We start from the raw sequence: 57,671 nt of genomic DNA, 5'->3' as shown, positions 1-57,671 counted from the left end.
CTGCCGGTGAGGAGCTCGACGTCGCCGGTGACGCGGTCGTAGCGGTTCGCGGCGTGCAGGCGCGCCATCGTGGCGAGATGGTCGAACAGGTGCGGGGGCGGGCCGAGGCCGCGCAGTTCGTGTTCGATCCACGGCTCGAGCGGCACATCGACGTAGGACACCGGACGGCCGAGCGCGCGTGCGTACTCCCCGGCCAGCTCGTGCAGGTCGCGCGAGCGCGGGCCGGTCAGCTCGTACACCTTGCCGACGTGCGGGGCGGGGTCGCGCAGGATCGCGGCGACGGCCTCGGCGACGTCCCCGGCCGCGACGGGGGAGGTGCGGCCCGTGCCGAACGGCAGCCGGATCGTCCCGTCCCGCGCGATCGAGGCGTCGGCGAAGGACGTGAACAGAGGGTTCTCCATGAACACGGTGGGCCTGACGTGCACGACCGGCAGGCCCGACCAGTCGAGCGCCTGCTCGGCGAGCCAGTGGTGCCGCTGCTGCGCCGATTCCTGGACGCTGGTCAGGTCCATCTGCGAGACGGTCATCTGGGACATGTTCACGAACGCGTCCAGCTCACCGTACCGGCGTGCCACCACCGCGGTCGTGAGCGCCGCCTCCAGGTAACGCGCGGAGACGCTCATGCCGAAGTACATGCGGCGGCAGCCGTCCACCGCCCGGGCGACGTCGGGCGCGCGGGCGAGGTCGCCCACCACGACCTGCGCGCCCGTGGCCCTCAGCGCCTCCGCCCGTTCGTCCTCCCGGTGGACGAGGGCCCGCACGGGCAGGGAGTCCCGCCGGAGCGCCTCGACCACCGTACGGCCCACCGCGCCGACCCCGCCCGCGGCGCCGGTCACCAGGATCGGCCGGTCGTCGGCCATGGCGTTACTTCTGCGGTGGTTTGACGAGGGTGTTGTGGAAGGAGCGGACCAGCCACTGGCCGCCGGTCTTGACCACGAGGCTGGTGTTCCACGAGGTCGTGTTCGGGTGGCAGCTCGTCTCCTTGCGGAAGAACACGCACCCCTTGCGGATGATGTAGGCCAGCGTGGGGGACAGCATCTGGACCTTCTCTTCCAGCGTGATGATGCGGCTGTCCTTGAGCTGCGCGCCGAGATACCGCTGGAACCGCACGCCGATCTCGCGGCCCGTGTGGATGTGCTCGCCGGTGACGTTGACGAAGTCGGCATCCGGCGTGTACGTCGCGCCGTACGCGTGCCCGTCCCCCCGCGCCCAGGCCTCCGCCTGGCGATGCCAGAGCTGCGCGAGGGCGGTGAGGTCGGGATCGGTCGTGCCCGGCATCATGGGGGAGAGGGCCGGCGCCGCCCGGCCGTCGCCGGTCGCGGCCTGCGCCGGCGTGACCGCGCCGGTCAGCGCCAGCCCGAGCCCGCCCATGAGAACCAGGCGGATCGGTCCCCTCGCGTACGTATGGATGCCCATCTGTGCCCCCGTCCGAGATCGATGCGGTGATGATGCGGTGATGTGGTGTGTCATGGGGTGGACCCGCTCGCGGCCTCGCCGGAAAGCGTCGGCGGCTGTTCCCAGGTGGCCGGGACGATGCCGCGGAACGGCCGGTGCGCCTGGTCGAGTGCCTGGACGAGGGTGTTGTGGAAGGACGTGATGAGCCACTGGCCGGCGTCCTTGACGGCGACGCTGGTGTTGATCGAGAGGTTGTCGGGCCGGCAGGCCTTCTCGGCGCCGTACAGGACGCAGTCCTTGCGCACGATGATCGCCATGGTGGGCGAGATGAGCCGGACCCGCTCGTCGATCCGCAAGATGTGCGTGTTCTTCAGGTCGCCGTTGAAGTAGTGCTGGATTCGGGCGGCGATGACATGGCGGTTGTGCAGATGCTCGCCTTTGATGTTCACGAGATCGGCGTCCGGGGTGTAGATGCTGGAGTACGCGAGCGCGTCTCCCCGGGCCCAGGCCTCCGCCTGACGCTCCCAGATGTGTCTCAGGGCGGCGAGGTCCGAATCGGCGGCGGTGGCCGGTGTTCGCGCGGCGGCGGTCGTGGTGTGCGATGGCGTCGAGGCGCCGACCGGCCGCGGGCCCGTCATGAGCGTGGCGCCGAGCCCGCCGACGACGGCCAGGCGGATCGTTCTCCTGGTGTATCGACGAATGTCCATGCATGCCCCCGTTCGATGTGCACCTGGAGCGAACGTATAGGCGATTCCCCTTATCGATCGTTGAAACGATCACGCGCCCGGTTATGACTCGGCAACCTATGCGTACAGGCGGGGTTCGTGGCGGGCGCGTGGGCGATTTCTTCTGATTCTCCTGCGGCTTCCCTGTAGGTATGCCCAGGAATGCCGGTTTTGGCACTTCGCTTGTGATTCTCCCCTGATTGCTCCCCGGGGGGCGCGGGAAGGATGCCGGGCGAGGGGGAGTGACATATGCACATAGCCGTACTTGGAATGGGGAACATGGGGCGAGCCGTGGCACTGCGGCTGCTCGACCACGAACTCAACGTAACCATATGGAACCGGACGCAGGGCAAGGCCGCTCAGGTGGTCGAGGCCGGCGCGTCCGAGGCCTCCACGCCGGAGGACGCCGCCAAGGGCGCCGACGCGGTGCTCATGTCCCTCGCAGACGACGCGGCCGTCATGGAGGTGACCGCACGGCTCAGCGAGATGGGATCCGGCGAGGACGCCCCCATCCTGGCCGACATGAGCACCGTCTCCCCGCGCACCTCCCGCGCGGTCAGGGACATGGTCCCCGGCGGCCGGTTCCTGGCCGCCCCCATCATCGGAGCCCCGCAGACCATCGGCCACGGCAAGGCCACATGCCTGGTCGCGGGCGACCGGCGCCTGGCCGACCGGCTGGAGCCCGTCTGGTCCGGCCTGTTCTGCGGTACGCAGTACTGCGGCGAGGACCCAGGCGCCGCCACCACCTTCAAGCTCCTCAACAACTACCTCCTGATCTCCGCCATGGCCGTGATGGCCGAGGTCGTGGCCACGGCCGAGGCCGCCGGCCTCGACACCGGCCTGCTGCGCGAGGCCCTCCACAAGTGGCCCACCGTCCCGCCCAGCCTGTTCAACCGGATCGACGACACCATCGGCGGCGACCACCACGGCTGGTTCAGCACCCGTCTCGGCGCCAAGGACGTACGGCTCGTCGCCGAGGTCGCGGAGGCGAACGGCCTGCCGCTGCCCATCGCGCGGCTCGTCGAGCGGCGCTACGAGGAGGCGGCGCGGCACACGTCCGCCGAGGCCGACATCGCGGCCATCGTCGAGCTGGTCCGCGCCGGCCGCGGCCCCCGCCCGGGACTCGCCGTCCATGCCTGAGCGCCGCCGTCCGGCGGCCCGTCCGGTGACGGCGCTGGTCACCGGGGCGAACCAGGGAATCGGACGCGAGATCGTGGCCGGGCTCGCGGCACGCGGCATGACCGTGCTGCTCGGCGCGCGCGACCCGCGCCGGGGCGAGGAGGCGGCGCACGCCCTGCGGTCCGCCGGCGGCGACGTGCGGGCGATCCAGCTCGACGTCACCGACGGCACGTCCGTGAAGGCCGCGGCGCAGTACGTGGACGGCCACTTCGGCGTGCTGGACGTCCTGGTCAACAACGCCGGCATTCTCGGCGACCGCGCCGGGCAGGCCCCGGAGACCGCCGAGCTGGACGTGGTCAGGGACGTTTTCGAGACCAACGTCTTCGGCGTGGTCAGCGTGACCAGCGCGATGATCCCGCTGCTGACGCGGTCGCCGGCGGGGCGCGTCGTCAACGTCACCAGCGGCCTCGGCTCGCTGACGCTGATGAGCGACCCCGCCGGGCCGTTCGCCGGGCGGCCCGCCTCGGTCGCCTACATCCCGTCCAAGACCGCGCTCAACTCGCTGACCGTGCAGTACGCCCGGGAGCTGCGCCCGCACGGAATCCTGGTCAACGCGGCGGACCCGGGGCCGTGCGCGACCGCTTTCACCAGGGACGTTCCCGGCCTCACCCGCACCGCCGCCGACGGCGCCGCGATCGCCGTCCACCTCGCCACCCTCCCCGCCGACGGCCCCACAGGGTGCTGCTTCGGCGGCGAGGGCCCGGTCCCGTGGTAGGGGGGTGACCGCGCGGGGGTGATCCTCGCACCTCCGGGCCGCCCCTGAGCCGGGGCGGCCCGGACACGCCTGAAACAGTGACGAATCGCCATCAATCCGTGACCGTGGCCTGGAATCCTGGTGCGCCCGGCGAGCCGGTCGCCGGCGCGGACACGGAGAAGGACAGTGCTCGATCACACAGGCTTCGATCACACAGGCTTCGATCGCCCAGCGTTCGATCGCACGGCGCGGCGCATCGCGCACAGGATCTCCGCCTTCGGCCTGGCCGCCGCCCTCGGGGTGCTGACCGGCGTGAGTCCGGCGTCCGCGGCACCGGCGCGAACCGTGACCGTCGCGACCAACGTCGTCGAGTACACCTGCAAGACCGACGGCGTGGACGAGCCCCAGAGCGTCAAGGTCCAGGTCGTGCTGACGATGCCGACCGGCGCCGTCCCCGGGCGGCAACTGACCATCGGCTGGCAGGGGACCTACGTCGGCACCGGCGTGAAGGCTCCCGCCGGAGGTCTCCAAATCGGCACCGCCCTGTACGCCCACGTGGGGATCAGCGGTTTCGACGGACTGACCTCCGCAACGGGGGTGGGCGATCTCAGCCCTGTGGGACCGGGGCAGGAGATACCGCTGCCAACGTCCACGGTCGAGGTGAAGACGACAGCGTCCCACGCGGACACGGGGACGGTGAGACCCGGCGGCCTCAACTTCGGACCGGCCGAGAATGACCCCACGATCAACTGCGATGTGGCGAACAAGAGTGCTCTCACCACCTACACGCTGAAGGTCGGCGAAGCGGGCGGCTCCGGCAGTCCCTCGCCGAGCCCCACGCCGAGCGCCACTCCCACCACGACGCCCTCCGCCACGCCGACGAGCACGCCATCCGACACCCCGGCCGAGGCGGACGACGGCGATCAGGCCGGGGGCGCGGGGACGAACGGCAAGGTGACCAAGACCCCGCGGGGCGGGGCCGGGACGGGCGGCGGCGGGGACGCGGGGCCAGACGGGCGGGTCTTTGTGACGGTCGGCCTACTGCTCATCCTGCTGGCCGTCGCCGGAGGGCTCGCCCGGAGGGGCACCGGCCCCCGGCATCATCGAGGCGGCTCGATGGGTTGAGAAGGTTGCGTGCCGGAGGGCGTCTTTCAGGCCTCGGGTCTTCTGCGGCGGGTGGCCAGGTGGACGAGGAGCGCGCCGAGGACGACGGCGGCGGCGCCGGTTCCCAGGGTGACGGCGAGTGTTCGCGGGTCGGCGCCCGTGAACGGCAGTTCGCCCGGGGTGGGCGCGCCCGGCTGGGCAGGGGCGCCACGCTGGGCAGGGGCGCCACGCTGGGCAGGGGCGGCCGGCTGGACGGGTGCCGTGCCGCCGGGGGAGACGCCGCCGGGATGGTCCGCCCCGCCCGGACCGGCGCCCTTGTCCACATCCGCGTGTTGCCCGCCGCCCCCGGTCGCGCCTTCGGTGTACTCCACGACCTCGCCCCCGGATACGGTGACCCCGCGCCCGGACTCGCCGGACGCGGCCGGTACCTCCACGGCCACGACGCCGGCCGGTTCCGCGGGCGCGGCCGGCCTGCCCTTGGGTTCGAGCGGGGTGCTCGGATCGCCGCCCGGCGGGCGCGTGCCGCCGTCCTTCGGCGGAAGCACGCGCACCGACACCTCGGTGGACGAGGAGTTGGTCCGTTCCGGCGCGGGCTCGGCCGTGGTGGGTGTGATGGGCGCGGCGGCCGGTGTCGCCAGGGCGGCGCAGAAGGCCAGCGCGATCGCCGGCTCGGCGCCGAGCAGCAGCGGCGTGGAACGTCTACCCATCATTCCCCCAAATATCCCCGGTAATGGTTAATTGGCCATTGCCTTGATATCTTTGCTCTTCTGGGTTTTTACCCCTTTGGCCGCTGTGTTCATCGCGGCGAACGCCCATCTCCCGGCATCTCTCCGCCTTTTCTGGACGTAGATTTGATTACCAGCGCGAAGGGGATGGTGTGCACGGACATGCGAGCGCGTGACTGTTAAAGGGGCATTTATAGGTGGCTTCTCCGGCCCTTGGATGATTTCCCGGAGGACACGTCAGTTCTTCGGGCGATCATTCTTGACACTCTGAGTGACCATTCGGACACTGTGTGCAAATGATCACTGTGGGTGGCGAGGGTTACGCGCATGCAACTGGTCGTATTCGGATGGGCGTCCCGGTGAACGGCGCCGCACCCCGCCGCCTCGGCAGACGAATGAGCGGTGCACTGGGCGCCCTGTGCCTGGTCTGGGCGTCATGCCCGCCCGTCCTGGCGCAGGCCAGGCCCACGCCCGACTTCTCGATGCAGGTCAGCCCGACCCGCCTGGTGGTCCCGGCCGGCGCGCGTGCCGTCACCCAGCGCTTCCGGGTGTCCAACCGCGGGGCCGCCCCTTTCAAGGTGACCGTCGTCCGGGCCGACTTCACCATGGATGCGAACGGCGCGATGAACTTCAGCGCCAGGACTCCCTTCGCCGCGGCCTCCTGGGTGAGCGTGGAGCCGGCCAGGTTCACGATGGCGCCCGGGACGACCCGCACGGTGACCGTCCGCGTCGCGGTGCCCCACGACCCCGAACCGGGTGACCACCACCTCGCGGTACTCTTCCGGGTGCCCGTCGGCCGCGACGCCCAGAACATCAGGATCAACCGGGCCATCGCCGCGCCGGTGTTCATCACCGTGCCCGGCACCGTCGACCGGACGGCCGAGGTCGCGAGCCTCGACGCGCCCGGGTTCGTCACGCGCGGCCCCGTGCCGATCACCACGAAGATCAGTGACCTTGGCACCGTGCACCGCGACTTCCGGGGTCCGCAGCGTCTGCGTGTGGAGGTCGGCGGCGACACGGTGGCCTTTCCCGAGTTCACGGTGCTGCGCGGCGCGACCCGCCAGGTGACGGCGCAGTGGAACCCGCCGCTGATGTGCGTCTGCCACGCGACCGTGTCCGTCCCCGCTCCCGTCGGCGTCAGCCGCACCGCCACCGTCAGGATCATCGTCTTCCCCCTGGACCTGCTGGCGCTCCTGGTCTCCGTGGTCTTCGTGGCCCTGACGACCGGCTGGTTCGTGCGACGTCGTTACCGGGCGAAGGTGCTCGCGGCCGCCGCGGCTCTCCATGCGACCGAGGAGGGGCATCGTGACTAGGAGGAACCGCGTCCTCGCCGGTGGGCCGGCTCCTCGCCTCGTCCGGGCGAGGTGGACGCCGCGCGTGCGCCGCGGCGTCGCGCGCGTCGCGCTGGCGGGCCTGCTCGGTTCCGTGCTGACCGGTCCCGTGAACGGGCTGACCGCCGTACCCGCGAACGCCGCGGGCAGCACGCTGTTCGCCCAGACATTCAAGGACAATTCGATCGACTCGAACTACCCCATCAGCCTGCCGGCGCTGCCCAGCGGCTCGTCTGGGTCGAACGCCGCCTGCCTGACCGCGCGGGGCAGCACCGCGACCACGGGCCTGCGCAGTTGCACGGCCAACACCGACGCCGCCGGGTCCGGCGCGCTCCGTCTCACCAGCACGACCACCTTCCTGGAGGGCGGCCTGTTCGGCGCGACCAGCGTCCCCACGTCCGAGGGCCTGGACGTGACGTTCAACCTGTACCAGTACGGCGGCACGGGGGCGGACGGCATCGCCTTCGTGGCCGCGGCCGTCGACCCCGCGAACCCCCTGTCCCCGGCGAACATCGGCCAGCCCGGCGGCGCGCTCGGGTACAGCCCGGCGCGCACCGGCAGCAACGTGGGCCTGGCCAACGCCTACCTCGGCATCGGCTTCGACGTGTTCGGCAACTTCAGCAACAGTGTTTACGAGGGCACCGGCTGCACCGACCCGGCGTACATCAGCACGACCGGGGGCCGGGTGCCCGGCCAGGTCGTCGTCCGCGGCCCAGGGGCCGGACTGGCCGGCTACTGCGCGATCAACAGCACCGCCACGAACACGTCGTCCTCGGCGCTCACCCTGCGGTCGAGCGGGAGCTCCCGCTCGGGGGCGGCGGTTCCGGTCGAGGTCGCCATCAACCCGACCGCGACGAACTTCACCACCGCCTCGGGCATCGCGGTCGCCGCCGGCACGTACAAGGTGGTGTTCACGCCGATCGGCGGGACGGCCAGGACCTTTCAGGGCACGCTGCCCACGGTGTCCTCGACGCTGTACCCGTCGTCGACCTGGCTGAACTCCAGCGGCATCCCCCGCCAGCTCGCGTTCGGCTGGGTGGGGTCCACCGGCTCGCTGACCGACTTCCACGAGATCGACAACGTGAACGTGGTCAGCTTCAACCCCGTCCCCGATCTGAACGTCACCCAGACGAGCTACAACGGCACATCCCCGCAGCCGGGCGACCCGGTGAACTACACGGTGGTCGCGAGCGTCGACAGCGCGGGTGCGACCGAGACCAGCCCCATCTCGATCACCGAGACGCTGCCCGCCGGCGTGGTCCCGGTCGGGGCGTTCGGCACCGGCTGGGTATGCCAGGCGCCGTCCGGGCAGAAGATCACTTGTGCCAACGGCAACACGCCCTTCGCGGCCGGGACGGCCCTGCCCACGCTGGAGGTCGTCGGCATCGTGACGGGCAGCGGCGTCACGCCCGTCCTCATCCAGGGGTCCTCGACGGCCACGGCCTCGTCCAACGACGCGAACCCGGCCATCGCGACGACCACCACGGCGGGGACGTTGCCGGCGACGCCGTCGGGGGTCACCCTCAGCAGCACCTCCGGCACGGTCTCGGGGGGCAACGCGGTGACGGTCGGCGGGAGCAACCTGACCGGGGCGACCGCGATCGAGATCGGCACCACCGCCCAGCAGAGGGCCGGCACACCGGTCGTGCTGCCGCCCTGCGCCTCCGGCGTGACGACCGGATGCTTCACCGCCAACGCCAACGGCACGTTGACCATCAACTCCATGCCCGCGCGGTCCTCGCCCGACGCGGTCACCGTGACGGTCGTGACCCACGGCGTCGCCGGTGCGGCGTCCTACTCCTACACCAGCACGCCCGCGGTCCCGGCCGCGCCCACGGCCACCGCCGGTGTCACCAGCGCCACCGTGACCTGGACGGCCCCGGCGAGCAACGGCAGCCCGATCACCCAGTACATCGTCACGCCCTACCTCGGCGGGGTGGCGCAGACGCCGCAGACCTTCGACGCCTCCACCACCACCCGCACCCTGACCGGGCTGACCGCCGGGGCGTCCTACACCTTCACCGTCGCCGCGGTGAACGCCGTCGGCACCGGCGCGGCCGGCGCGCAGTCCAACGCCGTGGTGCCCTACACCGTGCCGGGGCAGCCCGCCGTCACGTCCGTCACGGCGGGGGACGGGACGGCGACGCTCACCTGGACGGCTCCGGCGAGCAACGGCGGCAGCCCCATCACCGGGTACATCGTGACGCCCTACATCGGCAACGTCGCGCAGACGCCGCAGACGTTCTCGAGCACGGCGACGACGCAGACCGTCACCGGCCTGACGCCCGGCACCGCGTACACCTTCACCGTCACCGCGCAGAACATCGCCGGACCCGGCCCCGCCTCGGCGCGGTCGGCCGCCGTCACCCCGAACGCCCCGCCGTCGCTGACCTTCCCGGCGCCGCCCTCGGGAGAGGCCGGGGTCGCCTACAGCGACCAGCTCACGGTCACCGGGGGCACCGCGCCGTTCACCTGGTCGGTGAGCACGGGCGCCCTGCCGCCGGGCATCACCTTGAACGCGTCGACCGGCCTCCTGTCGGGCACGCCCACGGCCGCGGGAACGTACACCTTCACCGTCATGGTGACCGACGCAGCCAGCCAGAGCGCCACCCGGCCGGTGACGCTGGCCGTCGCGTCGCCGCCCGCGCTGACCTTCCCCGCTCCGACCGCCGGGCAGGTCGGCGTCCCCTACAGCGACCAGCTCGCCTTCACCGGGGGCACCGCGCCGTTCACCTGGTCGGTGAGCACGGGCGCCCTGCCGCCGGGCATCACCTTGAACGCGTCGACCGGCCTCCTGTCGGGCACGCCCACGACAGCGGGGACGTACACCTTCTCCGTCCGCATCACCGACGCCTTCAACCAGACCGACACCCGGGCCGTCACCCTGGTCGTCGGAGCCGGCCCGCTGGTCATCACGAAGACCACCGACACGACCACGGCGGCTCCCGGCTCGACCGTCCACTACACGCTCACCGTGAACAACACCGGCACGACCGCGTTCACCGGGGTGACCTTCGGCGACTCCCTGGCGAACGTCCTGGACGACTCCACCTACAACGGCGACGTCGCCGCCACGACCGGGACGGCGTCCGTCAGCGGCTCGACCGTGACCTGGATCGGCAACCTGGCCGGCGGCGCCACGGCGACGATCACCTACTCGGTGACGCTCAAGCCGCTCGGCTCGGGCGACGGCGTCCTGACCAACGGCGTCACCTCCACCACCCTCGGCGCCAACTGTCCCTCCGGCGGCACCGACATCCGCTGCCGTACGACGGTCTCGCTGATAGCGCTGACGATCACCAAGATCTCGAACACGCCCACCGCGACGCCGGGCGACACGGTCCGGTACACGATCACGGTGACGAACAGCGGCCAGGCCGTGTACCCCTCCGCGTCGTTCTCCGATTACCTCGCGGGGGTGCTGGACGACGCGACCTACAACAACGACGCCGCCGCCACCTCGGGCACGGTCTCCTTCACCAGCCCGTCCCTGGCGTGGAGCGGCACGCTGGCGGTCGGCGGATCGGCGACGGTGACGTACTCGGTGACCGTGCGGACCCCCGACCCGGGCGACCGGAACCTCACCAACACCGTCGTGTCCACGGCGGCGGGCGGCAACTGCCCTGCGGGGAGCGCCGACACGCGCTGCACGACGTCCGTGACGGCGCTGATCCCGCGGCTCACGATCACCAGTGCCCCGGACGTCGGCTCGACCGTCCCGACCGGGGTCGTGCACTACACGGTGACGGCCACCAACACCGGGCAGACGGCGTACGCCGCCGCGAACCTCACCTTCGACCTGTCGGGCGCGCTCGTCAACGCGACGTACAACTCCGACACGACAGCGACCTCGGGGAGCCTGGCATTCCACCCGGACGGGACGATCACCTGGCACGGCCCGCTGGCCGTCGGGGCGAGCGTGACGGCGACGGCGTCGGTGACGGTGAACAACCCGCCGGCGGGCGGGCCCACCATGACGACCGCCGTGACCTCCACCACGCCCGGCACGACCTGCCCGGTGGGGACGGGCGACCCGTCCTGCTCGACCACGGTCACGATCCTGACCCCGCAGCTGTCCGTCACCGCCGCGTCCGCCACCGCGACGGCCACGCCGGGGCAGACCGTCGCCTACACCGTGACGATCGCCAACACCGGCCAGACGCCCTACACGGGCGCGAGCGTGGTCACGTCGCTCGCCGGGGTGCTGACCGACGCCGACCACACCGGCGACGCCACGGCCACCTCCGGAACGGTGTCGTACTCCAGTCCGAACCTGACCTGGACCGGGAACCTGCCGGTCGGCGCCACCGCCGTGGTCACCTACACCGTGACGGTCAAGAACCCCGACCCCGGTGACAAGCTGATGGTGACCCAGGTGAGCTCGGCCGCCCTGGGCAGCGCCTGCCCGCCGGGGGGAGGCGGCGCGGGCTGCTCCAACCAGGTCGTCGTGCTGGTCCCCGGCCTGACCGTCACCAAGACCGCCACGGCCACGACCGCCGTGGAGGGCGCGACCGTCGGCTACACCATCAGGGTGGCCAACACCGGCCAGACGCCCTACACGGGCATGACGGTCACCGACGTGCTCACCGGGGTGCTCGACGACGCGACGTACGGCAACGACGCCACCGCCACCGGCGGCGCGGTGTCCTACGCCGCGCCGAACCTGACCTGGACCGGGAACCTCGCGGTCGGCGCCACCGCCACGATCACCTACACCGTCACCGTGAACAGCCCCGACACCGGCGACGGCGTCCTGACCTCCACCGTCGTGGCGCCGGCCGCCGGCAGCGACTGTCCCGCCGGCGGTACCGATCCGCGCTGCACGACGACGGTACGGCTGTCGCGGCTGCTGCTCACCCAGGCGTACGCGGAGTCCACCACGACCCCCGGCTCGGTGATCCACCTGAGCGCCACGTTCACCAACACCGGGCAGACGCCGTACACGGGCATCCGCGTCGCGGCGAGCACCGCCGGCACCGTCGACGACGCCGTTCCGAACGGAGACCAGCAGGCTAGCTCGGGGACGCTGGTGCTCGGCTCCTCCGACATCACCTGGACGGGCGACATCCCGGTCGGCGGCGTCGTCACCGTCACCGGCACCCTCACCGTCAAGAACCCGGACACCGGGGACAAGGTCATCACCGGCACGCTGGTCTCGTCCGCGCCCGGCAACAACTGCCCCTCCGGCGGCACCGACCCGCGCTGCACCGCCCGGGTGGACGTGCTGATCCCGGCCCTCACCATCGCCAAGAGCGCCGACACCACGACGCAGGTCCCAGGAGGGACGGTCGCGTACACGGTCACCGTCCAGAACACCGGGCAGACGCCGTACACCGCCGCGACGACACACGACGACCTGTCCGGAATCCTGGACGACGCCGTCTACTCGGGGAACGCGGTCGCCTCGACCGGCACCGTGGCCCTGGTCGGCCAGACGCTGATCTGGACGGGGAACCTGCCGGTGGGCGCGACCGCGACGATCACCTACAGCCTGACGGTCCGGAATCCGGACCCCGGCGGCAAGCTGATGGCCAACGCCGTTGATTCGTCCGACGTCGGCAGCACGTGCCCGCCCAACACAGGGAACCCGGCCTGCTCCACGAGCGTGGTCGTGCTCACGCCGGCACTCACGATCGTCAAGACGGCGAACCGCGCGACCGCGGTCGCCGGTCAGACCGTCACGTACACGATCACGGTGACCAACACCGGCCAGACCCCCTACACCGGCGCCACGTTCGCCGACGACCTGAGCAGGCTCCTCGACGACGCGACCTACGGCAACGACGTGACGGCGACCTCCGGCACGGCCGGGTACACCGCGCCGGACGTGACCTGGAACGGAGACCTGGCGGTCGGCGCGGCGGCCACCATCACCTACACGGTCGTGGTGGACAATCCCTCGGTCGGCGACCAGCTCCTGACCAGCACGGTCAGCTCGCCCACGACCGGCAACAACTGCCCGCCCGGGAGCGGTGACCCGCGATGCTCCTTGAACATCCCGATCACCCCGACCACGCAGCTGACCTTCACCAAGACCGCGGGCACGCGCTCGTCCCCGCGGGGAGGCGTGGTCGCCTACACGGTGACCGTCGCGAACTCGGCGGCGGCGCCGTACCTCGGCGCGACGTTCACCGACTCGCTGGCCGGCGTGCTGGACGACGCCGCCTACAACTCCGACGCGGCCGCCACCGCCGGGACCGTCTCCTACGCGGCGCCCGTCCTCACCTGGACCGGCAACGTGCCGGCGGGGGGCACGGTGACGGTGACGTACTCGGTCACCGTCCACAGCGCCCCCGGCGGCGACGACATCCTGGCCAACACCGTGACGTCGACGTCGCCCCAGGCCAACTGCGCGGCGGGAGGCACCGACCCTCGCTGTACCGCCACGGTGACCGTCTCCAGCCTCACGCTGGTGAACAGCGCGAACGTGTCCGCGGCGACGCCGGGCAGCGACGTGCGGCTGACCACCACGTTCACCAACACCGGCCAGACGCCGTACACGGGGATCATCGTCACCCTCACCGACATCGACCTGCTGGACGACGCCACCCCGAACGGCGACCAGACCGCGACGTTGGGGACCGTCTCCGTCTCGCCCACCGGGCTCGTGTGGACGGGCGACGTCCCGGCCGGCGGCACGGTCGTGCTGTCCGCGTCGTACACGGTGAACGATCCGTACACCGGCGACCGGGTCATCTCGTTCACATCCGTCGCGGACGTGCCCGGCGGCAACTGCCCCACCGGCGGCACCGACCCGCGCTGCGTCGCGAGCGTGCCGGTGCTCATCCCCGCGCTCACCATCACCAAGAACGCGAGTGCGACGCTCACCGTCCCCGGCGCGGTGGTCGGATACACGATCAGCCTCGTGAACACCGGGCAGACGCCCTACACGGGGATCAGCCTCACCGACCCCCTGCCCGGCGTCCTGGACGACGCGGTCTACGACGGCGACGCCGCGGCGACGACCGGCGCGGTCGCCTACACCAGCCCGGACCTGACCTGGACCGGTGACGTCCCGGTCGGAGGGACGGTGACGATCACGTACTCGGTCACCGTCCGCGACCCGGACCCGGGGAGCAAGGTCATGGCGAACACGGTGACGTCCGCGGCCCCGGGGAGCACCTGCTCGCCCACCGCCCACGCCGCCGCCTGCACCACCACCGTCGGCGTGCTCACCCCGGCGCTGACGATCGCGAAGACCGCCGACGCGGCCACCACCACGCCGGGCGGGACGGTCCACTACACGATCACGGTGACCAACACCGGGCAGACGCCCTATCCGGCGGCCACGGTGACCGACTCGCTGGCGTGGGTGCTCGACGACGCCACCTACGGAGGGGACGCGGCCGCGACGACCGGCACCGTCACCTTCACCAGCCCCCACCTGACGTGGACCGGCGCGCTCGGTCTCGGCGCCGCGGCGACCGTCACCTACTCGGTGACCGTGAAGACGCCCGGCGCCGGGGACGGGAACCTCGTGAACGCCCTGGTCTCGACCTCCTCGGGCGCCAACTGCGTCATGGGCTCGACCGACCCCCGGTGCGGGCTCACTGTGCCCGTCGCGGTGCTCACGATCGTCACCGCGACGGACGTGAGCACGACGGTGCCGACGGGAGTGGTGCGCTACACGGCGAGGGCCACCAACACCGGGCGGGTCCCGTACACCGATGCGAACTTCACCTTCCAGCTCGCGGGCGTGCTGAGCAACGCGACCTACAACAACGACGCGACCGTGACCTCTGGGAACGTGGTCTTCAACCCGGACGGGTCGGTGACCTGGCACGGCCCGCTGGCGGCCGGGGCGAGCGTGACGGCGACGGCGTCGGTGACGGTGAACGACCCGCCGGCGGGCGGGCCGACGATGACCAGTTCGCTGATCTCCACCACGCCCGGCAACACCTGCCCGGCAGGGGCCACGGACCCGGCCTGCCTCACGACGGTCACCATCCTGATCCCGCAGTTGAGCGTCTCCGTGCTCTCCGACACCGCGACGAGCACCCCGGGCGGGACCGTCGGCTACACGGTGGTGATCACCAACACCGGCCAGACGCCCTACACCGGGATCAGCGTGGCCGGCTCCTTGGCGGGCGTGCTGACCGACGCCCTGTACGACGGCGACGCGGCGGCCACGGTCGGGTCGGTGTCCTACACCAGCCCGAACCTCGTCTGGACCGGCGACCTCGGCGTCGGGCGGTCCGCGGTCGTCACGTACACGGTGACGATCAGGAACCCGGACCTGGGCGACAAGCACGTGGTGACCACGGTGAGCTCGACGGCGCTGGGCAGCACCTGCCCGCCCGGCGGCAGTGGGGCGCCCTGCGCCAACGAGGTGATCGTGCTCATCCCGGCGCTCACCATCACCAAGACCGCCGACACCTCGGGCGTGGTGGAGGGCGCGCGCGTGCGCTACACGATCACCCTGGTCAACACCGGGCAGACGCCCTACACCGGCGCGAGCCTGACCGACTCGCTCGCCGGGGTGCTGGACGACGCGACGTACAACGACGACGCCACCGCCTCGACCGGCGCCGTCTCCTACGCCGCCCCCGTGGTGACCTGGACCGGGGATCTGGGTGTGGGCGCGTCGGCCGCCATCCACTACAGCGTCACCGCGCACAGCCCGGACACCGGTGACGGCAGTCTGGTCAACACCGTCGCCTCGGCCGCCGCGGGCGCCAACTGCCCGAGCGGGGGCACCGACCCCCGCTGCACGGCGACGACGTTCGTCATCCCGCTGAACATCGTCCTCAGCGACCTGACCAACGGCTTCACCCTGACCGGGCTACCGGAGAGCACCGTGCGCGGTGACGGCGTGGTGACGATGACGGTCGTCACCAACAGCCCAACCGGGTACAGCGTGACGGTCCAGCCGGCCTCGCCCGCGCTGACCTCGGCGGTCACGGGCGCGTCCATCCCCGTCTCCCGCCTGAAGGTCCGGGAGAGCGGCACGGGCCCCTTCACACCGCTGTCGCCGGACACCCCGGTGCTCGTCCACACACGGCTCAGCCCGTCGGCGGCCAACGGGGACCGGTTGAGCGACGACTACGAGGTGGACATTCCGTTCGTGCCGTCCGGGACCTATTCGGCGACGCTCGACTACGTCGCGAGCACGCGGTGAAATGAACGGTCGCGGCCCCTTCCCCGGGGTGCGACGGTTCGTGCTCACCGTCGCGCCATTTGTGCGAAGCGTCGCGCTTTTGGACGGGGGAAGAATGAATCGAGGGTTTATTCGCACGGCGATCCGGTGATCATGGCCGATATAACGTAATTTCGTGGGGGGCGATATGTCCAATTTTCGAAAGTCACGCGCCGTGCTCATGGGCCTGGTGATGGCGGGGACCACGGCGGCCGCGGGCGCGCTCGGCGCCGCCGTCACGCCGGCCGCGGCCGACACCGGCACGGCGTCCACGGTGGCCAACGTCGTCGTGGAGTCGTCCATCACGCTCACCGAGCTCACGCCGTCCTTCACGCTGACCGGCGCGCCGGGCGAGGTCGTCACCACCGGCGCGACCCCGGTCACCATGCGTGTGACCACCAACAACTTCGCCGGGTACAACGTCACGGTCGCCCCGCGCGCGGCGGCGCTGACCCCGTCGATCGCGGGCAACACCGACACCATCCCGACGAACCTCCTGGCGGTCAACGGGCCCGTGCAGGGGTCCGCGTACGTCCCGCTGAGCTTCGGCACGCCGGTCCTCGTGGCGACCAAGCCCTCCGCCTCGTCCGCGGACGGCGACGTCATCACCAACAACTACCGGATCACCATTCCGTTCGTCCGCCCCGACACCTACAGCGGAATTCTGGACTACGTGGCCACCACGCTGTAGCCGTCGGCATCCGGGACGGCAAAGGTTTCGCCTTCGTTTTTCCGGGCGTGCGGCGCGCCGAAGGTGATGCCGGTGGAGAACTCCGCCGGCATCTACCATTCATCATGGGTGAAATTCACTCGCCATGGCCGGGGTGGAACGGCCCCGTGCCATGAAAGGGATAGTTGAACGCATGTTTTCTACCGTCACACCCGCGCGCACGGCCGCGGCGCGCGGAGCCCGGCCGCGGGCCGTCCACGTCCGGTGGGCGGTGGCCGCCACCCTGGCCGTGCTGCCGCTCGGCACCGCCGCAGCCGCCCACGCGGCCGGGCCGCACCCGGCGGGGCCCGAGAAGTCGTACGCGCTGCGCATCGGCATCGAGAACGGGCACACCAGCGTGCGGCCCGGCGAGCATCTCACCTACACCATCGAGATCAGCAACACCGGGGTCAAGGACTCGCCCGACCTGCTGCTCACCCAGATGCTGGGGCCCGGCCTCAAGGTTCTGTCCTCGACGCCCAAGGGCACCGTCTCGAGCGGCCGGATCGCGTGGAGGCGCGCGGTGCCCGCCGGGAAGACCGAGCGGCTCAGCGTGGCCGTCGAGGTCGGGTCGTTCCCCGCGCAACTCCAGCGGCTCGCCGCCGTCGTCTGCGCCTCCATCAAGAAGGAGAAGCGGCCCATCATCTGCGCCACCGACCTCGACCGCCTGCCGTCCGCCGCGACGTACACCGCCGCCCGGCCCCAGGTGACCGGCGGCGGCCTCTGGTATGCGCTCGCCGCGGTCATGACCGTCCTGCTGGCGTTCCTCGGCCCGCGCGCCCGCCGCGCGTTCCGCTCCCGCCGGTCGCCGGGGGCGTCCCGCCCGAACTGACGCCGGAATTCGCGGGTATCCGCGCATGGTGGCCGGGCAGGAGGAGACCATGACAGGGGACACCGCCGACGCGTACGACGCCTCGCCGTACGTGCCCGCCGGCGCCGACCTGCGGACCCTGGCCGGCGCTGCCGCCTGCTGCCGGGGCTGCCCGCTGTACCGCGCCGCCACGCAGACCGTCTTCGGCGAGGGCGACGCCGACGCGCGCGTGATGCTGGTGGGCGAGCAGCCCGGCGACCAGGAGGACCGGCAGGGCCGTCCCTTCGTGGGGCCGGCCGGGCACGTGCTGGAGCGTGCGCTCACCGAGGCCGGCATCGGCGCCGGTCGCACCTACGTGACCAACGCGGTCAAGCACTTCAAGTTCACGGTGACCGGCGCCGGCAAGCGACGTATCCACAAGCCTCCGAGCCTGCGCGAGGTGTCGGCCTGCAAGCCGTGGCTGGCCGCCGAGATGCGGGTCGTCCGCCCCCGCCTGATCGTGGCCCTCGGCGCCACCGCCGGCAAGGCCCTGCTGGGCCCGTCCTTCCGGGTGAGCGAGCGGCGCGGCGTGCCGGTGCCCTTCCCCGGCGACGCGCCGGGTCCCTGGAGGCAGGCCATGGGCGACGCCGAGGCGTACCTGGTGGCGACGATCCACCCCTCGGCGGTGCTGCGTGCCGAGGACCGCGACGCGATGTACGCCGGGTTGCTGTCCGACCTGAGATCCGCCGCCGGGCTGCTGACCTGACCGCCACGTCACCTGGCGTGGGCCGGTCTACCAGGCGACGGGGAGGCGGTGCACGCCGTAGATCAGCATGTCGGTGCGCAGCGGCACGTCCTCGGGGGCGATGTCCAGGCGGAGGGTGGGGAACCGGGCGAGCAGCGCCGGGTACCCGACCCGCATCTCGACCCGGGCGAGCTGCTGGCCCAGGCACTGGTGGACGCCGTGGCCGAAGGCCAGATGCCCGGCGGTGGGCCTGAGCAGGTCCAGCGCGTCCGGATCGGCGAACTTGCGCGGGTCGCGGTTGGCGGCCGATATCGACACCGTCACCGTCTCGCCGGCCTTGATCGGATGCCCGTCCAGCTCGACGTCCTCGAGCGCCGTCCGGGTCGTGAAGGCGGCCACGCTCAGGTAGCGGAGCAGCTCCTCCACCGCCTGGTCGCCCGCCTCCGGCTCGTCGCGCAGCAGCGCGAGCTGGCCGGGATGGCTCAGCAGGGCGAAGGCGCCCAGGGCCAGCATGTTGGCCGTGGTCTCGAAGCCCGCGCCCAGCAGCACGAAGCCGATGTTGACGAGCTCCTCGTCGGTGAGGTCGGAGGTGGTCAGGCCGCTGAGCAGGTCGTCGCCGGGCTCGGCGCGCTTGGCCCGCACCAGCTCGCCCATGAACTCCTGCAGCGCCGTGTAGGAGGCCATCATCTCCTGCGGCGTGTTGTCCAGGCGCATCAGCACCGCCGTGTGGTGCTGGAAGTGCTCGCGGTCGGCGTACGGCACGCCGAGCAGCTCGCACATCACGAGCGCCGGGACGGGCTGCGCGAACGCCTCGAACAGGTCCACCGGTGGGCCGTGCCGCTCCATGGCGTCCAGATGCTCGGCGGTGATCTCCTGGACGCGCGTCGTCAGGGCGCGCATGCGGCGGACGGTGAACCAGCCGGTGAGCAGGTGCCGGTAGCGCGTGTGGCTCGGCGGGTCCATCCGGGTGAAGATGCCCGGCGGCGCCGGACGGAGGTCGCCCACGCGGCCGTCCCGCGCGATCGGCACGTGGTTGAGTTCGGCCCGGGCGCTGAAGCGGGGGTCGGCCAGCACGGCGCGGACGAGGGCGTGGCCGGTCACCAGCCATCCCGTGTGGCCGTCGGGGTAGGCGAGAGGACTGACGGGGGCCGTCTCGCGGAGCCGCCCCAGGGCCGCGGGCGGGTCGAAGTGGTTGGGCCGCTCCAGAAGGAGCGGCGCCGCGGCGGGAACGGGCTTGGTCATATCGGTCTCCTTCGACCGGTGTCGCTGGAAAAGGGTTCGCGCGCGGCCGTGCTCTCGGGGCGCGTGCGCGGGCTCTCGGGGCGAGTGCCCGGCGGATCCGCGGGCTCCTGCGCGCGCCGGTAGCCGTAGATCCGCTCGCGGTAGGGCGGGATGACGTCCGCGATGACGTCCAGGAGCTCGGCGGACGCCGCGGCGACGGCCTCGGGGTCCGGCGGGCCGGGCGGCTCGAAGGCGGCCCGGACGACGTGCGCGAGCGCGCCGGCCCTCGCCCGCACGTCCGGCGCGGCGGCCCGGGGGTCGATCTCGCCGTGGTCGTCCATGAGGAGGAAACCGGCGTGCGTCGCCGTCAGCGCGTACGCCAGGTCCGGCACGTCGTCGCGGAAGAGGCCGTGGCGGGTCAGCAGCTCGAAGAGCCTGGCGGTGGCGAGGAGCTCGTGCCCGCGCACGGGGCTGCCGGCGAGCCGGTCCCGCAGTTCCTCCGTGTCCCCGGTGAACACGGCCCGCAGGACGGGCCTGTCGTGGATGATCAGGAACGACGCGGCCAGCAGGCGGTGGGGGAGCACGGTGGACGGGTCGCGGCGCAGCTCGTGCACGAGCCCCTCGACGTAGGCGATGGCCTCGCGGAGCAGCAGGGCCTCGAAGAGCTGCTGCTTGGTGCGCCAGTGCAGGTAGACCGTGCCCTTGCCGATGTCGGCGTGCTGGGCGATGTCCTCGATCGTCACCTTGCGGTAGCCGAGACGCACGAGCAGCTCGGCCGCGGAGTCGAGGATGCGATCCGCCCGGTTGAGGTCCTGCCGTGGTCGTCCCGGCACCGTACGCTCCTTTCTGACTTGTTGACCGGATTTCGAATCCGGTCAACAAGTCAACCGTACGCCTCCGCCGCCGCGCGGACAAGCCGGGCCGTCCGGCCGGGAACAGCGGCGAGGGCCGCCGCGGGAGTCGCGGCGGCCCTCGGACTGCGGTGCCCGCACGCCTGGTGGAACGGGTGACGCTCCTGTTCTCGCGGATGGTCATGGATGAATTCGCGGACAGCCGTGCGCGGCTGATTCATCGACGATGGCCAGGGGCCCTCCGAAGTCGTGTGCGGTGCCCGGCCCGGAGCGTGGACCGGGACTCCGGACCGGGCGGGGAAGATCTGCGAGGGTCACGCGCCGGGCTGGTGGGCTGCGCCCCCTCGGGGGCGTCTCGCCGTTCGCGAGCGGGCGGCGGCGGACGGGAAGGTCCGCGGGCGCGCGGCGACGGATCGGGCCGTCCATGGACGGCCGGCGATGTGCGGGGTGGCGAGGGACGTAGGAGGCGGGACGGCGTCGGGGGCCGACGGGGTGCGGGGGATGGCGCGGGGTGGCGTCCGGGATCGGGCGGCGACGGCGGGGGAGCGGCTGTGCGCGCCCGGTGTCAGAGGGGCCGGCGGCCGGACCCGCTCTGGACGCGTCGCTGGTCAGCGTCGTGAAACCTCAGTTGAGCTGCCATTTTTCCCAGATCGCGCGCGCCTCCAGGACATCGAGGTCGTCCCAGACCGTCAGCTCGTCCCACGCCGGGAGCTCACTCGACCCCTCACGGTCGCGCGTGACCGTGAACTCCTCCCACACCGTGAGGCCGTCCCACAGGGCGTGGGCGTCCCAGACCTTCAGGCCGTCCAAAACCTCTACGGCGTCCCATGGCTGCTGCCCGTCGCAGGTCCTGTAGGCGTCCCACAGCTTCAGCGCGTCCCAGACGTCGAAAGCGTCCCAGAGCTCGTACCGGTCCCAGACCTTGTGGCGGTCCCAGACGCTCTGCCGGTCCGGGGCCGCGGGATCGTGACCGGATGCGGCGGCAGAGCTGGAGCCGAGCGGGTGAGCCATTTTGACCAACCCCTTTCTGGGCTGCGGATTTCATCTCGCTGAATCCACTGTGCGGCGCCCGGGGTTGGTGGGCCAGATGAACGGAGTTCATCAAGTTGCCCGGGGATATCCACTTCCTGCCACCGGAACGCTGGACATTCGCGCCCGGTACGGCATTCCCGCGCGTCGCGCGACCGGAGGCCCCGCATTAGCCGGGCGGCACGGTACTCCCTGTATTCGGACATGTTCTCATAGGATGCGCTTTCATTTCATACAGGGACTTAATTCTCGAACATGGCCACCGAAAGAGGCGGCGTCAGGCCGTGGCGCGACGCATTCCGTCGAGGAGGACGGTGGCGCAGCGGCGCGGGTCGCCGCCGTGCGCGATGGCCGCCGACACGCCGCAGAGCAGGGCCTGGAAGTCGCCGAGCACGATGTCCTCGCGCAGAACGCCGGCGGTGCGGGCCCGGCCGAGCAGCTCCGACAGCGCGGCGGCGAGGCGGCGCCCCTCGTCCGAGGCCGCCTCGCGGGACTGGACCTCATCGAAGATGGCCTGGAGCCCGGCGCTGTCGCGCACGGCCCACGCGTGGCTCTCGACGTACGCGGTCAGGGCCTGCCAGGGGTCGCCGAGGCGGAGGGCCCGGAGGGCGTCGTCGGCGCGCTCGACCGTCCAGACCCGGGCCAGTTCGGTGATCAGGGCTTCCTTGGTGGGGAAGTTGCGGTACAGCGTTCCGACGCCCACGCCGGCGCGGCGGGCGATGGGGCCCATCTGCGCGTCGCTGCCCTCGGTCGCGAACGCCTCGCGGGCGGCCGCGAGGATGCGGGCGCGGTTCTGCCGCGCGTCGGCCCGTCGTGGCCGGTCGGGCCCGGCCGCCGCGGGCGCCGGAGCGACGGAGGCGTCACCCGCCTGCTCGGAGGTGCCCGGACGCGTTGGCTGAACCATCGCATCGAGTGTAGTGGCAGGCGAACGCGGCGCCCCGATCCCCAGGGGGCGCCCCGCGAGCCGGGCCCGATGATCGGAGCTGCGGATAGGGTGGCTGGCGGCCCGCGTGCCGGCGCCTCGTCGCGGGCGGTCGTCGCGGGCCGCCGGAGGCCGTCGGAGGAAGGAACCCACATGATCCGCATGCCCGGGATGGCGGTCACCGACCACCGCTTCACCGTCCCGCTGGACCACGCCGACCCGGGCGGGCCCGCCATCACCGTGTTCGCCCGCGAGGTCGCCGACCCCGTCCGCGCCGGGGAGGACCTGCCCTGGCTGCTCTTCCTCCAGGGCGGCCCCGGCGGCAAGTCGCCCCGCCCGACCCGGCCGGACGGATGGCTCGCGCACGCGCTGCGCACCCACCGCGTCCTGCTGCTCGACCAGCGCGGCACCGGCCGCAGCACCCCCGTCACCGCCGCGACCGCCGCGCGGCTCGGCGACGGGCTGGCCGCCTACCTGCGCAATTTCCGCGCCGACGCCATCGTCGCCGACGCCGAGCACATCCGCCGTGCCCTGTGCGGGGACCGGCCCTGGGAGACGCTCGGGCAGAGCTACGGCGGGTTCCTGACGCTGACGTACCTGTCCCGGGCGCCCGAGGGGCTGCGCGCCTGCTACGTGACGGGTGGTCTCTCCGGGCTCACCGTCGGCGCCGACGAGGTGTACGCCCACACCTACCCCCGCGTGCGCGAGAAGGCCGAGCGCTTCTATGCCCGGTATCCCGGCGACGTCGCCACGGTCAGGGCGATGGCGGACCACCTCGCCGCCACCGACGTCCGGCTGCCCGACGGCGACCGGCTGACCGTGCGCCGGCTCCAGACGCTCGGCATCCTGCTCGGCATGGGCGACGGCGCCGAGCGGCTGCACTGGCTGTTCGACGAGGCCTGGGACGGCCGGGCGCCGTCGGACACCTTCCTGCGGCAGGTCATGACGCTGACGTCGTACGCCGAGGGCCCGCTGTACGGCGTGCTCCAGGAGGTCATCTACGCCCAGGGCGCCACGCCGACCGCGTGGGCCGCCGAGCGGGCGCTGCGCGACCGCCCCGAGTTCGCGCCCGACGCCGACCCGTTGCTGTTCACCGGCGAGATGTTCTACCCGTGGATGTTCGAGGAGCTGTCGGGCCTGCGTCCCTTCGCCGAGGCGGCGCACGCGCTGGCCGAGACGCGCGACTGGCCGGCGCTGTACGACCCCGCGCGGCTCGCGGCGAACACGGTGCCGGTGGCGGCGATCGTGTACCTCGACGACATGTACGTCGACGCCGAGCTCTCGCTGCGGACGGCCCGGTCGGTGGGCAACCTGCGGTACTGGGCCACCAACGAGTGGGAGCACGACGGCGTGCGCGCCTCGGGTGACCGCGTGCTGTCCCGGCTGATGGACATGGCGGCGGGCCGGGTCTGACGGCCCGGGACGGCGGGGGACGGGGGCACGGGGAAGGGGTGTCCCCGTTTCCCGCTACGGGTGAGGGACGGAGTTTCCCGGGTCTTCATCTGGCGGTTATTTGAGTCAGAATATTTTATGGAAAATGGACATATATCGCTGCCCATTGGCGAGGGGCGGTACGTGTGAAGCAGCTGGACGAGGCCCCGGTGCCGCGAATCGGCGGCGGCGCGGGCGAACCGGGCACGGCCGTCGATGACGCGTTGTCGGCGTACATCGGCGCACTGAGCGACAGAGGCGTCAAGGTCCGTGTCCTGGACCGCGCCGAACATCCGGTCGAGGGCGAGGACTGCCCGCACACCGCCGTATACGTCGAATGCGAGATCGGCGGTACGGTCCTCTGGGGCGTCGGAATCGACGCCAACAGCACCGTCGCCTTGTTCAAAGGTGTCGCGAGCGCGCTCAACCGTGCGTACAGCACCTGACGGAAAGGTGCGGCACGCGCCACCGTCTGCGGCGGACCCCGCACCCTTCTCACAGGGGTCCGGGGCTGACCTCGGCCCGGCCCGGGCGCGGTAGCAGCAAGCTCGCCCCGCGCCGGCTCCCGCGATGCCGGCCGCCGAGCCGGTCCTGGTCACCGCGCCGGACGATCCCGCGTGCCGCATCACCCGGGCGAGCGTGATGTCCACCATGGCCGCCGAGGCGCACGCGCGCCCGATTCCGGCCAGGACCATCGACGGCAGCGGATGCCAGGTGCCGAGGTCCGCGCGGGCCCGGCCGGCCGCGTAGAGAACGCTGATCACGGCGGCGTCCGGCGGCTCGGGCGCGGCGAGGGCGCGGGGCGCCGGACGGTGTTGCGGACATTTCGGACTCTGATTGATCGTGGGCAGAGGCTGGGAAGGCCCGGTCGAAGTATTCTCTTCGGGATAGACGTAGTTCAGTTCACTAAGGGAAGTCTCTTAGTGTGCTAGGAAATTGGGATGGGAAGTCAATGCCGGAGAACTCCCGTTCGCCGCTGATCGCACGCATCCAGGAGGCTCTGCGGGCCTACACCGCCAACTCGGTGCTGTTCAGCCAGGCCATCGCCGACCGGCTGGGGCTGAACGCGACCGACGCCCGCTGCCTGGACATCCTGAGCAGGACCGGGCCCATCACGGCGGGCCAGCTCGCCGAGCTGACCGGCCTCACGACCGGCGCCATCACGGGCGTCGTCGACCGCCTGGAGAAGCCGGGCTACGTCCGCCGGGTCCGCGACGCGGAGGACCGCCGCCGCGTGATCATCGTGCCGATCCCCGAGAACGAACTGCCGATCCACGCCTCGCTGGAGGCGACCGGCCGGCGGGTGGAGGAGTTGCTCGAGGCCTACGACGAGGACCAGCTCGCCGTCATCCTCGACTTTCTCAGCCGCTCGGTGGCCATGGCCCCGTCCGAGATCGGTGGCGTGCGCGACGTGACCGGCCACGTCGCCGTCCGCGGCCGGTAGCGCGCCCGGGGGTCCGCTCCCAAGCTCCGCGGACCTCCGGATGAATGTTTCATCGGATCCGCGTGTACGGCGGGATGCGCGGAGGCGGACGCCGCCGAGTTTGCCGAGGCCAGCGGGCGGAAGCCGCGGCCGGGCCGGAAGCGGGTCTGCCGTGCGGGCGCCCCCGCGTGCAATGTGCTGTACATCCTCCTGAAACGACCTGACTATGGGAGCGCTCCCACCGCCGGATGTCGAGCGGGGCGCTGCTTGGCCGTCTCAAGAAGGCGGCGGACCCATAAGTTTCATAAGGGAGAAAACAGACGATGGGACCCCACAAGAGTTCCTGGCGTCGAGCCTTCACGGCGGTGGCAGTCCTACTGCTCTCCGCCGTCGGGCTCGCCGTCAGCCAGACCTCGGCGCACGCCGCGGTCGCCTGCGAGGTCACCTACCAGAAGGCATGGGAAGGCGGCAACGGGTTCGGCGGGAACATCACGATCAAGAACCTGGGCGACCCCCTGACGTCCTGGGCGCTGACCTTCGCCTTCCCCGGAAGCCAGCAGGTGACCAACGGCTGGAGCGCCGACTGGTCGCAGTCCGGGAGCAACGTGACGGCCCGAAGCCTGTCCTACAACGGCTCCCAGGCCACCGGCGCCTCCTGGACGCTGGGCTTCAACGGCACGTTCGGCGGCACGAACGCCAACCCCACCACGTTCGCCATCAACGGGACGACCTGCACCGGCCAGGGCGGCCCCGGCCCGCAGCAGGGCCTGATCGTCACCCCCACCTCGGTCAGCGTCCCCGAGGGCGGCACCGCGACGTACTCGGTGAAGCTCGCCGCGCAGCCCACCTCCAACGTCACGGTGACCTCCACCGCGGGCAGCGGTGACACCGACATCACCGTCTCCGGCGGATCGAGCCTGACCTTCACCTCGGCGAACTGGAACACCGCGCAGATCGTCACGCTGGCCGCCGCGCAGGACGCCGACACCACCAACGGCTCGCGTACGATCACCGTCTCCTCTGCGGGGCTGACCTCGGTCACGGTGACCGCCACCGAGGCCGACGACGACACCGGCGGCGGCGACCCCGGCACGCACGTGGACAACCCGTACGCCGGCGCAACCGGCTACGTGAACTCCGACTGGTCGGCCAAGGCCGCCGCCGAGCCGGGCGGCTCCGCCGTGGCGAACATCTCCACCGGCGTGTGGCTGGACCGCATCGCCGCCATCGCCGGCACCTCCAGCGCCAAGGGTCTCGCCGCGCACCTCGACGCAGCCCTCCAGCAGGACGCCGCCAACGGCAGCGCGCCGCTGACCATCCAGTTCGTCATCTACAACCTGCCGAACCGCGACTGCTCCGCCCTGGCCTCCAACGGTGAGCTGAAGATCTCCGAGAACGGCCTGAACCGCTACAAGACCGAGTACATCGACCCGATCGCCGCGATCATGGGCCAGTCCAAGTACTCGCAGCTTCGCATCGTGACGATCATCGAGATCGACTCGCTGCCGAACCTCATCACCAACACCAACGTCGCCGCGTGCCAGGAGGCGCAGCAGAGCGGCGCCTACGTCCAGGGTGTGCAGTACGCCCTGAACAAGCTGCACGCGATCCCGAACGCCTACACCTACATCGACGCCGCCCACCACGGCTGGCTCGGCTGGGACACCAACTTCGGCCCGTCGGCGCAGCTCTTCGCCAGCACGGTCCGTGGCGCCACCGCAGGCTTCGCCAGCGTCGACGGCTTCATCACCAACACCGCCAACTACTCCGCGCTGACCGAGCCGTACTTCACCATCAACAGCCAGCCGGGCGGCCAGTCGGTGCGCCAGTCCCGCTGGGTCGACTGGAACTTCTACGTCGACGAGCTCAGCTACGCCCAGGCGTTCCGCCAGCGGCTCATCACCGAGGGCTTCTCGTCCAACATCGGCATGCTGATCGACACCTCCCGCAACGGCTGGGGCGGCGCGGCCCGGCCGACCCGCGCCAGCACCTCGACCGACGTCAACACCTTCGTCAACGAGTCCCGCGTCGACCGGCGCATCCACGCCGGCAACTGGTGCAACCAGAGCGGCGCCGGCCTCGGCGAGCGTCCCCGCGCCAACCCGGCCACCGGTCTGGACGCCTACGTCTGGATCAAGCCCCCGGGCGAGTCGGACGGCTCCAGCTCGGAGATTCCGAACAACGAGGGCAAGGGCTTCGACCGGATGTGCGACCCGACCTACACCGGCAACGCCCGCAACGGCAACAACCTGACCGGGGCGCTGCCCAACGCGCCGATCTCCGGCCAGTGGTTCTCGGCGCAGTTCCGCCAGCTCCTCGCCAACGCCTACCCGTCCATCCCCTGACCCTGAACTCCCTAGCCCCTGAACAGCAGGGCCCCGCCACGCGGCACCGTGGCGGGGCCCTGTTCATGGCCGCGCCTCCGGCACGGCGGAGGCGCGGCCATTTAGGCGCACCGAACGGGCCCATAGCCTCACTCCGCTCGGCGGGTTCGGGGCGTCCATGTCCGAGATCGATGGGGGACAGCCACGAGGCGCACGCGCGCGGCGGCCGTACCACTCCGGCCGCGGCATGCCATGGCCGGCCGCTGTCCCCCTGAGCGCGGCGACGGCGGAGCCCGGCCCGAACGCGCTGCACGGCACCCTCCAACGGCCCCTGGACGGGGCTCGTCGCGGGTGACCGGCCATCGCACGCCCCCACGTCACTGGTCCTCCCCGGACGTCGGGAGATATATCCGCAGCTCATCGGCATAAATCGGCCTATGGGCGGCATTGGCCTCGACCCCGCAGGCCTGGCCGCGCTCCATCGGATCCTCGCCGCCCTCGCCCGTCGGTGAGATCCGCCCGGCGCGCCGGGATGGTGGCCGCGGCAGGTGATGAGGCGGTCAGTGGTCGCGGTGGGTGATCAGGTCGGCCAGGGCGTGCAGCTCGGCCGCGGCGCGCGGGGCCGGGGAGGCGACGGCGAGGTGGCCGAGGGCCTCGCGCAGCAGCTCGTCGGCCTGCCGCAGGCTCCAGGCGCGCCCGCCCGCGAGCTCGACCAGCTCGGCGGCGCGCACGAGATCGGACCCCGACGGCGCCTCCTCGCGCCCGTACAGCGCGGCCAGCTCGTCGCCGGCCGGTGACCCGGACGTGAGAGCCGCGACGACGGGCAGCGACTTCTTCCGGTTGCGCAGGTCGGAGTGGATGGGCTTGCCGGTCACCGCGGGGTCGCCCCAGATGCCGAGCAGATCGTCCACGAACTGGAACGCCAGGCCGAGGCGGTCGCCGAACGCGCGCAGGTGCTCGACGCGCTCGGCGGTGGCGCCGCCGAACAGGGCGCCCAGGGAACAGGACGCGCCGAGGAGGGCTCCGGTCTTGCCCTCGGCCATGGTGAGGCATTCCTGGAGGCCGACGTCGTCCCGCGTCTCGAACGACGTGTCGGCGCTCTGGCCCTCGATCAGGTCCAGGACGGCGGCGCCGAGCAGGCGCGCGCCCTCGGCGGAGGCCGGATGGCCGCTCGCGGCGAGGACGTCGAAGGCGAGCGTGAGCAGCGCGTCGCCGGCGAGGATCGCGCCGCTCACCCCGAACAGGCTCCACGCGGTCGGGCGGTGCCGCCGGGTCACATCGTGGTCCATCACGTCGTCGTGCAGGAGCGAGAAGTTGTGCACCAGCTCGACGGCGACCGCCGCCGGGACCGCCGTGCCGGGAACGGCGCCGACCGCCTCGGCGGCCATCAGCGTCAGCGCGGGGCGGACGGCCTTCCCGCCGCCGCCCGCCGAGGGCATGCCGTGCTGGTCGAGCCATCCGAAGTGGTATCCCGCGATCCGCCGCATCGACGGGGACAACGTCTCGACGGTGGTCCGCAGAGCGGGACCGACCTGCTCACGGCTCCAGGCCAGCACTTCGTGTGCCTGCCGGCCCGTGGTCATCACCCTGGCCATGCGCGCCCCTTCCGTCCGAGTCCGGACCCGGCGCACTGGGGGGAGGGCGCCGGGGAAGATTCTCATCGACTTCATCACATTTACCGGGGGCGATCTCCGTCATGTCCGCAGAAGCCTGGCGTCCCTGGCCGGGACGGCGGGAGCGGGCGGGAGAACGGCCCCTTGTTTTCCCCGTATTTCGTGGCTCGTGGCCGGTTCGGTCGCGGGCTCAGTGGCCGATTTCGACGTTCTCGAGAACGCCGAGCGCGTCGGGGACCAGGACGGCGGCGGAGTAGTAGGTGGAGACGAGGTAGGAGATGACGGCCTGGTCGTTGATGCCCATGAAGCGGACATTCAGGCCGGGTTCGTACTCGTCGGGAAGGCCGGTGTAGTGCAGGCCGATGACGCCTTCGTCCTCCTGCCCGGTACGCATGACCAGGATCGAGGTCGTGCCGGTGTCGCTGATGGGGATCTTGTCGCAGGGCAGCAGGGGGACCCCGCGCCAGGAAGCGACGGTCTGGCCTTCCAGCTCGCTCGTCTGGGGGTAGATGCCCCGGCGGCTGCACTCGCGGCCGAACGCGGCGATGGTGAGCGGGTGGGCCAGGAACAGGTGTGACCGGCGGCGCCTGCACAGGAGGTCGTCGAGGTCGTCGGGGGTGGGTGGGCCGGTGCGGGTGTGGATGCGTTGTTTGAGGTCGGCGTTGTTGAGGAGGCCGAATTCGGGGTTGTTGATGAGTTCGTGTTCTTGGCGTTCGCGGAGGGCTTCGATGGTGAGGCGGAGTTGTTGGTGGGTTTGGTTCATGGGCTGGTTGTAGAGGTCGGCGACGCGGGTGTGGATGCGGAGGATGGTTTGGGCGACGGAGAGTTCGTATTCGCGGGGGGTGGTTTCGTAGTCGACGAAGGTGCCGGGGAGGTGGGGTTCTCCTTGGTGGCCTGAGGTGATTTGGATGAGTGCTTCGCCGTGTTTGTTTTGTGGGGGTTTGGGGGTGTCTTGTTGTGTTTGGAGGTGGTTGCGGAGGGTTTGGGATTGGGCGAGGAGTTCGTTGAAGGCTTGGCGGGTGAGGGTGAGGGTGGTGGTGGGGGTGACGGCCTGGATGGTGTGGTCCCAGGTGGGGGTGGGTGTGGTGGTGGTGAGGGTGTGGTCGCCGTAGTAGTCGCCGTCGGCGAGGACGGCCAGGGTGGTGGAGTCGCCGTAGGGGCCGGTGCCGATTTTGTTGACCTTGCCGTGGGCGATGAGGATGAGGCGGTCGGCGGGTTGGCCGGTTTGGGTGATGGTGTCGCCGGGGTCGTGGGTGGTTTGGGTGAAGCGGTTGGCGAGGGCTTCGAGGGTGGAGTCGTCGTCGAAGTGGCGTAGCAGGGGGAGTTCGCGGAGTTCTGGGGGGATGACGCGGATGTCGGTGCCTTGGCTGGTGAAGCTGAGGCGTCCGTCTCCGATGGCGTAGGACAGGCGGCGGTTGACGCGGAAGGTGCCGCCGCTGGTGTGGATCCAGGGGAGCATGCGGAGCAGCCATCGGGAGGAGATGTTCTGCATCTGTGGCTGCGACTTGGTCGTCGTGGCCAGGTTGCGTGCGGCCGCGGTGGCCAGGGCTTGTTGTGCCTGGGCCTGGTCGCCGCCGGGCGTTATATCGGTTGTCTCGGTCACAACCCACACCAATCACTGAGGCGCCGCGAACCACCGGTCGGCGCGGTATCGGGAGGAGAAATACGAGACCCCGGCGACCCGCCGGGCCGGGAGGCCGTGGCGGGTCCGCGGGGCGGTGTACGCGATGGCCGGTTCAGTGGCCGATTTCGACGTTCTCCAGGATGCCGAGCGCGTCGGGGACCAGGACGGCGGCGGAGTAGTAGGTGGAGATGAGGTACGACATGATCGCCTGGTCGCTGATGCCCATGAAGCGCACCGACAGGCCGGGCTCGTACTCGTCGGGGAGACCGGTCTGGTGCAGGCCGATGACGCCCTGGTTGTGCTCGCCGGTACGCATGAGAAGGATCTTGCTGGTCCGGCTCTCGGTGATCGGGATCTTGTTGCACGGCAGGATCGGGACGCCGCGCCAGGACGGGATCGAGTGGCCGTGCAGGTCGGTGCTCTGCGGGTAGACGCCCCGGCGGCTGGCCTCGCGCCCGAACGCCGCGATCGTCAGCGGGTGGGCGAGGAAGAACGCCGGCTCCTTCCACACCTGGGCGAGCAGGTCGTCGAGGTCGTCGGGGGTGGGGGGGCCGGTGCGGGTGTGGATGCGTTGTTTGAGGTCGGCGTTGTTGAGGAGGCCGAATTCGGGGTTGTTGATGAGTTCGTGTTCTTGGCGTTCGCGGAGGGCTTCGATGGTGAGGCGGAGTTGTTGGTGGGTTTGGTTCATGGGCTGGTTGTAGAGGTCGGCGACGCGGGTGTGGATGCGGAGGATGGTTTGGGCGACGGAGAGTTCGTATTCGCGGGGGGTGGTTTCGTAGTCGACGAAGGTGCCGGGGTGGTGGGGTTCTCCTTGGTGGCCTGAGGTGATTTGGATGAGTGCTTCGCCGTTTTTGTTTTGTGGGGGTTTGGGGGTGTCTTGTTGTGTTTGGAGGTGGTTGCGGAGGGTTTGGGATTGGGCGAGGAGTTCGTTGAAGGCTTGGCGGGTGAGGGTGAGGGTGGTGGTGGGGGTGACGGCCTGGATGGTGTGGTCCCAGGTGGGGGTGGGTGTGGTGGTGGTGAGGGTGTGGTCGCCGTAGTAGTCGCCGTCGGCGAGGACGGCCAGGGTGGTGGAGTCGCCGTAGGGGCCGGTGCCGATTTTGTTGACCTTGCCGTGGGCGATGAGGATGAGGCGGTCGGCGGGTTGGCCGGTTTGGGTGATGGTGTCGCCGGGGTCGTGGGTGGTTTGGGTGAAGCGGTTGGCGAGGGCTTCGAGGGTGGAGTCGTCGTCGAAGTGGCGTAGCAGGGGGAGTTCGCGGAGTTCTGGGGGGATGACGCGGATGTCGGTGCCTTGGCTGGTGAAGCTGAGGCGTCCGTCTCCGATGGCGTAGGACAGGCGGCGGTTGACGCGGAAGGTGCCGCCGCTGGTGTGGATCCAGGGGAGCATGCGGAGCAGCCATCGGGAGGAGATGTTCTGCATCTGTGGCTGCGACTTGGTCGTCGTGGCCAGGTTGCGTGCGGCCGCGGTGGCCAGGGCTTGTTGTGCCTGGGCCTGGTCGCCGCCGGGCGTTATATCGGTTGTCTCGGTCACAACCCACACCACCAATCCGTAGAGCCTTGAACGGGGGAAACGATCGCCTGGATTAGTCCGGCCCGGGAGGCCGTGCGCAGTGAGTTCGTGTCGTCGGCGTGCTTGAGCGTGTACCTGATTCCGGGCGCGGTTGACCGCCGATCGACGGGGTGCGAATCCGTTGTCGCCGTTGACCGCTCATCGGAATTGTCGTAAGAATGTCGTGCGTGAATGGTCGAACGCTACGTGGGCTGTTCGCCGTGAGAGGAGTCGTCGGTTTGTCGCGGGGGTTGACGTGCGGACGCTCTGCCGTTGTGCGTGTTGTTCATGGTCGCCGGGCCGCTGCAATTATGCGGTGCCGATCTTTCGCGTGTCAATTGCTGGTCCGCGTTGGTTGACTCGTGGTTTGCGATAGTGCGAATCTACGGAAAAGAAGGCTGACGCCAGATATTTCGGAACAGAGGGGTCGTTTCCGAATAGCTCGGTCAAATGCCACTTATGCCCCACCGGTCGGTGTCTCTAACCCCACCGGGCGCCCGGTGTCCGGCGGGCGAGGGGCCCGGCGGGCGGGAAGCGTAGGCTCTGTATGACGGCCCAGGTCCGCCCGGTGGCGACATCGGCACCGGCACAGACGCCGGAGTCGCCGGCGGCGTCTGTGCGCGCAGGGTGGTCCGCCTCCGAGCACGTTAGGGGCCAGCCATGTCCGACCACCTGTTCCGCGACCGCAGAGACGCCGGTCGCGCGCTGGCGGGGCTGCTCGACCGATATCGAGGTGAGCCGGACGTCCTCGTCCTCGCCCTGCCGCGCGGCGGAGTCCCCGTCGGCTTCGAGGTGGCCAGAGCGCTGGGCGCGCCCCTCGACGTCTTCCTCGCCCGCAAGCTCGGCGTGCCCGGCCAGGAGGACCTGGCGATGGGCGCGGTCGCCGGCGACGGCGTGATCGCGCTCGACGACGACGTCATCCGCGGCCTCGCCATCCCCGCCGAGGTGGTGGAGCACGTCGCCGACTGGGAGGGCCGCGAGATCCCCCGCTGGGAACGGCACTTCCGGCAGGACCGCCCGCCGCGCCCGATCGAGGGCCGGGTGGTGATCCTGGTGGACGACGGCCTGAGCACCGGGGCCGCCCTGCGCGCCGCCGTCAAGGCGCTGCGCCGCTCGGGCCCGGCGCGGGTCGTGGTCGCCCTCCCGGCCGTCGCCCAGGCCACCTGCGAGGACCTGACCGCGCAGGCGGACGAGGTCGTCTACGCCACCACGCCCTCGCCGTTCTTCGCCGTCGACCAGTCCTACTGGGACTTCGCCGAGATCACCGTCGAGGACGTCCGGGACCTGCTGCGCGCGTCGGCGGCCGCGCTGCCCGCCCGGGCCGGGCCGCCGGGCTCCGGCGAGGTCGCGGCCGTGCGCGCGGAGGCGCTGCCGACGGCGGACGGCGTCCCGCACCCGGACGTGCTCGCCGACGTGGTCGGGGACGCGCGCCTGGTGCTCGTCGGCGGCGCCTCCCACGGCACGCACGAGTTCCACGCGGCCCGCGCCGCCATGACCCGGTGGCTCATCGAGGAGAAGGGCTTCTGCGCCGTCGCGGTGCAGGCCGACTGGCCCGACGCCTACCGGGTCAACCGGTACGTCCTCGGGCACGGCCACGACGCCACGCCCGAGGAGGCGCTGCGCGGCTTCCGCCGCTTCCCGGTGTGGATGTGGCGCAACACCGTGGTGCTCGGCTTCGTCGCCTGGCTGCGCGAGCACAACGACCGGATCCTCGGGGAGCACCCGCACAAGACCGGCTTCTACGGGCTCGACATGTTCGGGATGCACCAGGCGATGCGCGAGATCGTCGCCCATCTGGAGGGCGTGGACCCGGCCGCCGCCGCGTGCGCGCGCGAGCGTTACGCCTGCTTCGACCACCTCGGCAGCGGCGAGGCCCAGGCGTACGGCTTCACGGCGGCCTGCGGGGCCGGGGAGGACTGCGAGGACGAGGTGGTCGAACTCCTGGTGGGCCGGCGGCGCGATGCGATGCGGTCGGTGCGGCGCCAGGGGCTGCTCCCCGAGGACGAGCTGTTCGTCGCCGAGCTGAACGCGCTGGCGGTGAAGTCGGCGGACGAGCACTATCGTTCGATGTTCTCCGGGCGGATCGCGTCCTGGAACCTGCGCGAACGGCACATGGCCGACACGCTGGACGCCCTGCTGGAGCACCTGGGCCGTCACCGGGAACGCCCGGCGAAGATCGTGGTGTGGGCCCACAACGCGCACGTCGGCGACGCGCGCGCCACCGAGGCGGCCTGCCGCGGGGAGATCGACCTCGGCGGGCTCGTCCGCGAACGGCACGGGGACGACTGCCGCATCGTCGGCCTCACCACTTACACGGGCACGGTCACCGCCGCCGACCGCTGGGAGGGGCCGGCCGGGCGCAAGTGGCTGAGGCCGGCCCTGTCCGACAGCGTGGAGGAGCTCTTCCACGAGGTGGGGGAGAAGGAGTTCCTCGCCGCGTTCAGGACGGCGCCGCGCACGCGCGACGTGCTGGGCTCCGCGCGGCTGGAGCGCATGGTGGGCGCCGTCTACCGCCCGCGCTCGGAGCGCAGGAGCCACTACTTCCGCGCCCGGCTGGCCGACCAGTTCGACGCCGTCGTCCACGTGGACGAGACCCGGGCCGTGGAGCCCCTGGACGACGCGGCGCGCTGGGCGGCCGGGGAGCTTCCCGAGACCTACCCCGCAGGCGTCTGAGTGTGAGGAGGACGCGATGACAGTCACCGAAACCGTCTCGATTCCCGCGGCCGGGGTCTCGCTCGACGCGGACGTCGTGGTGCCGCGCCCCGCCCATGGTGTGGTGCTGTTCGTGCACGGCAGCGGCAGCGGCCGGCGCAGCCCCCGCAACCGTCATGTGGCGGTCGAGCTCCAGGTCGCGGAGCTGGCGACCGTCCTGGTGGACCTGCTGACCCCCGAGGAGGAGCGGGTGGACTCCCTCACGGCGGCGCTGCGGTTCGACATCGGCCTGCTGGCGGAGCGGGTGGTCGCGCTGGTCGACTGGGCAGGGCGGCACGGGCCGCTGGCCGAGCTCGGCATCGGGCTCTTCGGCGCGAGCACGGGCGCGGCGGCGGCGCTGGTCGCCGCGGCGGAGCGGCCCGTCTCGGTGCAGGCGCTCGTGTCGCGGGGCGGCCGTCCGGATCTGGCCGGCGACCACCTGCGCCGGGTACGCCAGCCGACCCTGCTGATCGTCGGCGAGCTCGACCCGGTGGTGATCGAGCTGAACCGCGAGGCGATGGAGCTGCTGAAGGGCGAGACGGCCTTCGCCGTGGTCGCGGGCGCCACGCACCTGTTCGAGGAGCCCGGAGCCCTGGACCAGGTGGCGCACCTGGCCCGCGACTGGTTCCGCCGTCGCCTGAAGAGCGTGCCGCACCGCCAGATCCATCCCCTGACGTAGCCGCCCGGTACTTCGGACGGGCGTGCAGGAAGATCGTTGATCGGACGACGCAGGGCGTATCGGGGTGAGACCGCCTAGGTGCCGCGATCAACCCTTTGCTTCATGTTGTCCCGCTTAGGGTGTCGGTCCCGTGCGTACGCACCGTAGCCTGGCGACTACGGTACATAACGGAGCGTACACATGCCTGTGACATCCAGCACGCGCCTGGCCGTCGGCGAGGCGTTCGCCCGGCGGGAAGCCGCGGGCCGCCGCCTGGCGGAGGACGCGGAGCGCATCGCGCAAGCGTGTCGCGACATGGCGGCGAGATTCCACCAGGGCGGCAAGCTGATCGTCTTCGGCAACGGGGGCGCGGGCACGGACGCCTCGCACGTCGCGGTGGAGTTCATGCATCCGGTCGTCGTGGGCAAGCGGGCGCTGCCGGCGATGGCCCTCGGCAACGACGCCGCCACGGTCACGGGCGTGAGCGCACGCGAGGGGTTCTCCGAGGTCTTCGCCCACCAGATACGGCACTGGGCGGACCCGGCGGACATCGCGCTCGGGATCTCGCCCGACGGCCGGTGTGCCAACGTTCTGCTCGGGCTGGAGACGGCCCGCGAGCTGGGTCTGTACACGATGGGCCTCGTGGGCGGCGACGGCGGCGCGGTGGCGCGGAGCCCGGCCGTCGACCAGGCGCTGATCGCCAGGTCCTGCGACCCGGCGGTGGTGAAGGAAATCCACGTCACCACCTACCACGTGCTGTGGGAGCTGGTTCATGTCTTCTTCGCCCAGACCGTCCCGCCCGGGCCCGCCAGGACCCCGGCCGTCGAGCCCGAGGCCGCCGCGCGCGGTGGCGCGGAGGCGGTGAGATGAGCGAGCGCCAGGACCCGCGCGCGGACGCCTGCCTGACCTGCTCGGACGAGGCGCTGCCCGCCCGCGTGCTCCGGCTGACCGGCTCCGGCCTCGCGGTCGTGAGGGTCCGGGGAACCGCGTGCGTGGAGGGCGCCGAGGAGGCCGAGGAGGTCGAGGAGCAGGTGAGCGTCGCCCTGGTCGACTGCGGGCCCGGCGACACGGTCCTCGTGCACGCCAAGGAGGCCATCGCCGTGATCGCCAAGGGCGGCGGCGCCGATGATGGACAGGGCCATGGTTGAGGAGGCGCGCGCCGAGGCGGTGCGGCGTCTCTACCCGTTCCTGTACGGCGGCGGGGACGCGGACAGCCGCGCGCCCGCGGAGGACGGCTGCCGGGGGCGTACCGCCGGCGGCACGGACCCGGCGCGGCGGACGGCCGGGCACGCGGTCTGGTCCACCGAGGTGAAGGCCGACGAGATCGTGCGGCTGCGCCGCCAGGTGGGGGAGATGTACGCCGACCGGCTGGCCGTGTGCGCCGCCGAGATGGCGGAGCGGTTCGCCGCCGGGGGCAGGCTCTTCACGTTCGGCAACGGCGGCAGCAGCACGGACGCGCAGGAGATGGCGACCTGCTACCTCAACCCGCCGTACGGCCGCCCGCTGCCCGCGCTGTCGCTGACCGCCGACGTCGCCGTGGTGACCGCCCTGTCCAACGACGTCGGGTTCGACGTCGTCTTCGCCCGGCAGATCGCCGCCTACGGCCGGCCCGGTGACATGGCCGTCGGCCTGTCGACCAGCGGCGGCTCCCTCAACCTCGTGCAGGCGTTCCAGGAGGCCGGCCGCGTCGGCATGCTGACGGCCGGCCTCGCCGGCTACCAGGGCGGGCGGCTCGCCGAACTGGCCGAGCTCGACGTGCTGGACCACCTGTTCGTCATCCCGTCCTCGTCGGTGCACCGCATCCAGGAGGCGCAGACGACGGTCTACCACGTGCTCTGGGAGATCACCCAGCGGCTGCTGGACCCCGGTGACGGGGCGGGGCCGCCGGGAGGGTGACCGCCCGGAGGCGCCGGGTGAGGCCTCGGCCTCGTCCAAGTCCGGCCGAGGGGCCGGGAGATCGGGAAGAACGGGGAGGCGATATGGCAACGACGGCGAAGGCAGCGGGTGGCGCGGAGCGCGAACAGGACGAGCCCGTCGTCCACATCCTCTGGCTGAACGCGGGGATGAGCTGCGACGGCGACTCCGTCGCGCTCACCGCGGCGATGCAGCCGGCAATCGAGGACATCTTCCTCGGCACCCTTCCCGGGCTGCCGAAGGTCGACGTCCACTGGCCGCTGCTGGACATGCACAGCGGGCCGATGCAGGGGTCCGACGCCATGATCGAGTGGTACTTCATGGCGGCCGAGGGCGGCCTGGAGCCGTTCGTGCTGGTCGTCGAGGGGTCGGTCCCGAACGAGTCGATCAAGCAGGAGGGCTACTGGTCGGGGTTCGGCAACAATCCCGAGACCGGCCAGCCGATGACCCTGCCCGAGTGGCTCGACCGCCTCGCGCCGCAGGCCACCGCGATCATCGCGGCGGGCACGTGCGCGACGTACGGCGGCATCCACGCCATGGCGGGCAACCCGACCGGCTCGATGGGCGTGGCCGACTACCTCGGCTGGGAGTGGCGGTCGAAGGCCGGCGTGCCGATCGTCAACGTGCCGGGCTGCCCGATCCAGCCGGACAACATGTCCGAGACCATGCTGTACCTGCTCTACCAGCTCAACGGGCAGGCCCCGATGATCCCGCTGGACGAGGCGCTGCGCCCGACCTGGCTGTTCGGTCAGACCGTCCACGAGGGCTGCGACCGGGCCGGGTACTACGAGCAGGGCCAGTTCACCCTCGAGTACGGCGCGCCGCAGTGCCTGGTCAAGATCGGCTGCTGGGGTCCGGTCGTCAAGTGCAACGTCCCCAAGCGCGGATGGATGGCCGGCATCGGCGGCTGCCCGAACGTGGGCGGCATCTGCATCGCCTGCACGATGCCCGGCTTCCCCGACAAGTTCATGCCGTTCATGGACGAGCCGCCCGGGGCCCGCGTGTCCTCGACGGTCAGCGCCATGTACGGCGGCGTCGTCCGCAGGCTGCGCGACATCACGTTCAGGACAGTCGACAAGGAGCCGAAGTGGCGGGCCAAGGGCCGCGCGCTGCTGACCGGCTACAAGGCCCCGTGGAGCTGACATGACGACCTCACAGGAGCGCAACAGCGACCTCGTCGAGATGGCCTGGGACCCGATCACGCGGATCGTCGGCAGCCTGGGCATCTACGCCAAGATCGACTTCGCCAAGAAGGAGGTCGCGGAGTGCTACAGCACCTCGTCGATCTTCCGCGGCTACAGCATCTTCATGAAGGGCAAGGACCCGCGCGACGCGCACTTCATCACCAGCCGGATCTGCGGCATCTGCGGGGACAACCACGCGACCTGCTCGGTGTACACGCAGAACATGGCCTACGGGGTGCGCCCGCCCGCGCTCGCCGAGTGGATCATCAACCTGGGCGAGGCGGCCGAGTACATGTTCGACCACACCATCTACCAGGAGAACCTGGTGGGGGTCGACTACTGCGAGAAGATGGTCCGCGAGACCAACCCCGGCGTCTGGGAGCTCGCCCAGCGCACCGAGTGCCCGCACGCCGGCGAGCACGGCTTCCGCACCATCGCCGACATCATGCGCTCGCTGAACCCGCTGGAGGGCGAGTTCTACCGCGAGGCCCTGGTGATGAGCCGCCTCACGCGCGAGATGTTCTGCCTGATGGAGGGCCGCCACGTCCACCCCTCCACGCTGTACCCCGGCGGGGTCGGCACGGTCGCGACGGTGCAGGTCTTCACCGACTACCTGACCCGGCTCATGCGCTACGTCGAGTTCATGAAGAAGGTCGTGCCGATGCACGACGACCTGTTCGACTTCTTCTACGAGGCGCTGCCCGGGTACGAGCAGGTGGGACGGCGGCGGGTGATGCTCGGGTGCTGGGGCTCGCTCAACGACCCCGCGTACTGCGACTACACCTACGACAACATGAACGCCTGGGGTCACCGGATGTTCGTCACCCCCGGCATCATCGTCGACGGGAACCTCGTCACCAACGACCTGGTCGACATCAACCTCGGCATGCGCATCCTGCTCGGCAGCTCGTACTACGACGACTGGCAGGACCAGGAGCCGTTCGTCACCCACGACCCGCTCGGCAACCCGGTCGACATGCGGCACCCGTGGAACCAGCACACCATTCCGCGGCCGCAGAAACGCGACTTCAAGGACAAGTACAGCTGGGTCATGTCGCCCCGCTGGTTCGACGGCAAGGACCTGCTGCCGCTGGACACCGGCGGCGGGCCGCTCGCGCGGCTGTGGTCCACCGCGCTGAACGGCAAGGTCGACATCGGCTACGTCAAGGCCACGGGCACCGGCGTGCGGATCACCCTGCCGAAGACGGCGACCCTCCCGGAGAAGACCCTGGAGTGGAAGATCCCACACTGGAACGGCGAGCCGCTGTCCAACGCCCTGGAGCGCAACCGGGCCAGGACCTACTTCCAGGCGTACGCCGCCGCCTGCGCGGTGTACTTCGCCGAGCAGGCGCTGGACGAGGTCCGGCGCGGGCACACCCAGACCTGGGAGCCGTTCGAGGTGCCCGAGGAGGCCATCTCCTGCGGGTTCACCGAGGCGGTGCGCGGCCTCCTGTCCCACCACATGGTGATCAGGAACGGCAGGATCGCCAACTACCACCCGTACCCGCCGACGCCGTGGAACGCCAGCGTCCGCGACAGCAACGGCGTGCCGGGCCCGTACGAGGACGCCGTGCAGAACACGCCCATCTTCGAGGAGAACCCGCCGGAGAGATTCAAGGGCATCGACATCATGCGCACGGTCCGCAGCTTCGACCCCTGCCTTCCGTGCGGGGTGCACATGTACCTCGGTGGGGGCAGGGAAGTGCGCAAGCTGCACAGCCCCCACGCGTTCGGTGCGAGCTGACCCGCCGGGCGCCCCCCGCCCGGTCACCGCAGGCCCGGTCACCGCAGGCCCGGTCGTTGCGGGCCCGGTTGTTGCAGGCCCGGTTGTTGCAGGCACGTCGCCGGCTCCCGGGGCCGGCGGCGCGCCCGCCTTCGACGTGCGCCGCGCGGGCGAGCGCGCCGAGGCGTTGATCGACGAGCTCGGCGCGCTCGCCGACCCGGCCGCCCGGGGCAAGGCCGAGGAGCTCGTGCGCCTGCTCGTCGGCTTGTACGGCGCGGGCCTCGAACGGGTGATGGACGTCGTCGTGGACTGCGACGCGGGCGAGGTGCTGCGCCGGCTGACCGCCGACGATGTCGTGTCCGGCCTGCTCGTCCTGCACGACCTGCACCCGCTGGGCGCCGAGGAACGCGTCCGCGCCGCGCTCGACGGCGTCCGTCCCTACCTCGGACTGCACGAGGGCGGGGTGGAACTGCTCGGCGTGGACGGCGGGGTGGTGCGGCTGCGCCTATCCGGGAGCTGTCACGGGTGCGCGTCCTCGCGGGTCACCGTGAACGACGCCATCGAGCGCGCGGTGCTCGGGGCCGCGCCCGAGGTGTCCCGGGTCGAGGTCGAAGGGGTGGCGGACACCCCGTCGCCGCTGCTGCAGATCGGGCGCAGGCCGCCCGGGCCGTGCCCGGTGCCCGAGGAGGCCGCGCCATGACCGCCGGCCGGGAGACGGCGCCCGGGAGCGCTCCACAGCGGCCCGCACACGCGGGGGCGCCGGGCCCGGCGAGCATGGCCGGGCTGCGCCGCTTCCGCGAGCCCGCGGCGGAGGGCGTGTCGCGGTGCGAGATGTGCGCCGAGCCGCTGGACGAGCGGCACGGCCACGTCGTGAACGTCGAGACCCGGGCGCTGCTGTGCACCTGCCGGGGCTGCTCCCTGCTGATGCCGAGGGGCGGCGGCCCAGGTGCCCGGTACCGGGGCGTTCCCGAGCGCTACCTGTACTTCCCGGCGTTCCGGCTGACCCCGGCGGACTGGGACGAGATGCGGATCCCCGTGCGCACCGCCTTCTTCTTCCGCAACTCGGCGCTGGACCGGTACGTGGGGTTCTACCCGAGCCCGGCCGGGGCCACCGAGTCGCCGCTGCCGCTCGGCGCCTGGGACCGCGTGCTCGACGCCAACCCGGAGGCCGCGCGCCCGCAGCCGGACGTCGAGGCGTACCTGGTGGACCGCCGTCCCGAGGGTTTCGTCTGCCATCTGGTGCCGATCGACGCCTGCTACGAGCTGGTCGGCCTCGTCCGGCTGCACTGGAAGGGGTTCGACGGCGGCCGTGAGGCGTGGCAGGCCATCGACGGCTTCTTCGCGAAGCTGCGCGCCCGCGCCGGGGGAGAGGCCAGGGAGGACGACCGTGTCTGAGACCGGCACAGGGATGAACTTCGCGAACGGGACGGGCGCCGGGGCGGCCCCGGGCGCGGGGCCCGACATCGCCTTCCGATGCCTGGGCGTGCGGGCCGACCCGCACGCGGTGTTCCCGACGCTGTGCTTCCGCATCGGCGTCACCGAGCCCGTGGGCGAGTCCGTACACGCCATCGCGCTGCACACGCAGATCCGGATCGAGCCGCAGGGCCGCCGCTACGACGTCGGCGAGAGCGCCCTGCTCGCGGACCTGTTCGGGGACCCGTCCCGGTGGGGCGAGACGGTCAGGCCGCTGCGGTTCGCGGACGTGTCGGTCATGGTGCCGAGGTTCACCGGCTCCACCGAGGTCGACCTGCCGGTGCCGTGCGGCTACGACCTGGAGGTCGCGGCAGGGAAGTACTTCGCCTCGCTGGACGACGGCGAGGTGCCGATGCTTCTGCTGTTCAGCGGCACGATCTTCGCCAGGTCCGGGGACGGTTTCGTCGTGCGCCAGATCCCGTGGCACTGCGAGGCCCGCGCGTCGCTGCCCGTGCGGGTGTGGCGCGAGCTGATGGACCGCTACTTCCCCGGCGGCGGCTGGCTGCGGCTGCACCGCGACACGCTGCGGGCGCTGCAGCGGTTCAAGTCCCGCCGCGCCCTGGCGACCTGGGACGAGACGGTCGAGGTCCTGCTCGAGGAGGCGCGCGGATGAGCGCGCGGACGGGTGCGGGGTCGGGCACGGCGGCCGGCATGGCGGCCGGCACGGCCATGGACACCGCCCGCAAGGTCGCCGACGCCGTCCTGTACGAGGGGTACCTGCTGTACCCCTACCGCGCCTCGGCGGCCAAGAACCGGCTGCGCTGGCAGTTCGGGGTGCTCGTCCCGCCCGCGTACGTCGAGACCGCCGAGCCGTCGGCGAGCGTGACCGAGTGCCTGGTCGAGGGGGCCTCGAACGCGCTGGTGCGGGTGCGCCTGCGGTTCCTGCACGTCAAGGAGCGCAGGGTCGAGCGCGCGGAGGGGGACGGCTTCGTTCCGGTGCCCCGCCTGGAGGCGGGCGGCACGACGTACCTGACCTTCGACGAGGCCACCGAGCGCGAGGTCGAGGTCGTGCTCGCCATGCCGGCCCTGCTCGGCGTGGAGCGCACGGTGCCGGTCGCGATCCCCGGGGACCACGCCGAGGAGCCCGTCCCGGCGGGGAACGGGGCCGCGCCGCTCGGACGGGTGGTGACCGAGCACCGGCCGCTGCGGGCCGTGCTGCGGGTGACCGCCGAGAGCGGCGCCGGTCCGTACGGCCTGACGCGGCTGCGCGTCCGGCTGGAGAACGCCACCGCGTGGACCGGCGACGGCACGCGCGAGGGCACCCGCGAGGGCACCCGCGACGGCACCCGCGAACATGCGCTCTTGCGTTCGCTGGTGGCCGCGCACCTGCTCATCGGCGTCACCGCCGGGAGGTTCGTCTCGCTGTCGGACCCGCCCGAGTGGGCGCGGGCCGCCGCGGCGGGCTGCGTCAACGAGAACACCTGGCCCGTGCTGGTGGGCGAGCCGGGGTACCGCGACGTGGTGCTGTCCTCGCCGATCATCCTGTACGACCATCCGCGCGTGGCCCCGGAGAGCCCCGGTGACCTGTTCGACGCGACGGAGATCGACGAGATGCTCCACCTGCGCACCCGGACGCTGACCGAGGACGAGAAGCGGGAGGCGCGGGCGACCGACCCCCGGGCGGCGGAGATCATCCGGATGGCTGGGGACCTGCCGCCCGAGATGATGGAACGGCTGCACGGCGCGATCCGGCACCTGGGCGAGCCCGCGCGGCGCGAGCCCCTGCCGTGGTGGGATCCGATGTCGGAGGCCGAGGTGTCGCCCGGCTCCGACAGCGTGACCGTCGCCGGCGTCGAGGTCGCCCGGGGCAGCCGTGTCCGGCTCTCCCCCGGCAGGCGGCGGGCCGACGCCCACGACATGTTCCTGGCGGGCAGGACCGCCCGTGTGGAGGCCGTGCTGCTCGACGTGGACGGCGCGCGTCACCTGGCCGTCACGCTGGAGGACGACCTCGGGGCCGACCTGCACCGCTCCCACGGCCGCTACCTGTACTTCGCGCCCGACGAGGTGGAGCCGGTGGCGCCGGACGGGGAGGCCGGCGCGTGAACGTCCTGGTGGCGGGGGTGGGGAACGTCTTCCTGGGGGACGACGGCTTCGGCGTGGCGGTCGCGCGCCGCCTGGCCGGGGCGGACCTGCCGGACGGGGTGGTGGTCGGCGACTTCGGCATCCGCGGCGTCCACCTCGCCTACGAGCTGACCGGCGGTGCCTACGACGGCGTGATCCTGCTCGACGCGGTCTCCCGGGGCGGCGCGCCGGGGACGCTGTACGTCCTGCGGCCGGAGCCGGGGGAGGCCCCGCCGGTCTTCGCGGACGCCCACGACATGACCCCGGACGCGGTGCTGGCGCTGACCGGCGCGCTGGGCGGCGGGCCCGGCCGGGTGCTGGTCCTCGGGTGCGAGCCCGCGGACATCTCGCCCGGCATGGAGCTCAGCCCGCCCGTCGCCGAGGCGGTGGGCGCCGCCGCGGACCTGGTGCTCGACCTGGTCCGGGAACAGATGGCCCCGGCGCCGCGCGGCGCCGGCCGGAAGGAGAACGATCACGATGAAGCGTTTGGTGATGCTCTCGGCGCTGGTGGTGGCGGGCGTCATGGTCTACCAGTCGATTCCGGACATCAAGCGGTACATGCAGATCAGGAGCATGTGACCGGCCGGGCGAGCGGCCTCCGGCGAAGCTCGGCAGGACGAACCACTCAAGAAACTCCAACCATTCAAGAAACTCGCACCGCTCAAGACACTCCGGAAACTCAAGCAACTCAAGAAACGAGGTGAAGTGACCGTGCACGAATTCGGGATCGCCGAGTCGATCCTCGCCGCGGTGGAGGGCCGCGCGGACGGCCGCCGGATACGGCGGGCCCGCGTCCAGGTGGGCGCGCTGCTCCATGTCGCCGAGCCGTCGCTCAACGACGCGTTCTCGCTGGTCGCCGAGGGGACGGTGGCCGAGGGTGCCCACCTGGACCTGGTGACGATCCCCGTCCGGCTCACCTGCCGGGCCTGCGGGGACGTCTCCACCTCGGTGGACCCGTACGCGGTATGCCCGCGGTGCGGGGATTCCGATGTCGACTGCGAGGGCGGCGACGATCTCGTCCTCGAATCCATCCAGCTCGCGGAGGCGACCCATGTGCCTGGGGATTCCCGGGGAGATCGTGGAGATTCTGTCGGATCGTCCTGATCTGGCGAAGGTCGACGTGAGTGGCGTCCGCCGCGCCATCAACATCGGCCTGCTGGAGGGGGAGTCCCTCGTCCCGGGGGACTGGATCCTCATCCACGTCGGCTTCGCCCTGTCCAAGATCGACGAGGCGGAGGCCAAGTCGGCGATGGACTTCCTCACCAGCATCGGCCAGGCCTACGAGGACGAGATGGCCGCGCTCCGCGAGTCCATGATCGAAGAGGGGTGAGACCGGTGCGCTACGTCGACGAGTACCGCGACGCCGCCAAGGCCGGGGCGCTCGCCGCCCGGATCGCCGCGCTGTGCGAGCCGGGCCGCACGTACAAGTTCATGGAGGTCTGCGGCGGCCACACCCACACGATCTACAAGCACGGCCTGGAGGACCACCTGCCCTCGATGGTGACGCTGGTGCACGGGCCCGGCTGTCCGGTGTGCGTGATCCCGATGGGCCGGGTGGACGACGCGATCCACATCGCCGAGCAGCCGGGCGTCATCATGACGACCTTCGGCGACATGATGCGCGTGCCCGGCGGGCGGGGCTCCTTCCTGGACGCGACGGCCCGTGGCGCGGACATCCGCATGGTCTACTCGCCGCTGGACGCGCTGAAGATCGCGCGGGAGAACCCGGGCAAGCGGGTCGTCTTCCTGGCGATCGGCTTCGAGACCACGGCCCCGTCCACGGCCATGACCGTCCTGCGCGCGGAGGCCGAGGGCATCGAGAACTTCTCGGTGTTCTGCAACCACGTGACGATCATCCCGGCGATCAAGGCGATCCTGGACTCGCCCGGCCTGCTGCTGGACGGGTTCATCGGCCCCGGCCACGTCTCGACGGTGATCGGCTGCCGCCCGTACGCGTTCATCGCCCGCGACTACGGCCAGCCGTTGGTGGTGGCCGGGTTCGAGCCGCTGGACGTGCTGCAGGCGGTCTACCAGAACCTGCTCCAGCTCTCCGAGGGCCGCGCGGAGGTCGAGAACCAGTACGCCCGGGTCGTGCCGTGGGAGGGCAACCTCAAGGCTCTGGCCGTGATCGACGAGGTGATGGAGCTGCGGCCGACCTTCGAGTGGCGCGGGCTGGGGTTCATCTCGGATTCGGCGCTGCGCGTGCGCGAGCGGTACGCCGCCTTCGACGCCGAGGAGTTGTTCGGCGTCCCCGGCGGGCGGGTGGCCGACCCGCAGGCGTGCCAGTGCGGCGAGGTGCTGAAGGGCGTGCTCAAGCCCTGGGAGTGCAAGGTGTTCGGCACTGCCTGCACCCCGGAGACGCCGATCGGCACGTGCATGGTGTCCTCGGAGGGCGCGTGCGCCGCGTACTACAACTTCGGCAGGTTCTCACGCGACCGGGTCAGGGAGGCGACCCGGACGTGAGCGCGGATGTGGGCCGGGATGTGGGCCCGGATGTGGGCACGGACGTGAGCACGGATACGAGCGGGCGGAAGGGCGGGGCGCCGTGACCGGCGAGGAACAGGTCCTGGAGCGGATCGAACGGGCGCGCCGCCGCAAGGCCCGCGTACGCGAGGATCTCGTCACGCTGGCGCACGGCGCCGGGGGCAAGGCCACGCGCACCCTGGTCGAGGCGGTGTTCCTGGAGTCGTTCGCGAACCCGCTGCTGGCCCCGCTCGGGGACGGCGCCGTGGCGGACGGGCTGGCCTTCACCACCGACTCCTTCGTCGTGACGCCGCTGTTCTTCCCCGGCGGGGACATCGGGGACCTGGCGGTCAACGGCACCGTCAACGACCTGGCGATGTGCGGGGCGAACCCGTCGTACCTGTCGGCGGCGTTCATCCTGGAGGAGGGCTTCCCCGTGGAGGACCTGCGCCGCATCACCGCCTCGATGGCGGCGGCGGCGCGGGTGGCGGGCGTGCCGATCGCGACCGGCGACACCAAGGTCGTGCAGAAGGGCAAGGCGGACGGCTGTTACATCACCACGGCCGGGGTCGGCACCGTCGACTCGGCGGTCAGGCTGCGCGCGTCGGCCGCGCGGCCCGGGGACGCGGTGATCGTGTCGGGCCCGATCGGCGAGCACGGCGTGACGGTCATGCTCGCCCGGGGCGAGCTGGACATCGAGGCCGAGGTGACCTCCGACACCGCGCCGCTGAGCGGGCTGACCGCCTGCCTGCTGGACGCGTGCGGGCCGGGCGCGGTGCGCTGCCTGCGGGACCCGACCCGCGGCGGGGTGGCGACCGTGCTCAACGAGATCGCCGGGGCCTCGGAGGTCGCGGTGGTCCTGGAGGAGGACGCGATCCCGGTGCGGACCGCCGTGCGCGGGGCGTGCGAGCTGCTCGGCATCGACCCGCTGTACGTCGCCTGCGAGGGCCGCATGATCGCCGTCGTGGAGCCGGGGTCCGCGCCCGCCGCGCTCGCCGCGTTTCGCGCGCACCCGCTCGGCGCGGGGGCGGCGGTCATCGGGCGCGTCGCCGAGGACCCTCCGGGGCTTGTGCTGCTCAGGACCGGCTTCGGCGGCACGCGGATCGTGGACGTGCTGGTGGGCGACCCGCTGCCGCGCATCTGCTGACGTCGCCCGGGGTAGAGGACAAATGGGATGAATGACCTGATCGGGGGGTGGGATCGTGATGACCACGCCATTGGGTACCGGCGCCGGCCGCCGTGTCGATCTCGGCAAGCTGCGTCAGCGGGTGCACCGCAAGGTCGTCCAGGCGGGCGATCGCGCCTTCGAGAGCCCTCCGCGCGGCGACAAGCGCCCTCCGCGCGTGGTGAGCGAGCAGGAGCGGCACGGGGTGCCCCCGACCGACACCGAGGCCAGCTCGCCGCTCGGCGTCGGCCCGAGCAGCGGCGGCGGCCGCGCCGAGACGATGGCCCATCGCGAGATGAGCCGCAGGAGGGGCGGCGCCGAGGGACCGTCCGCCCGTCCCTACGGCCACGGGCGCGCGGAGCACGGCACGGGCGTCGGGGTCCAGGAGACCATCGAGGAGTCGAGCCCGTACCTGGAGCCAGGGGACCAGGGAGGCTGACCGCGGGTGGGCGCGGTGCCCGGAAGGGGTGATCCGCGGTCGCGCGGGTGGCAGAGTTGAGCCGTGGCGGATGACGAGGTACGCATCGGAGTGTTCCTGCTCGCCGCGGCCTTCCCCGGCCAAGACCACGGCGAGGTGCTGGCCGCCGCCGTGGACACGGCCGTCGCCGCCGAGCGGGCCGGGTTCGACGACGTGTGGATCGCCGAGCACCACTTCATGTCGTACGGGGTGTGTCCTTCGGCCACGACCCTCGCCGGGTACGTGCTCGGCCGCACCGAGCGCATCGGCGTCGGGACGGCCGTCAGCGTGCTCTCGTCCCGGCACCCGATCGCGCTCGCCGAGGAGGCCGCCCTCCTGGACCGGGTGTCGGGGGGCCGCTTCCGCCTCGGGGTCGGGCGCGGCGGCCCGTGGGTCGACCTGGAGGTCTTCGGCACCGGTCTGGACCGCTTCGAGAACGGCTTCACCGAGAGCCTGGACCTGCTGGTCGCCGCCCTCACGCGGCCCGCGGTCTCGGCGGACGGACCCGTGTTCCGCTTCCGCGAGGTGGACATGGTGCCCCGGCCCGGCGGGCCGCTGCTTCCCGTGGTCGCAGCCACCTCGGACGCGACGGCGAGGATCGCCGCCGCGCGAGGGCTGCCGCTGCTGCTCGGCATGCACGTCGGCGACGAGGAGAAGGCCGCCCTGGTGGAGGACCACGCGCGGGCCGCCGCGGCGAACGGCCGCGGGCCGTCCGGCACCGGCGATGTGGGCGATGCGAGGCGTACGGGGCCTGTGGGGGGTGGCGGCGGGAAGGTGGGGTCCGGGCATGTGGCGGCGGGCGTCGCGTACGTCGCGGACACCACCTCCGAGGCCGTGGCCGTGATGCGGGAGTCGCTTCCCCGCTGGCTGGAGCCCGGCCTGGCCGGGTACCTTCCCGTGGACGGCCGGCCGTACCGCCCGAGGGACGCCGCCGAGTACGCCGAGTTGCTGTGCCGCCTGCACCCCGTGGGCTCGCCCGCGCACTGCGCGGAGACGATGATCACCACGATCCGGCGCACGGGCGTCCGGCACCTGCTCTTCCTGGTGGAGGGCGCGGGCGACCCGGCCCTCACCCGCGAGAACGTCGCGCGGCTCGGCGCGGAGGTCCTCCCCGCTGTCCGCGCGGCATTCCGACTTTCTCCGCACAACTCCCCATAACCGCTATTTCACAATAAGTTCGGATGGCGGGTAAGGGCGGCGCCCAATAGCATGAGCCCTCCATTCATCCCATGAATCAAGCGGGAGTATCCGTGGCCTGCCCCCAGTGCGGATTCGCGCTGCCCTCCGACGCGCAACGGTGCCTCACCTGTGGCTTGCCCGCCGGCGCCCACGCGGGCCCGCCCGTCCGCCCGGACCGTCCCGTGCGCCCCATCCATGGGATGACAACCCCCGCGCCCTCCAGGTCGCGCGGTTCGTGCAGATCTCGGCGATCGGCGCGGGCGCGCCGCCACGGGCGGGCGCGGACGACGTCTGGGCGGCGTACATCAGGGCCAAAGGGGACGCCGAGGACGACCTGCGGGCGCGCGACCTGGCGTGGACGATCCTGCGTCCCGGCGGCCTGACCGACTCCCCCGGCACCGGCCGCGTGAACCTCGCCGAAGGCGGGACGCTGCGCGGCATGGTCACCCGGGACGACGTCGCGGCCGTGATCGCCGGGCTCCTGGACACGCCCGGGACCTCCGGCCGCACGTTGGACCTGGTCCAGGGCGACGTGCCGGTGGAGGAGGCGGTCCGCGCGGCGGCCTCCTGAGATGTTCCCCACGGACGGGCGCGGGGGCTTGTCGCGGGCGGAAACCGAATGCGATTCTGACCGCATGAACCGTGTGACGACCAACGGCATCGAGCTGGTCTACGACACCTTCGGCACGCCCGGCGCACGCCCGTTTCTCCTGATCACGGGACTGGGCTGCCAGATGATCTTCACCGACGAGGACCTCTGCGCGATGCTCGCCCACAGCGGGCACCACGTCGTCCGCTACGACAACCGGGACGTAGGGCTGGCCACCCACCTGGACGACGCCCCCGTCCCCGACGTCACCCCCGCGCTCACCGGCGACCCCGTCACCGCGCCGTACCTGCTGGACGACATGGCCGACGACGCGGCCGGGCTGCTCGACGCGCTCGGCTGGGACAGCGCCCACGTGTTCGGCGTGTCGATGGGCGGCATGATCGCCCAGACGTTCGCCATCAGGTACCCGGAGCGGACGCGCAGCCTCACCTCGGTGATGTCCACGCCGTCCTTCACCATCGGGACCCCGACGGACGAGGCGCTGGCCGCGCTGCTGTCCGGGTCGTCCCCCGACCGGGAGTCGGTGGTGGCGAGCGCGGTGGCCTCCGCGCGGGTGTTCGGCTCGCCCGGCTACCCGCTGGACGAGGAGCGCGTCGCCCGCGTGGCCGGTGAGAGCTTCGACCGCTCCTTCGACCCGGCCGGGTGGGGCCGCCAGTTCGGGGCCGTCATCGCCTCGGGCGACCGCAGCGAGGCGTTGCGCGGGCTGTCCGTCCCCGCCCTGGTGATCCACGGTGAGGACGACCCGCTGATCCAGGTCGCGGGCGGCGTCGCCACGGCCGACGCGATCCCCGGCGCCAAGCTGCTGACCTTCCCCGGCATGGGCCACGACCTGCCGCGCCCGCTCTGGCCGGAGATCGTCGCCGCCGTCACCGAGCTCACCGAACGCGCAGAAGGGCGTTAAGGCCTGCCTATGGCCTCGCTCCGCTCGGCGGTTCGGGGCCATGCGGTCCCCGGGCGCCGTACCGTGGAGCTGTGGAGAGGATCCTCGTCAGCGCCTGCCTGGTCGGGCGCCCGGTGCGCTACGACGGCCGCGCCAAGGACGTCGGCGGCGCGCTGCTCGCCCGGTGGCGCGACGAGGGCCGTCTCGTGCCCTTCTGCCCGGAGATGGAGGGCGGGCTGCCGGTCCCTCGGCCGCCCGCCGAGATCGAGGGCGGCGCAGGCGGGGCGGCCGTGCTCGCGGGCACGGCGCGCGTCCTGACGTTCGCGGGCGCCGACGTCACGGGCAACTTCCTCGCGGGCGCGCAGGCCGCGCTGGCCGTGGCGCGGTCGATGGGCATCACGATCGCCCTGCTGAAGGAGGGCAGCCCCTCGTGCGGCGGCCTGCGCATCTACGACGGCACGTTCCGCGGGCGGGTCACCCCGGGGGCGGGCGTCACGTCCGCTTTGCTGGAGGCGGGCGGCGTCCGCGTCTTCGGCGAGGACCGCCTGGACGAGGCCGCCGCGTACCTCGCCGAGCTGGAATCGGCGTCCGGCACGAGCTGAGACCCCTGGACGGCCCGGGATCGGACGGCATCGGCAGGGGCGGGCACCGGCCGGGGAGCCCGCTCCGGACGGCCCTGAGCGGCCCGCCGGGCGGCGTTCATGGGCTGACGGTGTCCGTGGCCGCCTCGCCGCCGATGATGGCCTTCTCGTCGGGTTTGAACACCAGCACGTTGCCGATGTACGAGCGCAGGGCGGCGTCCAGCCCGACGTCGCGCCCGGCGGCCTCGGACATGAACCAGCGGTGGTCGAGCACCTCGTGGAAGAGCTGCGCCGGCTCCAGCTTGCCGCGCAGCTCGGGCGGGATCGACGTCACCGTCGGCTGGAAGATCTCGGCGAGCCAGCGGTGGGCCACGATCGCCTCGTCCTCGTGGCGCAGGCCCTTGGCCACGCGGAAGGAGTCGAGGTCGTTGAGCAGCCGCCTGGCCTGGTTCTCCTCGACGTCGAGCCCGGTGAGGCGCAGCAGGCGGCGCTGGTGGTGCCCGGCGTCCACGACCTTGGGCCGGACGATCAGCCGGGCCGTCCCCGCCTTGCGCCGGACCATCATCTCGGCGACGTCGAAGCCGAGGGAGTTGAGCCGCCGGATGCGCTGGTCGATGAGGTGCCACTCGACGTCCTCGACGATCTCCTCCTGCGTGAGCTCCTCCCACAGCCGGTGGTAGCGGCGGCAGAGTTGCTCGGCGAAGGCGAGCGGGTCGATGGACGAATGCAGGAAACCGCCCGCCTCCAGGTCGAGCATTTCCCCATAAATGTTGATATGGGCGACTTCGATGTCGTAATTGCGCTGGCCCTCGCTGAGCACCGGATGCAGTTCCCCGGTCTCGGCGTCCACGAGGTACGCCGCGAACGCCCCGGCGTCCCGGCGGAAAAGCGTGTTGCTCAGCGAGCAGTCGCCCCAGTAGAACCCGGCCAGGTGGAGCCGGACCAGCAGCACGGCCAGCGCGTCGAGCAGGCGGCTCAACGTGTCCGGGCGCAGCGTGCCCGACAGCATGGCGCGGTAGGGCAGCGAGAACTGCAGGTGACGCGTGATCAGGGCGGAATCCAGCGGCTCGCCCGCGGCGTCGCGCCTGCCGGTCACCACGGCCACGGGCTCGACGGCGGGCGCGTCGAGGCGGCTCAGGTCCCACAGGAGCTGGTACTCCCGCTTGGCGTACCGCTCGCTGATCTCCTTGATCGCGTAGACCCGGCCGGAAAGCCTGGCGAACCTGACGATGTGCCGCGAGATGCCGCGCGGCAGCGTCACCAGGTGGCGCTCGGGCCAGTCTTCCAGCGGGACGTCCCAGGGCAGGCGAATGAGGTCGGGATCGCTCGGGGCGCCCGTCATCTGGAGCGGCAAACCGTGCTCCTCCGTCTCGGGGGTCGGTCGGAGTGCTCTACCAGACGCTAGCCGTTTCCGCCGCGCCATGCCGGAGCGGTTCACCCCGTGGACACCCGGAGGGCCGCCGGCCTTTGCGTTGCGTGCCCGCCCGGTGACGTACCGGAGGCGCTCGTGATCGCCTGGGGGTCCGGAGGCGGACCGCCGAGGCCCTGACCGGCCAACTTTCCCAGGCTGGTCTAGACCGGGTCATGAGGGTGTCGATTTGGCCTCAATTTGTGGCATCATCGGGCGGTGACCTGTGCTGTTGCTAGGTTTCATCGGAGTTTCACCGAGCGTCGCACCCCGCCGTTGGTCGCGGGTCGAGTGCTGGTCGGCTACAGCTCGATCACGGGTTGGCCCATACCACTTGACGCTACAGGGGGATGGACGTACGTTCCTCAAACGTTTAGGAAACTTTCCTATTTGATTGCCCCATTCCTGGAGGGTTGCATGACCAACTCCGCAGGTTCCCCCAAAGACATCACCCGGCGGCAGATGCTTCGCCGTATCGGCCTGACCGCCCTCGTCGCCGGACCGGCGGGCGGCATGCTGAGCGCGTGCGCCACCAGCGGCGGAAGCTCCGACCCCAGCCCCACCGCCGCGTCGAGCGCCGCCGCCACCTCCGCGGCCAACCCGTTCGGCGTGAAGGCGGACGCCGCGCTCGAAGTCGTCATCTTCAAGGGCGGCCTCGGCGACAGCTACGCCACCGATGTCCACGAGCCGTTGTACAAGAAGGAGTTCCCCGGCGCGACCATCAAGCACGTCGCGACGCAGCAGATCGCCCAGACGCTCCAGCCGCGCTTCGCCAGCGGCGACGTGCCGGACTTCATCGCCAACTCCGGTTCGGACCTGATGGACAACGGCGCCCTCCAGACCGAGGGGCAGCTCCTCGACCTCACCCCCCTGTTCGAGGCCCCGTCGATCGACGACCCGAGCAAGAAGATCAAGGACACGCTGCTCCCGGGCGCGATCGATTCCGGCTTCATCGCCGGCAAGCCGTACATCCTCAACTACGTGTCGAGCGGCTACGGCCTCTGGTACAACTCCAAGCTCTTCCAGGAAAAGGGCTGGACGCCGCCGAAGACCTTCGACGAGTTCAAGACCCTCTGCGACACGATCAAGAAGGCCGGCCTCACGCCGTACGCCTACGCCGGCAAGAACGCGTCCTACTACCAGTACTGGATGATCCTCATCACCGCCGCCAAGGTCGAGGGCAACCAGGTCCTGCTGGACATCGACAACCTGGTCGATGGCGCCTGGACCAAGGACTCGGTGAAGCAGTCCGCCGCGGCCTGGGCCGAGATCGGCAAGTTCATGGACAAGAGCTACGAGGGCCTCATCCACACCGAGGTCCAGACCAGGCAGAACCAGGACAAGATCGCGTTCTACCCGTCCGGTTCGTGGCTGGAGAACGAGCAGAAGTCCAACACCCCGGCCACGTTCGAGTACGCCGTGACGCCGACCCCGAGCCTCACCGCGTCCGACAAGATGCCCTTCGAGGCCATCCGCTCCGCCGCCGGCGAGCCGTACATCATCCCGGCCAAGGCGAAGAACACCGCCGGCGCGCTGGAGTACGCCCGCATCATGCTCTCCAAGGAGGGCGCCAAGGGCTTCACCGAGAAGTCCGGCAGCCTCACCATCGTCACCGGTGCCGCCGAGGGGGTGACCCTGTCCCCGGGCATCAAGAGCCTCAATGACGCCCTGACCGCCGCGGGCGCGAACATGGTCACCTACAGCAGCTTCGAGAACTGGTACAAGGAGCTCGAGACCGAACTGCGCAAGCAGACGAACTCCCTGATGTTCGGTCGCATCTCCGCCGACGAGTTCTGCGCCAACATGCAGAAGAAGGCGGACTCCGTCAAGGCCGACACCTCGATCACCAAGCAGAACCGGACGGTGTAGTCGATCATGCGGCATGGCGACGTCGGGGGCGCCGGGAGGCTGGCCTCGAACAAGATGAGGAAGTACGGGTTCATATTCTCCTTCCTCGTGATCCCGGTGGTCCTCTATGCGATCTTCGTGATCAGCCCGTACGCCCAGGCCTTCTATATCTCGCTCACCAACTGGCGGGGTATCTCGGCGAATCCGCAGTTCGTAGGGCTTGAGAACTTCACGCGCCTGCTGAGCGACGACGTCTTCTGGGCGGCCGTGCGTCACCATGCGCTGCTGCTGATCGCCATGCCGCTGATCACCATCGCGATCGCGCTCTTCTTCTCGTTCCTGCTCAACCTCGGAGGCGGGAGCAAGGGCGGCCGGATGTCCGGCGTCGCCGGGTCGAAGTTCTACCGGGTCGTCTACTTCTTCCCGCAGGTCCTGGCCGTGGCGGTGGTGGGCGTCCTGTTCCAGGCCATCTACCGCCCCGACGCGACCGGCGTGCTGAACGGCCTGCTCGGCATCTTCCACATCGGCGAGGTCGGCTGGCTCATCGACACGAACCTCGCCCTGTGGTCGATCATGGGGGTGGTGATCTGGCAGTCCGTCGGCTTCTATGTGGTGTTGTTCTCGGCCGGCATGTCGGCCATCCCGAGCGACGTCTTCGAGGCCGCGGCCCTGGACGGCGCGGGCCGGTTCCGGCTGTTCTTCAGCATCACGCTCCCGCTGATCTGGGACACCATCCAGGTCGGCTGGGTGTACCTGGGCATCGCGGCGTTCGACTGCTTCGCCCTGGTGCAGGTGCTGTCGGTGGACCGCGGTGGGCCCGACAACGCCACGACGGTCCTGCCCCTGGAGATCTGGCGCACGGCGTTCACGTTCTCCAAGTTCGGCTACGCCTCGGCGATGGGCGTGGCCCTGTTCTTCCTGACCATCACGTTCGCGGCACTGAGCCTGCGTGTGACGCGGCGCGAGAGGATCGAGCTCTGAGATGGCGACCCAAACCGACGCGTACCGGGTGGCCGGCGCGCCCAGTGCCGCCGCCCGGCGCAGGCAGAAGAAGAACAGCACCGGGGTCTTCGGCACCCTTTCCCACATCGCGCTGATCGTGTGGACGATCCTGGTCGTCGGCCCGATCCTGTGGACGTTCCTCGCGTCCTTCAAGACCAACCCCGAGATCGTGGGAGACGCGCCGCTCGCGCTGCCGCACAGCTTCAGCTGGGCCTCATGGGGCCGCGCCTGGGAGAAGGCGCACATCGGCCGGTACATGCTGAACACCGTCCTGGTGGTCGGCGTCAGCACGTTCTTCACGATGCTGTTCGGCTCGATGGCCGCGTACGTGCTCGCGCGGTTCCGGTTCCCCGGCAACCGGCTCATCTACTACTTGTTCGTGTCGGGCCTCTCCTTCCCGGTGTTCCTCGCGCTGGTGCCGCTGTTCTTCGTCGTGCGCAACCTCGGCCTGATCGACACGCACGCCGGCGTGATCCTCGTCTACATCGCCTACTCGCTGCCGTTCACGGTGTTCTTCCTGACGGCGTTCTTCAAGACGCTGCCGCAGTCGGTGGCCGAGGCGGCGATGATGGACGGGTCCTCGCACACGCGGACGTTCTTCCAGATCATGGTGCCGATGGCCAGGCCCGGCCTCATCAGCATCACGATCTTCAACATCCTCGGCCAGTGGAACCAGTACCTGCTGCCCATCGTCCTCCTGTCGGGCAGCGTCGAGGACAAGTGGCTGCTCACGCAGGGCATCGCGAACATCAACACCAACGCCGGCTACGAGGCCGACTGGCCGGGGCTGTTCGCCGCGCTCAGCATGGCGATCCTGCCGATGCTGATCGTGTACATCATCTTCCAGCGGCAGATCCAGTCCGGTCTCACCGCCGGAGCGGTCAAGTAGCCGTCCCGGCAGGGGGCTTTGAGTGGCTCATTTCACCATCTGTAGGACATTTCACCCCCAGATTTTCCTACAGATGGTGGAAGATCATCCGAACAGGTCTGTGAGGTGTATGCGGGATCGACGTGGACGACAGCGGCCCCGGCACGGGCCGCCTCGTAGACGATGAAGCTCCTCAGCTGGTGGAAGCTCCACGAATGCAGAGTGACCCGCTTGGGCTTGCGGAGCCGTACTGAAGTCCGACGTCTACCGCCTGTCGGCGACCGTGGAGGGCAAGGGCTGGACGACCTGGCTGCCCAACAAGCTGAGCGCCGTCGAGTTCGGCAAGACGAGCACCGTGCGCGTCTACCGGTTTTGTCCGTAGTGCTCCGGCCTTCAGGCCGGGGGTGTAGCGGACCGTCCCGCGTAGCGGGGCAAGAACAGCCGATTCGCCGTCAGGTGAACCGGCGTCCACCCCGATCAGGCCGGTCGTTTCTGCTGCTCGATGTACTGCTTGAGCACGGCCGGCGGGGCCCCGCCGACCGGCCCGGCGAAGTAGGAGCCGGACCAGGAATGATCACTCTGCAGGTGTTCGCGGACGTGGGCGCCGAACTCCTTGCGCAGCATCCGAGCCGAAACCTCCGTCAACGAGTTGACCAGCTTGGCCAAGGCGACCTTGGGCGGATGGTGGACCAGCAGGCGGACGTGGCCGTCCTCGCCGTTGAACTCACCAAGTTCGACCTCGAAGCCGGCACAGACCTCCCGCATGATCTGTTCGCATCGGACCGGCATCGGGCCGGTGAAGGCCCCACGCCGATACTTCGTGACGAACACCAAATGGGCGTGGAGGTTGGAGACGACATGCCGTCCGCTGTGCACATCCGGGTTCGGTTTCCCTCCCGGTGACGCAACGAAACGATACGATCACGGTGTGGCGAAGGTAAAGCAGGCGCGGGCGCATGTGGCCCGCCTGGAGTTGAGCACGGCCCAGG

Annotated in this window: 49 protein-coding genes and 2 pseudogenes (1 of these 51 running past the window's edge); 37 read left to right on the top strand and 14 right to left on the bottom strand. The window is 71.2% G+C overall.

The genetic code is table 11. The annotated features are described in order from the left end of the window. The 3 genes in view from AB0M95_RS24565 to AB0M95_RS24555 are tightly spaced (at most 50 nt apart) and all read right to left on the bottom strand, a layout consistent with a single transcriptional unit that may run on beyond the window. Positions 1-860: the 5' portion of an NAD(P)H-binding protein gene (locus tag AB0M95_RS24565; protein ID WP_363768805.1), read on the bottom strand. The gene continues 94 nt to the left of window position 1, outside the view; 860 of the gene's 954 nt are visible here — the first part of the coding sequence; it begins with the start codon at positions 858-860; its stop codon lies off the left edge, out of view. Positions 861-864: 4 nt separating this feature from the next. Next, complete coding sequence (locus AB0M95_RS24560; protein WP_363768802.1) at positions 865-1,416, bottom strand: SgcJ/EcaC family oxidoreductase; 552 nt, start codon at positions 1,414-1,416, stop codon at positions 865-867. 50 nt (positions 1,417-1,466) lie between these two features. After that, the gene (locus tag AB0M95_RS24555) at positions 1,467-2,102 is read right to left on the bottom strand and encodes an SgcJ/EcaC family oxidoreductase (RefSeq protein WP_363768799.1); all 636 of its coding nucleotides are present in this window, start codon (positions 2,100-2,102) and stop codon (positions 1,467-1,469) included. 267 nt (positions 2,103-2,369) lie between these two features. On the opposite strand from AB0M95_RS24555, the gene AB0M95_RS24550 reads away from it, so the two are divergent. The 3 genes from AB0M95_RS24550 to AB0M95_RS24540 all read left to right on the top strand — a co-directional run bounded on the left by AB0M95_RS24550 (position 2,370) and on the right by AB0M95_RS24540 (position 5,118). Further along, positions 2,370-3,260 carry an NAD(P)-dependent oxidoreductase gene (locus AB0M95_RS24550; RefSeq protein WP_363768796.1) on the top strand — a complete coding sequence of 297 codons (891 nt, stop codon included), beginning with the start codon at positions 2,370-2,372 and terminating at the stop codon, positions 3,258-3,260. Then, the gene (locus tag AB0M95_RS24545) at positions 3,253-4,014 is read left to right on the top strand and encodes an SDR family oxidoreductase (RefSeq protein WP_363768793.1); all 762 of its coding nucleotides are present in this window, start codon (positions 3,253-3,255) and stop codon (positions 4,012-4,014) included. The genes AB0M95_RS24550 and AB0M95_RS24545 overlap by 8 nt, the downstream gene beginning before the upstream one ends. 165 nt (positions 4,015-4,179) lie before the next feature. Next, complete coding sequence (locus AB0M95_RS24540) at positions 4,180-5,118, top strand: hypothetical protein (protein ID WP_363768790.1); 939 nt, start codon at positions 4,180-4,182, stop codon at positions 5,116-5,118. A 26-nt stretch (positions 5,119-5,144) separates the two neighbouring features. On the opposite strand, the gene AB0M95_RS24535 is transcribed toward AB0M95_RS24540, so the two are convergent. Continuing rightward, positions 5,145-5,807, bottom strand: a complete 663-nt coding sequence (locus AB0M95_RS24535; protein ID WP_363768787.1) for a hypothetical protein — start codon at positions 5,805-5,807, stop codon at positions 5,145-5,147. A 410-nt stretch (positions 5,808-6,217) separates the two neighbouring features. On the opposite strand from AB0M95_RS24535, the gene AB0M95_RS24530 reads away from it, so the two are divergent. The 5 genes from AB0M95_RS24530 (at position 6,218) to AB0M95_RS24510 (ending at position 18,554) form a co-directional block, all read left to right on the top strand. Then, positions 6,218-7,135 carry a hypothetical protein gene (locus AB0M95_RS24530; RefSeq protein WP_363768784.1) on the top strand — a complete coding sequence of 306 codons (918 nt, stop codon included), beginning with the start codon at positions 6,218-6,220 and terminating at the stop codon, positions 7,133-7,135. Then, positions 7,128-16,271 carry a fibronectin type III domain-containing protein gene (locus AB0M95_RS24525; protein WP_363768781.1) on the top strand — a complete coding sequence of 3,048 codons (9,144 nt, stop codon included), beginning with the start codon at positions 7,128-7,130 and terminating at the stop codon, positions 16,269-16,271. The genes AB0M95_RS24530 and AB0M95_RS24525 overlap by 8 nt, the downstream gene beginning before the upstream one ends. Before the next feature lie 166 nt (positions 16,272-16,437). Further along, positions 16,438-16,980: a hypothetical protein gene (locus AB0M95_RS24520; RefSeq protein ID WP_363768778.1), complete on the top strand. Its 543-nt coding sequence runs from the start codon at positions 16,438-16,440 to the stop codon at positions 16,978-16,980. A 172-nt stretch (positions 16,981-17,152) separates the two neighbouring features. Beyond that, entirely contained in the window at positions 17,153-17,830 is a 678-nt protein-coding gene (locus tag AB0M95_RS24515; protein ID WP_363768775.1) for a hypothetical protein, read from the top strand. Between the two features lie 49 nt (positions 17,831-17,879). Further along, entirely contained in the window at positions 17,880-18,554 is a 675-nt protein-coding gene (locus tag AB0M95_RS24510) for a UdgX family uracil-DNA binding protein (RefSeq protein WP_363768772.1), read from the top strand. Positions 18,555-18,581: 27 nt separating this feature from the next. Here AB0M95_RS24510 and AB0M95_RS24505 read toward each other — a convergent pair whose 3' ends face one another. The 4 genes from AB0M95_RS24505 to AB0M95_RS24490 all read right to left on the bottom strand — a co-directional run bounded on the left by AB0M95_RS24505 (position 18,582) and on the right by AB0M95_RS24490 (position 22,538). After that, the gene (locus AB0M95_RS24505; protein WP_363768769.1) at positions 18,582-19,775 is read right to left on the bottom strand and encodes a cytochrome P450; all 1,194 of its coding nucleotides are present in this window, start codon (positions 19,773-19,775) and stop codon (positions 18,582-18,584) included. Next, entirely contained in the window at positions 19,772-20,587 is an 816-nt protein-coding gene (locus tag AB0M95_RS24500) for a helix-turn-helix domain-containing protein (protein WP_363768766.1), read from the bottom strand. The genes AB0M95_RS24505 and AB0M95_RS24500 overlap by 4 nt, the downstream gene beginning before the upstream one ends. 642 nt (positions 20,588-21,229) lie before the next feature. Beyond that, on the bottom strand, positions 21,230-21,616 hold the full coding sequence (locus tag AB0M95_RS24495; RefSeq protein WP_363768763.1) for a hypothetical protein: 387 nt from the start codon (positions 21,614-21,616) through the stop codon (positions 21,230-21,232). Between the two features lie 295 nt (positions 21,617-21,911). Beyond that, positions 21,912-22,538 carry a TetR/AcrR family transcriptional regulator gene (locus tag AB0M95_RS24490; protein ID WP_358512616.1) on the bottom strand — a complete coding sequence of 209 codons (627 nt, stop codon included), beginning with the start codon at positions 22,536-22,538 and terminating at the stop codon, positions 21,912-21,914. A gap of 171 nt (positions 22,539-22,709) precedes the next feature. On the opposite strand from AB0M95_RS24490, the gene AB0M95_RS24485 reads away from it, so the two are divergent. The 5 genes from AB0M95_RS24485 to AB0M95_RS24465 all read left to right on the top strand — a co-directional run bounded on the left by AB0M95_RS24485 (position 22,710) and on the right by AB0M95_RS24465 (position 27,755). Continuing rightward, positions 22,710-23,969: an alpha/beta fold hydrolase gene (locus AB0M95_RS24485; RefSeq protein ID WP_363768760.1), complete on the top strand. Its 1,260-nt coding sequence runs from the start codon at positions 22,710-22,712 to the stop codon at positions 23,967-23,969. A 164-nt stretch (positions 23,970-24,133) separates the two neighbouring features. After that, positions 24,134-24,433, top strand: a complete 300-nt coding sequence (locus AB0M95_RS24480) for an alpha-isopropylmalate synthase regulatory domain-containing protein (protein WP_358512622.1) — start codon at positions 24,134-24,136, stop codon at positions 24,431-24,433. A gap of 124 nt (positions 24,434-24,557) precedes the next feature. Further along, entirely contained in the window at positions 24,558-24,737 is a 180-nt protein-coding gene (locus tag AB0M95_RS24475) for a hypothetical protein (RefSeq protein ID WP_363768757.1), read from the top strand. Between the two features lie 202 nt (positions 24,738-24,939). Continuing rightward, positions 24,940-25,431, top strand: a complete 492-nt coding sequence (locus tag AB0M95_RS24470) for a MarR family transcriptional regulator (RefSeq protein WP_363768754.1) — start codon at positions 24,940-24,942, stop codon at positions 25,429-25,431. 344 nt (positions 25,432-25,775) lie between these two features. Beyond that, entirely contained in the window at positions 25,776-27,755 is a 1,980-nt protein-coding gene (locus AB0M95_RS24465) for a glycoside hydrolase family 6 protein (RefSeq protein ID WP_363768751.1), read from the top strand. Between the two features lie 539 nt (positions 27,756-28,294). On the opposite strand, the gene AB0M95_RS24460 is transcribed toward AB0M95_RS24465, so the two are convergent. The 3 genes from AB0M95_RS24460 to AB0M95_RS24450 all read right to left on the bottom strand — a co-directional run bounded on the left by AB0M95_RS24460 (position 28,295) and on the right by AB0M95_RS24450 (position 32,499). Then, positions 28,295-29,329: a family 2 encapsulin nanocompartment cargo protein polyprenyl transferase gene (locus AB0M95_RS24460; protein WP_363768748.1), complete on the bottom strand. Its 1,035-nt coding sequence runs from the start codon at positions 29,327-29,329 to the stop codon at positions 28,295-28,297. Positions 29,330-29,537: 208 nt separating this feature from the next. Next, positions 29,538-30,950 carry a family 2B encapsulin nanocompartment shell protein gene (locus AB0M95_RS24455; protein ID WP_358512637.1) on the bottom strand — a complete coding sequence of 471 codons (1,413 nt, stop codon included), beginning with the start codon at positions 30,948-30,950 and terminating at the stop codon, positions 29,538-29,540. Positions 30,951-31,083: 133 nt separating this feature from the next. Continuing rightward, entirely contained in the window at positions 31,084-32,499 is a 1,416-nt protein-coding gene (locus AB0M95_RS24450; protein ID WP_363768745.1) for a family 2B encapsulin nanocompartment shell protein, read from the bottom strand. A gap of 678 nt (positions 32,500-33,177) precedes the next feature. Here AB0M95_RS24450 and AB0M95_RS24445 point away from each other — a divergent pair. The 21 genes and pseudogenes from AB0M95_RS24445 (at position 33,178) to AB0M95_RS24345 (ending at position 51,577) form a co-directional block, all read left to right on the top strand. Next, complete coding sequence (locus AB0M95_RS24445; RefSeq protein WP_363768742.1) at positions 33,178-35,190, top strand: erythromycin esterase family protein; 2,013 nt, start codon at positions 33,178-33,180, stop codon at positions 35,188-35,190. Between the two features lie 16 nt (positions 35,191-35,206). Then, positions 35,207-35,887 carry a hydrolase gene (locus AB0M95_RS24440; RefSeq protein WP_363768739.1) on the top strand — a complete coding sequence of 227 codons (681 nt, stop codon included), beginning with the start codon at positions 35,207-35,209 and terminating at the stop codon, positions 35,885-35,887. Positions 35,888-36,067: 180 nt separating this feature from the next. Further along, positions 36,068-36,736 (top strand): SIS domain-containing protein, encoded by a 669-nt coding sequence (locus AB0M95_RS24435; RefSeq protein WP_363768736.1) that lies wholly within the window; start codon positions 36,068-36,070, stop codon positions 36,734-36,736. Next, positions 36,733-37,014, top strand: a complete 282-nt coding sequence (locus tag AB0M95_RS24430) for a hydrogenase assembly protein HupF (RefSeq protein WP_363768733.1) — start codon at positions 36,733-36,735, stop codon at positions 37,012-37,014. Before AB0M95_RS24435 ends, AB0M95_RS24430 begins: the two co-directional genes overlap by 4 nt. After that, the gene (locus AB0M95_RS24425) at positions 37,007-37,762 is read left to right on the top strand and encodes an SIS domain-containing protein (RefSeq protein WP_363768730.1); all 756 of its coding nucleotides are present in this window, start codon (positions 37,007-37,009) and stop codon (positions 37,760-37,762) included. The genes AB0M95_RS24430 and AB0M95_RS24425 overlap by 8 nt, the downstream gene beginning before the upstream one ends. An 83-nt stretch (positions 37,763-37,845) precedes the next feature. Further along, positions 37,846-38,922 carry a hydrogenase expression protein HypE gene (locus tag AB0M95_RS24420; protein WP_363768727.1) on the top strand — a complete coding sequence of 359 codons (1,077 nt, stop codon included), beginning with the start codon at positions 37,846-37,848 and terminating at the stop codon, positions 38,920-38,922. A 1-nt stretch (position 38,923) separates the two neighbouring features. Further along, a complete protein-coding gene (locus tag AB0M95_RS24415) occupies positions 38,924-40,708 on the top strand; it encodes a nickel-dependent hydrogenase large subunit (protein WP_363768724.1) in 1,785 nt (594 codons plus the stop codon). A 136-nt stretch (positions 40,709-40,844) separates the two neighbouring features. After that, entirely contained in the window at positions 40,845-41,387 is a 543-nt protein-coding gene (locus AB0M95_RS24410) for a NifU family protein (protein ID WP_363768721.1), read from the top strand. Beyond that, on the top strand, positions 41,384-42,082 hold the full coding sequence (locus tag AB0M95_RS24405; RefSeq protein WP_363768718.1) for a DUF5947 family protein: 699 nt from the start codon (positions 41,384-41,386) through the stop codon (positions 42,080-42,082). The genes AB0M95_RS24410 and AB0M95_RS24405 overlap by 4 nt, the downstream gene beginning before the upstream one ends. Next, positions 42,075-42,773: a DUF6084 family protein gene (locus AB0M95_RS24400; protein ID WP_363768716.1), complete on the top strand. Its 699-nt coding sequence runs from the start codon at positions 42,075-42,077 to the stop codon at positions 42,771-42,773. Before AB0M95_RS24405 ends, AB0M95_RS24400 begins: the two co-directional genes overlap by 8 nt. Continuing rightward, on the top strand, positions 42,770-44,203 hold the full coding sequence (locus AB0M95_RS24395) for a hypothetical protein (RefSeq protein ID WP_363768713.1): 1,434 nt from the start codon (positions 42,770-42,772) through the stop codon (positions 44,201-44,203). Before AB0M95_RS24400 ends, AB0M95_RS24395 begins: the two co-directional genes overlap by 4 nt. Beyond that, on the top strand, positions 44,200-44,925 hold the full coding sequence (locus tag AB0M95_RS24390; protein ID WP_363768710.1) for a hydrogenase maturation protease: 726 nt from the start codon (positions 44,200-44,202) through the stop codon (positions 44,923-44,925). Before AB0M95_RS24395 ends, AB0M95_RS24390 begins: the two co-directional genes overlap by 4 nt. A 1-nt stretch (position 44,926) precedes the next feature. Continuing rightward, positions 44,927-45,325 carry a hydrogenase maturation nickel metallochaperone HypA gene (locus AB0M95_RS24385; RefSeq protein ID WP_363768707.1) on the top strand — a complete coding sequence of 133 codons (399 nt, stop codon included), beginning with the start codon at positions 44,927-44,929 and terminating at the stop codon, positions 45,323-45,325. Beyond that, positions 45,300-45,551 carry a HypC/HybG/HupF family hydrogenase formation chaperone gene (locus AB0M95_RS24380; protein ID WP_358512682.1) on the top strand — a complete coding sequence of 84 codons (252 nt, stop codon included), beginning with the start codon at positions 45,300-45,302 and terminating at the stop codon, positions 45,549-45,551. Before AB0M95_RS24385 ends, AB0M95_RS24380 begins: the two co-directional genes overlap by 26 nt. Before the next feature lie 5 nt (positions 45,552-45,556). Further along, positions 45,557-46,684 carry a hydrogenase formation protein HypD gene (gene hypD / locus AB0M95_RS24375; RefSeq protein ID WP_363768704.1) on the top strand — a complete coding sequence of 376 codons (1,128 nt, stop codon included), beginning with the start codon at positions 45,557-45,559 and terminating at the stop codon, positions 46,682-46,684. 82 nt (positions 46,685-46,766) lie between these two features. After that, positions 46,767-47,831 carry a hydrogenase expression/formation protein HypE gene (hypE, locus tag AB0M95_RS24370; RefSeq protein WP_358512687.1) on the top strand — a complete coding sequence of 355 codons (1,065 nt, stop codon included), beginning with the start codon at positions 46,767-46,769 and terminating at the stop codon, positions 47,829-47,831. 58 nt (positions 47,832-47,889) lie between these two features. Then, positions 47,890-48,288 (top strand): hypothetical protein, encoded by a 399-nt coding sequence (locus tag AB0M95_RS24365; protein ID WP_363768701.1) that lies wholly within the window; start codon positions 47,890-47,892, stop codon positions 48,286-48,288. 63 nt (positions 48,289-48,351) lie between these two features. After that, on the top strand, positions 48,352-49,464 hold the full coding sequence (locus tag AB0M95_RS24360) for an LLM class flavin-dependent oxidoreductase (RefSeq protein WP_363768698.1): 1,113 nt from the start codon (positions 48,352-48,354) through the stop codon (positions 49,462-49,464). A gap of 244 nt (positions 49,465-49,708) precedes the next feature. Continuing rightward, a pseudogene (locus AB0M95_RS24355) lies at positions 49,709-50,056 on the top strand (NAD(P)H-binding protein); the annotation flags it as partial. 64 nt (positions 50,057-50,120) lie between these two features. Beyond that, on the top strand, positions 50,121-50,996 hold the full coding sequence (locus tag AB0M95_RS24350) for an alpha/beta hydrolase (RefSeq protein ID WP_363768695.1): 876 nt from the start codon (positions 50,121-50,123) through the stop codon (positions 50,994-50,996). Between the two features lie 71 nt (positions 50,997-51,067). After that, positions 51,068-51,577 (top strand): DUF523 domain-containing protein, encoded by a 510-nt coding sequence (locus AB0M95_RS24345; RefSeq protein ID WP_363768692.1) that lies wholly within the window; start codon positions 51,068-51,070, stop codon positions 51,575-51,577. Between the two features lie 97 nt (positions 51,578-51,674). Here AB0M95_RS24345 and AB0M95_RS24340 read toward each other — a convergent pair whose 3' ends face one another. Further along, positions 51,675-52,910, bottom strand: coding sequence for a DUF4032 domain-containing protein (locus AB0M95_RS24340; RefSeq protein WP_363768689.1), 1,236 nt, complete (start codon positions 52,908-52,910; stop codon positions 51,675-51,677). 471 nt (positions 52,911-53,381) lie between these two features. Here AB0M95_RS24340 and ngcE point away from each other — a divergent pair, with 471 nt between their 5' ends. Genes ngcE through AB0M95_RS24325 form a run of 3 tightly spaced genes read left to right on the top strand, consistent with a single transcriptional unit; the run spans position 53,382 to position 56,703 of the window. Further along, the gene (gene ngcE, locus AB0M95_RS24335; RefSeq protein WP_363768687.1) at positions 53,382-54,833 is read left to right on the top strand and encodes an N-acetylglucosamine/diacetylchitobiose ABC transporter substrate-binding protein; all 1,452 of its coding nucleotides are present in this window, start codon (positions 53,382-53,384) and stop codon (positions 54,831-54,833) included. A 6-nt stretch (positions 54,834-54,839) separates the two neighbouring features. Then, positions 54,840-55,793: a sugar ABC transporter permease gene (locus AB0M95_RS24330; RefSeq protein ID WP_363768684.1), complete on the top strand. Its 954-nt coding sequence runs from the start codon at positions 54,840-54,842 to the stop codon at positions 55,791-55,793. Position 55,794: 1 nt separating this feature from the next. Then, positions 55,795-56,703: a carbohydrate ABC transporter permease gene (locus AB0M95_RS24325; RefSeq protein WP_363768681.1), complete on the top strand. Its 909-nt coding sequence runs from the start codon at positions 55,795-55,797 to the stop codon at positions 56,701-56,703. An 86-nt stretch (positions 56,704-56,789) separates the two neighbouring features. Here the strand turns inward: AB0M95_RS24325 and AB0M95_RS24320 are convergent. Further along, positions 56,790-56,942: pseudogene (locus AB0M95_RS24320) on the bottom strand (IS200/IS605 family accessory protein TnpB-related protein); the annotation flags it as partial. A 217-nt stretch (positions 56,943-57,159) separates the two neighbouring features. Then, positions 57,160-57,558: an IS200/IS605 family transposase gene (gene tnpA, locus AB0M95_RS24315; protein ID WP_363768678.1), complete on the bottom strand. Its 399-nt coding sequence runs from the start codon at positions 57,556-57,558 to the stop codon at positions 57,160-57,162. Positions 57,559-57,671 lie beyond the last annotated feature (113 nt).

The organism is Sphaerisporangium sp. NPDC051017, assembly GCF_040683095.1.
Lineage (GTDB): Bacteria > Actinomycetota > Actinomycetes > Streptosporangiales > Streptosporangiaceae > Sphaerisporangium.
This window is presented reverse-complemented; position numbering and strand designations above follow the sequence as displayed.

Excerpts from the sequence above, each read along its gene's own strand:
- AB0M95_RS24560 (WP_363768802.1), bottom strand. The coding sequence starts at position 1,416 with ATGGGCATCCATACGTACGCGAGGGGACCGATCCGCCTGGTTCTCATG.
- AB0M95_RS24555 (WP_363768799.1), bottom strand. The coding sequence starts at position 2,102 with ATGGACATTCGTCGATACACCAGGAGAACGATCCGCCTGGCCGTCGTC.
- AB0M95_RS24550 (WP_363768796.1), top strand. The coding sequence starts at position 2,370 with ATGCACATAGCCGTACTTGGAATGGGGAACATGGGGCGAGCCGTGGCA.
- AB0M95_RS24545 (WP_363768793.1), top strand. The coding sequence starts at position 3,253 with ATGCCTGAGCGCCGCCGTCCGGCGGCCCGTCCGGTGACGGCGCTGGTC.
- AB0M95_RS24535 (WP_363768787.1), bottom strand. The coding sequence starts at position 5,807 with ATGATGGGTAGACGTTCCACGCCGCTGCTGCTCGGCGCCGAGCCGGCG.
- AB0M95_RS24530 (WP_363768784.1), top strand. The coding sequence starts at position 6,218 with ATGAGCGGTGCACTGGGCGCCCTGTGCCTGGTCTGGGCGTCATGCCCG.
- AB0M95_RS24520 (WP_363768778.1), top strand. The coding sequence starts at position 16,438 with ATGTCCAATTTTCGAAAGTCACGCGCCGTGCTCATGGGCCTGGTGATG.
- AB0M95_RS24515 (WP_363768775.1), top strand. The coding sequence starts at position 17,153 with ATGTTTTCTACCGTCACACCCGCGCGCACGGCCGCGGCGCGCGGAGCC.
- AB0M95_RS24510 (WP_363768772.1), top strand. The coding sequence starts at position 17,880 with ATGACAGGGGACACCGCCGACGCGTACGACGCCTCGCCGTACGTGCCC.
- AB0M95_RS24505 (WP_363768769.1), bottom strand. The coding sequence starts at position 19,775 with ATGACCAAGCCCGTTCCCGCCGCGGCGCCGCTCCTTCTGGAGCGGCCC.
- AB0M95_RS24495 (WP_363768763.1), bottom strand. The coding sequence starts at position 21,616 with ATGGCTCACCCGCTCGGCTCCAGCTCTGCCGCCGCATCCGGTCACGAT.
- AB0M95_RS24490 (WP_358512616.1), bottom strand. The coding sequence starts at position 22,538 with ATGGTTCAGCCAACGCGTCCGGGCACCTCCGAGCAGGCGGGTGACGCC.
- AB0M95_RS24485 (WP_363768760.1), top strand. The coding sequence starts at position 22,710 with ATGATCCGCATGCCCGGGATGGCGGTCACCGACCACCGCTTCACCGTC.
- AB0M95_RS24475 (WP_363768757.1), top strand. The coding sequence starts at position 24,558 with ATGCCGGCCGCCGAGCCGGTCCTGGTCACCGCGCCGGACGATCCCGCG.
- AB0M95_RS24470 (WP_363768754.1), top strand. The coding sequence starts at position 24,940 with ATGCCGGAGAACTCCCGTTCGCCGCTGATCGCACGCATCCAGGAGGCT.
- AB0M95_RS24460 (WP_363768748.1), bottom strand. The coding sequence starts at position 29,329 with ATGGCCAGGGTGATGACCACGGGCCGGCAGGCACACGAAGTGCTGGCC.
- AB0M95_RS24445 (WP_363768742.1), top strand. The coding sequence starts at position 33,178 with ATGTCCGACCACCTGTTCCGCGACCGCAGAGACGCCGGTCGCGCGCTG.
- AB0M95_RS24440 (WP_363768739.1), top strand. The coding sequence starts at position 35,207 with ATGACAGTCACCGAAACCGTCTCGATTCCCGCGGCCGGGGTCTCGCTC.
- AB0M95_RS24435 (WP_363768736.1), top strand. The coding sequence starts at position 36,068 with ATGCCTGTGACATCCAGCACGCGCCTGGCCGTCGGCGAGGCGTTCGCC.
- AB0M95_RS24430 (WP_363768733.1), top strand. The coding sequence starts at position 36,733 with ATGAGCGAGCGCCAGGACCCGCGCGCGGACGCCTGCCTGACCTGCTCG.
- AB0M95_RS24425 (WP_363768730.1), top strand. The coding sequence starts at position 37,007 with ATGGTTGAGGAGGCGCGCGCCGAGGCGGTGCGGCGTCTCTACCCGTTC.
- AB0M95_RS24420 (WP_363768727.1), top strand. The coding sequence starts at position 37,846 with ATGGCAACGACGGCGAAGGCAGCGGGTGGCGCGGAGCGCGAACAGGAC.
- AB0M95_RS24415 (WP_363768724.1), top strand. The coding sequence starts at position 38,924 with ATGACGACCTCACAGGAGCGCAACAGCGACCTCGTCGAGATGGCCTGG.
- AB0M95_RS24405 (WP_363768718.1), top strand. The coding sequence starts at position 41,384 with ATGACCGCCGGCCGGGAGACGGCGCCCGGGAGCGCTCCACAGCGGCCC.
- AB0M95_RS24395 (WP_363768713.1), top strand. The coding sequence starts at position 42,770 with ATGAGCGCGCGGACGGGTGCGGGGTCGGGCACGGCGGCCGGCATGGCG.
- AB0M95_RS24365 (WP_363768701.1), top strand. The coding sequence starts at position 47,890 with ATGACCACGCCATTGGGTACCGGCGCCGGCCGCCGTGTCGATCTCGGC.
- AB0M95_RS24350 (WP_363768695.1), top strand. The coding sequence starts at position 50,121 with ATGAACCGTGTGACGACCAACGGCATCGAGCTGGTCTACGACACCTTC.
- ngcE (WP_363768687.1), top strand. The coding sequence starts at position 53,382 with ATGACCAACTCCGCAGGTTCCCCCAAAGACATCACCCGGCGGCAGATG.
- AB0M95_RS24330 (WP_363768684.1), top strand. The coding sequence starts at position 54,840 with ATGCGGCATGGCGACGTCGGGGGCGCCGGGAGGCTGGCCTCGAACAAG.
- AB0M95_RS24325 (WP_363768681.1), top strand. The coding sequence starts at position 55,795 with ATGGCGACCCAAACCGACGCGTACCGGGTGGCCGGCGCGCCCAGTGCC.